The organism is Carnobacterium sp. CP1 (assembly GCF_001483965.1).
Classification (GTDB): domain Bacteria; phylum Bacillota; class Bacilli; order Lactobacillales; family Carnobacteriaceae; genus Carnobacterium_A; species Carnobacterium_A antarcticum.
The window spans coordinates 1,890,344-1,948,014 of the sequence record NZ_CP010796.1 but is presented as its reverse complement, the minus strand read 5'-3'; the positions used below and the strand labels follow the sequence as shown (position 1 = coordinate 1,948,014).

At 38.5% G+C, this 57,671-nt stretch carries 54 protein-coding genes, 4 pseudogenes and 1 other annotated feature (1 of these 59 cut by a window edge); of the genes and pseudogenes, 16 read left to right on the top strand and 42 right to left on the bottom strand.

The annotated features are described in order from the left end of the window. The 8 genes from ftsH to NY10_RS09125 form a co-directional block, all read right to left on the bottom strand. Window positions 1–836 carry the start of an ATP-dependent zinc metalloprotease FtsH gene (ftsH, locus tag NY10_RS09165; RefSeq protein ID WP_058919687.1) on the bottom strand. It extends 1,336 nt beyond the left edge of the window, so the window shows 836 of its 2,172 coding nt (coding positions 1–836); the start codon lies at window positions 834–836; the stop codon falls past the left edge of the window. A gap of 114 nt (window positions 837–950) precedes the next feature. Continuing rightward, on the bottom strand, window positions 951–1,490 hold the full coding sequence (gene hpt, locus NY10_RS09160; RefSeq protein ID WP_197409007.1) for a hypoxanthine phosphoribosyltransferase: 540 nt from the start codon (window positions 1,488–1,490) through the stop codon (window positions 951–953). 28 nt (window positions 1,491–1,518) lie between these two features. Continuing rightward, complete coding sequence (gene tilS, locus NY10_RS09155; protein WP_058919685.1) at window positions 1,519–2,913, bottom strand: tRNA lysidine(34) synthetase TilS; 1,395 nt, start codon at window positions 2,911–2,913, stop codon at window positions 1,519–1,521. Between the two features lie 179 nt (window positions 2,914–3,092). Beyond that, entirely contained in the window at window positions 3,093–3,581 is a 489-nt protein-coding gene (locus NY10_RS09150) for a S1 domain-containing RNA-binding protein (RefSeq protein WP_058919684.1), read from the bottom strand. Window positions 3,582–3,719: 138 nt separating this feature from the next. Beyond that, window positions 3,720–4,148, bottom strand: coding sequence for an FtsB family cell division protein (locus tag NY10_RS09145; protein ID WP_058919683.1), 429 nt, complete (start codon window positions 4,146–4,148; stop codon window positions 3,720–3,722). A 370-nt stretch (window positions 4,149–4,518) separates the two neighbouring features. Beyond that, a complete protein-coding gene (locus NY10_RS09140) occupies window positions 4,519–4,872 on the bottom strand; it encodes a hypothetical protein (protein WP_058919682.1) in 354 nt (117 codons plus the stop codon). Window positions 4,873–5,287: 415 nt separating this feature from the next. Then, window positions 5,288–5,731, bottom strand: coding sequence for a hypothetical protein (locus NY10_RS09130; protein WP_058919680.1), 444 nt, complete (start codon window positions 5,729–5,731; stop codon window positions 5,288–5,290). A gap of 123 nt (window positions 5,732–5,854) precedes the next feature. Continuing rightward, on the bottom strand, window positions 5,855–6,271 hold the full coding sequence (locus tag NY10_RS09125; RefSeq protein ID WP_058919679.1) for a hypothetical protein: 417 nt from the start codon (window positions 6,269–6,271) through the stop codon (window positions 5,855–5,857). A 350-nt stretch (window positions 6,272–6,621) separates the two neighbouring features. Between NY10_RS09125 and NY10_RS09120 the strand changes: the two genes are divergently transcribed. The 5 genes and pseudogenes from NY10_RS09120 (at window position 6,622) to NY10_RS09100 (ending at window position 11,988) form a co-directional block, all read left to right on the top strand. Further along, window positions 6,622–7,116 carry a helix-turn-helix domain-containing protein gene (locus tag NY10_RS09120; RefSeq protein ID WP_058919678.1) on the top strand — a complete coding sequence of 165 codons (495 nt, stop codon included), beginning with the start codon at window positions 6,622–6,624 and terminating at the stop codon, window positions 7,114–7,116. Between the two features lie 78 nt (window positions 7,117–7,194). After that, a complete protein-coding gene (locus tag NY10_RS09115) occupies window positions 7,195–7,428 on the top strand; it encodes a hypothetical protein (RefSeq protein ID WP_058919677.1) in 234 nt (77 codons plus the stop codon). Window positions 7,429–7,754: 326 nt separating this feature from the next. Next, window positions 7,755–9,293, top strand: a pseudogene (locus tag NY10_RS09110) (ATP-binding cassette domain-containing protein). Between the two features lie 814 nt (window positions 9,294–10,107). Further along, complete coding sequence (locus NY10_RS09105; RefSeq protein ID WP_058919676.1) at window positions 10,108–11,316, top strand: MFS transporter; 1,209 nt, start codon at window positions 10,108–10,110, stop codon at window positions 11,314–11,316. Between the two features lie 192 nt (window positions 11,317–11,508). Continuing rightward, the gene (locus tag NY10_RS09100; RefSeq protein WP_058919675.1) at window positions 11,509–11,988 is read left to right on the top strand and encodes a hypothetical protein; all 480 of its coding nucleotides are present in this window, start codon (window positions 11,509–11,511) and stop codon (window positions 11,986–11,988) included. 174 nt (window positions 11,989–12,162) lie between these two features. On the opposite strand, the pseudogene NY10_RS09095 reads toward NY10_RS09100, so the two are convergent. Together NY10_RS09095 and relB are read right to left on the bottom strand one after the other, a co-directional pair. Further along, window positions 12,163–12,435 (bottom strand): annotated as a pseudogene (locus tag NY10_RS09095) (type II toxin-antitoxin system RelE family toxin). 51 nt (window positions 12,436–12,486) lie between these two features. Next, window positions 12,487–12,666 carry a type II toxin-antitoxin system RelB family antitoxin gene (gene relB / locus NY10_RS12820; protein WP_231726727.1) on the bottom strand — a complete coding sequence of 60 codons (180 nt, stop codon included), beginning with the start codon at window positions 12,664–12,666 and terminating at the stop codon, window positions 12,487–12,489. A gap of 201 nt (window positions 12,667–12,867) precedes the next feature. Here relB and NY10_RS09090 point away from each other — a divergent pair, with 201 nt between their 5' ends. Together NY10_RS09090 and NY10_RS09085 are read left to right on the top strand one after the other, a co-directional pair. Continuing rightward, complete coding sequence (locus NY10_RS09090; RefSeq protein WP_058919674.1) at window positions 12,868–13,311, top strand: Hsp20/alpha crystallin family protein; 444 nt, start codon at window positions 12,868–12,870, stop codon at window positions 13,309–13,311. Between the two features lie 146 nt (window positions 13,312–13,457). Next, window positions 13,458–13,721 (top strand): hypothetical protein, encoded by a 264-nt coding sequence (locus tag NY10_RS09085; RefSeq protein WP_058919673.1) that lies wholly within the window; start codon window positions 13,458–13,460, stop codon window positions 13,719–13,721. Between the two features lie 453 nt (window positions 13,722–14,174). Here NY10_RS09085 and NY10_RS12615 read toward each other — a convergent pair whose 3' ends face one another. The 8 genes from NY10_RS12615 to pth all read right to left on the bottom strand — a co-directional run bounded on the left by NY10_RS12615 (window position 14,175) and on the right by pth (window position 24,445). Then, window positions 14,175–14,333 (bottom strand): hypothetical protein, encoded by a 159-nt coding sequence (locus tag NY10_RS12615; protein WP_156413286.1) that lies wholly within the window; start codon window positions 14,331–14,333, stop codon window positions 14,175–14,177. Between the two features lie 454 nt (window positions 14,334–14,787). Then, entirely contained in the window at window positions 14,788–15,204 is a 417-nt protein-coding gene (gene arr / locus NY10_RS09075; RefSeq protein WP_058919671.1) for an NAD(+)--rifampin ADP-ribosyltransferase, read from the bottom strand. Window positions 15,205–15,581: 377 nt separating this feature from the next. Beyond that, on the bottom strand, window positions 15,582–16,481 hold the full coding sequence (locus tag NY10_RS09070; protein ID WP_058919670.1) for a glycine betaine ABC transporter substrate-binding protein: 900 nt from the start codon (window positions 16,479–16,481) through the stop codon (window positions 15,582–15,584). 788 nt (window positions 16,482–17,269) lie between these two features. Continuing rightward, complete coding sequence (locus NY10_RS09065; protein WP_058919669.1) at window positions 17,270–17,539, bottom strand: RNA-binding S4 domain-containing protein; 270 nt, start codon at window positions 17,537–17,539, stop codon at window positions 17,270–17,272. Further along, window positions 17,536–18,591 carry a MazG nucleotide pyrophosphohydrolase domain-containing protein gene (locus NY10_RS09060; protein ID WP_058919668.1) on the bottom strand — a complete coding sequence of 352 codons (1,056 nt, stop codon included), beginning with the start codon at window positions 18,589–18,591 and terminating at the stop codon, window positions 17,536–17,538. Before NY10_RS09060 ends, NY10_RS09065 begins: the two co-directional genes overlap by 4 nt. Before the next feature lie 9 nt (window positions 18,592–18,600). Continuing rightward, window positions 18,601–20,187 carry a putative polysaccharide biosynthesis protein gene (locus NY10_RS09055; RefSeq protein WP_058919667.1) on the bottom strand — a complete coding sequence of 529 codons (1,587 nt, stop codon included), beginning with the start codon at window positions 20,185–20,187 and terminating at the stop codon, window positions 18,601–18,603. A 69-nt stretch (window positions 20,188–20,256) separates the two neighbouring features. Next, window positions 20,257–23,781: a transcription-repair coupling factor gene (gene mfd / locus NY10_RS09050; RefSeq protein ID WP_058919666.1), complete on the bottom strand. Its 3,525-nt coding sequence runs from the start codon at window positions 23,779–23,781 to the stop codon at window positions 20,257–20,259. A 97-nt stretch (window positions 23,782–23,878) separates the two neighbouring features. After that, a complete protein-coding gene (pth, locus tag NY10_RS09045) occupies window positions 23,879–24,445 on the bottom strand; it encodes an aminoacyl-tRNA hydrolase (RefSeq protein ID WP_058920300.1) in 567 nt (188 codons plus the stop codon). A 311-nt stretch (window positions 24,446–24,756) separates the two neighbouring features. Here pth and NY10_RS09040 point away from each other — a divergent pair, with 311 nt between their 5' ends. Then, window positions 24,757–25,734 (top strand): L-lactate dehydrogenase, encoded by a 978-nt coding sequence (locus NY10_RS09040; RefSeq protein WP_058919665.1) that lies wholly within the window; start codon window positions 24,757–24,759, stop codon window positions 25,732–25,734. A gap of 56 nt (window positions 25,735–25,790) precedes the next feature. On the opposite strand, the gene NY10_RS09035 is transcribed toward NY10_RS09040, so the two are convergent. The 5 genes from NY10_RS09035 to glmU form a co-directional block, all read right to left on the bottom strand. Then, complete coding sequence (locus NY10_RS09035; RefSeq protein WP_058919664.1) at window positions 25,791–27,134, bottom strand: M20 family metallopeptidase; 1,344 nt, start codon at window positions 27,132–27,134, stop codon at window positions 25,791–25,793. Between the two features lie 36 nt (window positions 27,135–27,170). Further along, the gene (locus NY10_RS09030) at window positions 27,171–28,811 is read right to left on the bottom strand and encodes a peptide ABC transporter substrate-binding protein (RefSeq protein WP_058919663.1); all 1,641 of its coding nucleotides are present in this window, start codon (window positions 28,809–28,811) and stop codon (window positions 27,171–27,173) included. Between the two features lie 242 nt (window positions 28,812–29,053). Further along, complete coding sequence (locus NY10_RS09025) at window positions 29,054–29,485, bottom strand: NusG domain II-containing protein (protein ID WP_058919662.1); 432 nt, start codon at window positions 29,483–29,485, stop codon at window positions 29,054–29,056. 173 nt (window positions 29,486–29,658) lie between these two features. After that, the gene (locus NY10_RS09020; protein ID WP_058919661.1) at window positions 29,659–30,639 is read right to left on the bottom strand and encodes a ribose-phosphate diphosphokinase; all 981 of its coding nucleotides are present in this window, start codon (window positions 30,637–30,639) and stop codon (window positions 29,659–29,661) included. A 115-nt stretch (window positions 30,640–30,754) separates the two neighbouring features. Then, the gene (gene glmU, locus NY10_RS09015) at window positions 30,755–32,122 is read right to left on the bottom strand and encodes a bifunctional UDP-N-acetylglucosamine diphosphorylase/glucosamine-1-phosphate N-acetyltransferase GlmU (protein ID WP_058919660.1); all 1,368 of its coding nucleotides are present in this window, start codon (window positions 32,120–32,122) and stop codon (window positions 30,755–30,757) included. Window positions 32,123–32,405: 283 nt separating this feature from the next. On the opposite strand from glmU, the gene NY10_RS09010 reads away from it, so the two are divergent. After that, a complete protein-coding gene (locus NY10_RS09010; RefSeq protein ID WP_058919659.1) occupies window positions 32,406–32,912 on the top strand; it encodes a cupin domain-containing protein in 507 nt (168 codons plus the stop codon). Between the two features lie 53 nt (window positions 32,913–32,965). Here NY10_RS09010 and purR read toward each other — a convergent pair whose 3' ends face one another. From purR to NY10_RS08960, 10 genes are all read right to left on the bottom strand, one after another. Next, the gene (gene purR, locus NY10_RS09005) at window positions 32,966–33,784 is read right to left on the bottom strand and encodes a pur operon repressor (RefSeq protein WP_058919658.1); all 819 of its coding nucleotides are present in this window, start codon (window positions 33,782–33,784) and stop codon (window positions 32,966–32,968) included. A 183-nt stretch (window positions 33,785–33,967) separates the two neighbouring features. Then, window positions 33,968–34,834 carry a metal ABC transporter permease gene (locus tag NY10_RS09000; protein WP_058919657.1) on the bottom strand — a complete coding sequence of 289 codons (867 nt, stop codon included), beginning with the start codon at window positions 34,832–34,834 and terminating at the stop codon, window positions 33,968–33,970. After that, window positions 34,780–35,487 carry a metal ABC transporter ATP-binding protein gene (locus NY10_RS08995; protein ID WP_058919656.1) on the bottom strand — a complete coding sequence of 236 codons (708 nt, stop codon included), beginning with the start codon at window positions 35,485–35,487 and terminating at the stop codon, window positions 34,780–34,782. The genes NY10_RS09000 and NY10_RS08995 overlap by 55 nt, the downstream gene beginning before the upstream one ends. A 282-nt stretch (window positions 35,488–35,769) precedes the next feature. Continuing rightward, window positions 35,770–36,621, bottom strand: coding sequence for a 4-(cytidine 5'-diphospho)-2-C-methyl-D-erythritol kinase (gene ispE / locus NY10_RS08990; protein ID WP_058919655.1), 852 nt, complete (start codon window positions 36,619–36,621; stop codon window positions 35,770–35,772). 201 nt (window positions 36,622–36,822) lie between these two features. Next, window positions 36,823–37,080 carry a Veg family protein gene (locus tag NY10_RS08985; protein WP_058919654.1) on the bottom strand — a complete coding sequence of 86 codons (258 nt, stop codon included), beginning with the start codon at window positions 37,078–37,080 and terminating at the stop codon, window positions 36,823–36,825. Window positions 37,081–37,244: 164 nt separating this feature from the next. Continuing rightward, window positions 37,245–38,132, bottom strand: coding sequence for a 16S rRNA (adenine(1518)-N(6)/adenine(1519)-N(6))-dimethyltransferase RsmA (rsmA, locus tag NY10_RS08980; protein WP_058919653.1), 888 nt, complete (start codon window positions 38,130–38,132; stop codon window positions 37,245–37,247). Next, window positions 38,119–38,685 (bottom strand): ribonuclease M5, encoded by a 567-nt coding sequence (gene rnmV, locus NY10_RS08975; protein ID WP_058919652.1) that lies wholly within the window; start codon window positions 38,683–38,685, stop codon window positions 38,119–38,121. Before rnmV ends, rsmA begins: the two co-directional genes overlap by 14 nt. Then, window positions 38,673–39,452, bottom strand: coding sequence for a TatD family hydrolase (locus tag NY10_RS08970; RefSeq protein ID WP_058919651.1), 780 nt, complete (start codon window positions 39,450–39,452; stop codon window positions 38,673–38,675). The genes rnmV and NY10_RS08970 overlap by 13 nt, the downstream gene beginning before the upstream one ends. A gap of 127 nt (window positions 39,453–39,579) precedes the next feature. Next, window positions 39,580–41,604, bottom strand: a complete 2,025-nt coding sequence (metG, locus tag NY10_RS08965; protein WP_058919650.1) for a methionine--tRNA ligase — start codon at window positions 41,602–41,604, stop codon at window positions 39,580–39,582. Window positions 41,605–41,850: 246 nt separating this feature from the next. Next, window positions 41,851–42,690 (bottom strand): Cof-type HAD-IIB family hydrolase, encoded by an 840-nt coding sequence (locus tag NY10_RS08960; protein ID WP_058919649.1) that lies wholly within the window; start codon window positions 42,688–42,690, stop codon window positions 41,851–41,853. Window positions 42,691–42,916: 226 nt separating this feature from the next. Between NY10_RS08960 and NY10_RS08955 the strand changes: the two genes are divergently transcribed. Continuing rightward, window positions 42,917–43,768, top strand: coding sequence for a DUF72 domain-containing protein (locus NY10_RS08955; protein ID WP_058919648.1), 852 nt, complete (start codon window positions 42,917–42,919; stop codon window positions 43,766–43,768). An 81-nt stretch (window positions 43,769–43,849) separates the two neighbouring features. Here the strand turns inward: NY10_RS08955 and NY10_RS08950 are convergent, their stop codons facing one another. Then, window positions 43,850–44,842: an LLM class flavin-dependent oxidoreductase gene (locus NY10_RS08950; protein WP_058919647.1), complete on the bottom strand. Its 993-nt coding sequence runs from the start codon at window positions 44,840–44,842 to the stop codon at window positions 43,850–43,852. Between the two features lie 192 nt (window positions 44,843–45,034). Here NY10_RS08950 and NY10_RS08945 point away from each other — a divergent pair, with 192 nt between their 5' ends. The 5 genes and pseudogenes from NY10_RS08945 to NY10_RS08925 form a co-directional block, all read left to right on the top strand. Then, window positions 45,035–45,553 (top strand): VOC family protein, encoded by a 519-nt coding sequence (locus tag NY10_RS08945; RefSeq protein ID WP_058919646.1) that lies wholly within the window; start codon window positions 45,035–45,037, stop codon window positions 45,551–45,553. 212 nt (window positions 45,554–45,765) lie between these two features. After that, window positions 45,766–45,983 (top strand) — a binding site (T-box leader). A gap of 63 nt (window positions 45,984–46,046) precedes the next feature. Continuing rightward, window positions 46,047–47,309 carry a tyrosine--tRNA ligase gene (tyrS, locus tag NY10_RS08940; protein ID WP_058919645.1) on the top strand — a complete coding sequence of 421 codons (1,263 nt, stop codon included), beginning with the start codon at window positions 46,047–46,049 and terminating at the stop codon, window positions 47,307–47,309. Between the two features lie 92 nt (window positions 47,310–47,401). Further along, on the top strand, window positions 47,402–47,896 hold the full coding sequence (locus tag NY10_RS08935; protein WP_058919644.1) for a GNAT family N-acetyltransferase: 495 nt from the start codon (window positions 47,402–47,404) through the stop codon (window positions 47,894–47,896). A gap of 139 nt (window positions 47,897–48,035) precedes the next feature. Continuing rightward, window positions 48,036–49,496 (top strand): amidase, encoded by a 1,461-nt coding sequence (locus NY10_RS08930; RefSeq protein WP_058919643.1) that lies wholly within the window; start codon window positions 48,036–48,038, stop codon window positions 49,494–49,496. Window positions 49,497–49,986: 490 nt separating this feature from the next. Further along, window positions 49,987–50,396: pseudogene (locus tag NY10_RS08925) on the top strand (RidA family protein); the annotation flags it as partial. 460 nt (window positions 50,397–50,856) lie between these two features. On the opposite strand, the gene NY10_RS08920 reads toward NY10_RS08925, so the two are convergent. The 6 genes and pseudogenes from NY10_RS08920 to NY10_RS12810 all read right to left on the bottom strand — a co-directional run bounded on the left by NY10_RS08920 (window position 50,857) and on the right by NY10_RS12810 (window position 55,098). After that, window positions 50,857–51,501: an SDR family oxidoreductase gene (locus NY10_RS08920; RefSeq protein WP_058919641.1), complete on the bottom strand. Its 645-nt coding sequence runs from the start codon at window positions 51,499–51,501 to the stop codon at window positions 50,857–50,859. 87 nt (window positions 51,502–51,588) lie between these two features. Further along, complete coding sequence (locus NY10_RS08915; protein ID WP_058919640.1) at window positions 51,589–52,779, bottom strand: amidohydrolase; 1,191 nt, start codon at window positions 52,777–52,779, stop codon at window positions 51,589–51,591. 136 nt (window positions 52,780–52,915) lie between these two features. Then, window positions 52,916–54,085 carry an amidohydrolase gene (locus tag NY10_RS08910; protein ID WP_231726726.1) on the bottom strand — a complete coding sequence of 390 codons (1,170 nt, stop codon included), beginning with the start codon at window positions 54,083–54,085 and terminating at the stop codon, window positions 52,916–52,918. 163 nt (window positions 54,086–54,248) lie between these two features. After that, a pseudogene (locus NY10_RS08905) lies at window positions 54,249–54,692 on the bottom strand (glycosyl hydrolase); the annotation flags it as partial. Window positions 54,693–54,771: 79 nt separating this feature from the next. Continuing rightward, on the bottom strand, window positions 54,772–54,936 hold the full coding sequence (locus NY10_RS12815; protein WP_231726725.1) for an MFS transporter: 165 nt from the start codon (window positions 54,934–54,936) through the stop codon (window positions 54,772–54,774). Beyond that, a complete protein-coding gene (locus tag NY10_RS12810) occupies window positions 54,937–55,098 on the bottom strand; it encodes a hypothetical protein (protein WP_231726724.1) in 162 nt (53 codons plus the stop codon). Window positions 55,099–55,802: 704 nt separating this feature from the next. Between NY10_RS12810 and NY10_RS08900 the strand changes: the two genes are divergently transcribed. Then, window positions 55,803–56,567, top strand: a complete 765-nt coding sequence (locus tag NY10_RS08900; protein WP_058919637.1) for an IclR family transcriptional regulator — start codon at window positions 55,803–55,805, stop codon at window positions 56,565–56,567. A 214-nt stretch (window positions 56,568–56,781) separates the two neighbouring features. On the opposite strand, the gene NY10_RS08895 is transcribed toward NY10_RS08900, so the two are convergent. Beyond that, window positions 56,782–56,964, bottom strand: coding sequence for a hypothetical protein (locus NY10_RS08895; protein ID WP_058919636.1), 183 nt, complete (start codon window positions 56,962–56,964; stop codon window positions 56,782–56,784). A 10-nt stretch (window positions 56,965–56,974) separates the two neighbouring features. Then, on the bottom strand, window positions 56,975–57,667 hold the full coding sequence (locus NY10_RS08890; RefSeq protein WP_058919635.1) for an NAD(P)H-dependent oxidoreductase: 693 nt from the start codon (window positions 57,665–57,667) through the stop codon (window positions 56,975–56,977). Window positions 57,668–57,671: the final 4 nt, after the last annotated feature.

The window sequence follows — 57,671 nt, the reverse complement described above, 5'->3', positions numbered from 1 at the left end:
TTCGCGTTTTCGAATAAATCACGTACACGGCTTGCTCCAACCCCAACGAACATTTCAACAAAGTCCGAACCGGAGATAGAATAGAACGGTACGCCAGCTTCACCGGCTACGGCTTTAGCAAGCAACGTTTTACCTGTTCCTGGAGGTCCTTCTAATAAAACACCTGCTGGAATACGTGCGCCAAGTTCAGCAAAACGTCTTGGGTCTTTCAAGAATTCAACAACTTCTACTAATTCTTCTTTTTCTTCGTCTGCCCCTGCGACATCGGAGAAACGTACTTTGTTGGCTTTGTTATCTGATTCTTTGGCTTTTGATTTACCAAAGTTCATCACACCACGTCCGCCTTGTCCGCCTCCACCTTGTCCGCTTTGACTCATCATCATATAAATGAAGAAAACAAAGATAACTAATGGTAAAACAGATACTAATAAGGTTACCCATATACCGGTTGTTTCTTCTTGTACTGGAGTAACTACAATATTGTTCTCTTTTGCTGCAGCAGTGATTTCACTCACCGTTGTATCATTTTGTAATACGGCTGATGTAAAGTTCTTGCTTGATGTTTCTGTTGAACCAAAGATACTGAGACTTGAATCAGAACCTTTTTCTAAAGGTTGTGCTTCACGGTATTCCCCGGTAATTTTATATACGCCAGCATTTGGCTGAATCGTAAATTCTTTGATTTCGTTTGCTTCTAATTGCGTTACGAATTCACTAGCTGGAATGTCGGTGCTTTGTTCGCCAGATGAGCCATCTGTTGCCCATGTCACAATTCCAATTATTCCTAGAAAGACGATTGCATAGAAGACCCCGTTTTTTAAGAGTCCTTTTTTCATTGTTGCCCTCCTTCTACAAGTTAACATTTTGTAGTTTCATCATATATTTTTTTAGCCTAATCTTGTTAAAGCCATTTAATCATACCACATTTGACCATCATTGACCATTTATTTCTACTGGTAAATTTCTGGTTTTAATATGCCGATATAAGGCAAATTGCGGTAACGTTCATCATAATCTAAACCATATCCGACTACAAATTCGTTCGGTACTAAAAAGCCAACGTAATCAGCTTTCATTTCAACTACACGGCCTTCAGGTTTATCTAATAATGTAACGATTTTAACCGATTTTGCTTTGCGGTAACGAAACATCTCAACTAAGTAGGAAAGCGTCCGGCCACTGTCGATAATGTCTTCGACGATCAGCAAATCGCGACCTTCGACATTTGTATCTAAATCTTTTAAGATTTTGACTTCTCCTGATGAAGTAATGCCACCACCGTAACTTGAAACGTCCATAAAGTCCATTTCAAGGTAGATATCCATTTCTTTCACCAAGTCCGATAAAAAAGGAGTCGCTCCTTTTAATATACCAACAACTAAAGGGTTTTTCTCCTTATATTCAACGGATAGTTGTTGTCCTAGTTCGTTCGTTTTTTGCGCTAATTCTTCTCTTGAAAACAGCACGCGTTCGATATCATTCTGCATAATTTTGTTCTCCCTTTCAATACGACCTCTTTTATCTTTGGTAAATGAGTATGTATTGTATTTTATCAGTTTCACGTTGAATAGACAATCTTGATTCCTTATATTCCACTAACCAAATGATTTCATTTGTTGCATCGGTTATCAAATAGACCTCATCACGTTGCTTCAACGGTATTTTTTGATCAATAAAAATAGATTTTATCTTTTTATGCCCTGTTTCCATTCCTTTTAACGACATCCGGTCACCTGGTTTTCGATGCCTGATCGTTAAAGGCAAAACCACCTCTTCAGGATCCAACCAAATGTGCTGATCGCCTTTGTCAGGTGGTTCAGCATGAGCCGCTACTCGGAACAATCCTATTTGCCCTCCATTTGCCAACGTTGCCCATTGTTCAGGTACAAGCTTTTGTTCTTGATTCTTCTGAACCGGCAGCACCATAGGAGGCTTTTCAATCATTAATTGTTCATATTCTCTACGCACACGCCAGCCATTGGGTAAATTTAACTGACTGTTCGGCTTCGCATTGACCATCAACGCAATCACTTCATTTGTTTGCTGCCTTAAAGAGTCAATTGGATCAGCGTTAAACACTTTCACCAAGAGGCGCATCAGGATCTGTCGTTGAAGAGCAGGCTCATAGGATAGAAAAACCGGAATCGTTAATTTCCAAAACTCTGGTTTGGCTTCTATCGTGACATGATCTATCTTTTCTTGAATCAACTGTTCAGATAGGTGCAAGACATCCAATAAATCCTTGGAAAAGTCATTAAAATGGTTCAATACTTTCGGATTCTCTTGCTTCAAAAGCGGCACGATCGTTTGCCGATACCGATTTCGAGTGTACTTCAAACTAGTATTGCTTTCATCTTCATAATACCTTAAACGGTGTTGTCGACTATAAGCATACAGCTCTTCTTTAGAATACTTCAGTAAAGGTCGAACCAGCTTGCCTGAACCAAATGTCCGAACAGCACGAATGCCAGCCATATTCCCCAATTGTCCACCACGCACTAGACGCATCAAAATCGTTTCTACTTGATCATCGCCATGATGTGCGGTAACCAAGTGTGTGGCTTTATGAGCCAGCATCATTTCTTGAAAAAAAGTATAGCGAAAATTTCGTGCCGCTGCTTCTTCTCCTGTTACTGGATGATCGGCTCGTTTCCATTGGGTACAAAAAAAAGGTATCTTTTTTTCTTGGCAATAGTTCTTTAAAAAGGCTTCTTCTTCATCCGATACCTCGCGCAGTTTGTGATTCACGTGAACCACGCCAAACCATGGTTTTAGCTTAGCTGGCAAATGATGGATCAGATCTACTAATACCATTGAATCCACGCCACCAGAAACAGCTACTAATAAGCGGTCAGTTGGTTTCCAGTAGGCATGGTGCTGACAATCTTTTAAAAAACCAGAAAGTTGCTCCATCTTCCGAACTCCTTTGTCAGCCTTATTCGGCTCTGCAATCTTTTTTAGGCTTCTTTTCATTATATAGGAAGAAACTAGATTTGTCGGTTTCTTTTTTAAATTCACATAGCACCTTAATCCACCTATTTATTTTAAAAAACATAAAAAAGGATAAGTTTCCTTATCCTTCGGTTTACTTTTTAATTGCGTCGTCCGCCACGGCCACCGCGTTTGCCTTCGGTGCTGCGTTTTAGAGTTGTTAAACGATCATCGCTGTCTTTCAAGAATGATGACATCAATGAGTCAAAATCATCTTTTTTAGGTTCAACACTTTTCGCGCCACGAGGATTTCGTTGGTTTTGATATCCACCGCTGCTACGAGGTGCTCCACCTTCACGGCGTCCTTGATACCCGCCGGTTTTTTCTCGAGAACTTGAAGCAGTTTCAACTGGTTTATCGACCGCACGTCTAATAGAAAGACCGATTTTCCCGTCATCTCCAATGGACATTACTTTCACAGTCACTGTTTCACCAACTTTTAACACATCTTTGATATCTTTGATAAAACTATCAGACACTTCACTAATATGAACGAGTCCAGTCTTTCTATCACCTAGGTCGATGAACGCACCAAAATTTGTAATACCTGATACTGTTCCTGAAACTTTATTTCCCACTTCAATTGACATATAAAATTGTTTCCTCCTTAAAACTTGTATGCTTATTATAGCATGCTATCTAGCGACTTCAAACAAAATCTCACTAAATATTCATTTCTTTTTAAAATAAGTTGTTTCCTGCCTTTAAAAAGGATTTTTTTTGAATAATCAGTCTTTTTCAGTCGTTTCAACTTTTTCGTTTGTTTCTTCAATAACTTTTGCAGCGTTGTCTTCTGGCAAACTAAATATAATTTCATTGTCTTTTGATAAATAATATTGGCTTCGTGCTAACTTGGCCACGTAATTTTCATCTTCTAAACGTTTGATTTGCGTATTTAAATAGTCCTGTTGAGTTTCTGTTTTTTTCAAAACCACTTCAGCTTCCGCCTTTTCGGTCTCCATTTCAGAAATGGCTTGCGCACTGGTCCAAATTTTTGTGGTTAAACCAATTATAACTAAGCAGCCAACAAACAAAATAACAGCTAGTCTTCTGCGCATTGATCGTTTTTGTTTGCGTTCACGATGAGCTTGAAGTGTTTTGGCTTGGGTATAGTCGTTTTTCAATCTAGCGATATTTGTCGGCTCTTTTTTCTTCATAAACGTCCCATCCTTTTGCTACTGTATTTCTGGCTTAATTATAGCAAGAAAGCGCATGCGTTGTCTAATACTATTACTAAAAGAACCTGAATACATGTGTCTTTTAAAAGGAGACGTTTCTTTTTCAATAATTTGCATCCTTTACTTCTCTAAATTTGACTGCCACTGCTTAAAAGTATAGTAAAAATCCTAAAAGATTAGATTTTTAGATCTAACTTTGGGTGCACTACATTCTCGATAGACGACTTCACTCGATTTAATCATCTGATGATTAGATTGTTTATTGGTCAGATTATTTTCTTTTCTAATTTATCTTTTTCAGCATTTGCTTCTGCTTTTTTAGAGCAATAACCTTCTTTACTCGATTAGCCTATTTTGTCCGACGTCCTAGTTCTTTCTGGACCATTTCAAGCATGGCCGACCGGAGCTTGCGTTCATATGGGTCAGTCTTAGATTCTGGCTTAGCGAGATAGTCCTCATTGTACTTGATTTCTAGATAGAGAATGTCCGTCGACTCCATGACTGTGTGGCGCTTGGACTTCTCCACCTCTGCCTCAATTTTTCCCACTTCGTACTCCGCAGGGTCTCGTTGGGCGATCTCCGAAAGGATGACCTTGATCGATTTAGTGTCCGGTGACTTCTCGTTGCTCAGCAGTGTGAGCCGCTCATACAGCTTCTTGTTGGTGAACTTCTTGACCTTAGCTTCACTGTAACGTATTTTCATCACTTCTCCTCTTCTGTACAAATCAATTTATAATAAATTTGTTGTTCTTTCTCTTTTATTAACTAAAAAATTATTTTCTAGCTTTATCATCTAAAAATTTTAGGCCATAAGAGTTTATTAAAAATAAACTATTAGCTGGTTAGGAATTATACCCCAATATGAATGTTATAAGTAAAAAATATAACGAGACTAATGTAATGACAATTCCTGTAAATAAACTAAATAAAGCCGTTGCTCTACTTTGTTTTCGCATTTTTATTCCACTAGTTATTAGAATGATTCCTCCAATTAAAAAAACAACTTCAAATAGCAAGATAGGCCATTTAAGCTCTATCGATCTTTGTATAAACTCCATTATAAACCCCCTTCTCCATTACTAAAACATTCAATATTTTAATCCTTAGCTTGAAATTTATTACTGTTCTTTGTTTTCCATTTTTTTGTCTATTCTAACTCTTATAAAGTAGGTTAGAGGAACAGAAATAAATATAAGACCTGAAAATAACTGAATAACTCCTCTGCCTAGTTTTCCATCTATAATTATTTCTTCAGGAGAAATTAAAAAAGTTTGAAAAGCTGTATATAAGCTAAATAGCCCAACAATTAAAAACAACCAAGAGTAGCTCTTTTTATTCTCGCCTTTACGAAAATAAGCATTCTGGTAGACACTTATATTTACAAAAAATAAAACTACTACAAACATTATAATTATCACTTCTAGCTCTTTGGTTGCAGCCCATTGAAAATTGAAAATCAACCCCAAAAAATAATTAAAAAGAAATAAGCTGATTAAAAGGTTGAATGAATAATAGCCATATTTATATCTTATGAATTTTTGATATTTATCATACTTTTTCATTACCTTTTCTCCTAAAACAGTATACATGGTTACATTTGCTATAAAACACTCAATAATAAGGCTCTCAATATTTTTACTGAGTATTGAGAACCTTCATTAAATAAACTACTATATGCTGTATAATTATATAGTTTCATTCCTCGTTTTATTATCTAAAATTTCCAAACAATAATTATTAACAAAAACGAAGCTCCCTAGAAACAATAAAAATCCAAAAATGAGAAGTATTACATACGTTGAAAATGACATTGTAGTTAAATGTAGAATAAAATTTATTATAAATAAGAAAACATAAAATAAATAATAGCTTATATAACTCCATTTTGCTGATGTGATTTCGACTGTATCTCCATCTATAACTTTTACTTCGTTACTTTTCGCTCCAAACTGCGTTACCTTTAAATATGCATTATTATTTTGGATATCAAGGTCTATCTCTTGAGAATGTGCAATTTTCACTGCTTTTTCTCCATTCACGTTTATTGATATTTTTGAGCCCATACCTAACCAGCCAGTCTTACGTTTTATTGTAACTGTCATATCATCACCCCTTTCTTAAATTATTCTCTTACATAAATAGAGTAACAAAAAAACATACTTAGTTACCGAGCAAAGTGCATTTTTAACACTGTGAAATAGTTTTTATAAGTTTTACAGTGTGTAAGCCTATCCTTTACTTATTTCTAACTTAATTCTATCCGTACTAAGAGCTCAAGGCATAAAGCTATAATACAAAAGTATAAAATTCTGCAAATAAAACAAGGAGTTTTCTTATTGTTTTTAATCGACTATAAATCATTAGGCGTTAAAAGTTAACTAATCGCTGATAGTCAATAGTTGACGATTTCGGTATAATAATAGTAGAGAGATAGCTAGAAGGAGGGAAATATGTGGCTTTAGCAGAGCGACTGAAAGAAAGCAGAGTCAAAAAGGGACTGTCACAAGGAGATGTGGCGACTCATTTACAAATTTCTAGACAATCTATTTCAAAATGGGAGAATGGCAACAGTTATCCTGATTTAGATAATTTGGTCAAATTGAGCGTCTATTATGAAGTATCCGTTGATGGATTGTTAAAAGAAAACGAAGAAAGCGAGCTTGAAAATGAAGAAAAGCACCCAAATCTAGACTTTATCCGTGGAAATTCTGAAAAAGATGAAGGACTTATACTATTGGTCCTTGCTTTCCTAGGGTGTTTAATTGCTCCGTATGGCTTTTTTGTAGCTCCACTTGTAATCAAACGAAACAAAAAAACAAACACACTACATAAATTTATTTACTTAGCATGTGCTTGCTGTTTATTTGTGAATCTATTCGTCGTTTATAGTGTTGTGGGTGATTATTTAGGCTGGGGAACGACTACTGTTGAGTATCTTGGGGAGTAATGAACAATGACTAACAAGTGATAAGAAGAGTAGCGTTACAACAAAATTGAAGATTATTGCAAAAGGAGCTTGGTTTTTTTGAATAAAAACGAAAGGGTTCTTGAAAATGAGTTAGTAAAAATCATTGTTTTTATCTTGTTATCATATGTGGGTCCAATTGTAGGCATAGGTTTTTCAATTTATATACTGAATAACTCTAAAATGAAGGATTACAGTAGTTGGGTCAAAACACTAGCCATGCTTTCTTTAGGTATTCAATTATTACTTATTTTATTTGCGGTCGTAGGATGGCTTATGTGGGTAACGATTTAACATCTTAATAGTAGTTAGAGAGGACACCTTATGCTTTGCGCGCATCAGCCATTATTGCTATACTATACCTAATAAATCGAAAGGTTGTGCCTAAATGTACACTATCTAAAACAATCGTAATTGAAAAAGAAACATTTTCTGCTTACTTGCAGGTTTCTTTGCAACGGTTTTTTTAGATATATCATTTAAACAACTTTTGAATCTTAATTGGCGCTATCTATAAAAATTGGAGTACGCCACCATTTTCCCTGTTTATTTGAATTTATCTGACCGTCGCAGAAACTTGCTGGCGGTCTGTTTTATTTTATTAGATAGGAGGAAACTTTATGTTACAAGTGAGAAATTTAACCTTGCACCACTTGACAGATTTGAAAGAAATTATTAAGGACTTGAGCTTTATAGTCAACCCTGGGGAAAAAGTAGCTATCATTGGCGAAGAAGGAAACGGAAAGTCAACATTATTGAAATGGATTATGGGGGATCAAAGCATTGAATCCTATATCCAAGCAGAAGGAGAAATAACCAACCAGTTCAGTCGTATGGTTTATTTGCCACAATCCTTACCGCAAGAATATATGGAATTCACAGTTGACCAGTACTTTTTCGGGCAGACAGACGTTATGGATATTGACTACCAAAAGCTCTATCAATTAGTGGGACAACTTGGATTTGATGCTGATCGATTAACAAGTTCACAACAGTTAAGTAGTCTATCCGGTGGCGAAAAAGTCAAAGTCCAGCTACTAAAAGCACTCTCAACGGATCCTGATTTATTATTGCTGGACGAGCCTTCCAACGATTTGGACCTCGATACAGTGCAATGGCTAGAACATTTTATCAAATCCACTCCGTTAACTATTATTTTCATTTCGCACGATGAATCTTTACTTGCTGCTACAGCGACCAAAGTTATTCAGCTTGAGCTGTTACAGCACAAGACGATTCCAGTCGCAACAGTATCAAACTTATCCTACAAAGAATACATTGAACAAAAAGAAGCACACTATGAACAACAATTTCAAATTGCCAGTAAGCAGCGTGAAGAACACCAAAAACAAATGGAAAAACACCGGCAAGTTGAGAGCAGTGTTCATCATGCACAAGGAACTATTTCAAGACAAGATCCAGCTGGTGGCAGGTTACTCAAAAAGAAAATGCATGCAGTAAAATCTATGGGCAGAAGATTTGAGCGTGAAAAAGAAACCTTTGAAGATATTCCGTTAAAAGCAGATGCTATCTTAGTGAAATTCTCAAATATTAAACCACTTCCTGCAAATAAAACCATACTTCATTTGGAAAATAAAAGTGTGTAGTTGGAGGAAAAAGTTTTAGCCCATTCACTGAATTTGCTCGTTAGGTCTCCTCAAAAAATAGGAATTATCGGACAAAATGGGATTGGAAAAAGTACGCTGTTGAAACAATTGTGGACAGAATTAAGTCAGCGTACAGATATTGCAGCTGGATATATGCCGCAAAATTATGCCGATTATTTACGTATGGATGAAACACCTGTTGAGTTCCTTAGCGAAACAGGAGACAGCGAAGAGCGCACACAAGTGATGACTTATCTAGGGAGCATGCGTTTTACAGCCGATGAAATGCATCATCCGATTCGATCACTATCAGGAGGGCAACAAGCAAAATTGTTGTTATTGAAAATCGATTTGTCTGGACAAAACGTGCTGCTTCTAGACGAGCCCACACGGAATTTTTCACCTCTTTCTCAACCAGAATTACGAAAACTGTTTAAAGGATTCGAAGGATCGATTATAACGGTTTCGCATGACAGGATGTTTTTAAAAGAGGTTTGTGACCAAGTGTATGAATTAAAGAAAGACGGATTGGTCAGGGTAGAAATTGAGTAGAGCTTACAAAAAGTGATGGATAATATGGTTTAAATAAAAAAGTCATCAACCTTAAACAAAAAAGGTTTGATGGCTTTTTATATTGCCTCCTCTCTTTAATTGGTAAATATTAAAAACCTAGTCTACAGTTTAACGATGTTTCGCTGATTTCATTTTCATTGATCCCGATATAGGGTTTAGTGCTTTTTGCTGTGGCCAAAGTTTTTCATCTCCGTGTGCGTCCCTTCCCCTTCCAATAGTGTAGTTACTTTCTGAAACATTTGATAAATTATATTGACTTCTAAATGACCGTCTTTAGTGCTGGGGAAACAAATAATTCTCTGGATTTAAGGCTACTTACATTAATAACGAAAATTTTTGTTTCGTCTCAAACAAAATAAAAAGTGGTTAGTTTCTTGCTGCGTTCTTAAAGGTTGGACGATGTCACTCATTAAATGGACATCTCTTCTCACAAAAAAATACATACTTATATCTATTAACATCACGAAATCATGTATTGGAGCCCTTGACAAAAAGAGAACCTTATTCGCATAGGGTTATAGATACACGATTTTATAGAATTCCATGTATCTAAACAAAATCTAAATTAATTAAACAAATAACAACTATCATAATCCTTCTTAACGTATACTAGTAATACATAATCATTCTTACTACCCTATAAATTTTGTTTGTTCCAAACACTTAGTGAGTTAAGTTTTACTTTTTTTTGACTTTGTAACGAATAATAATAGATTTAAGGAGGGATAACATACATGTAAAAACTACCCTGTGATAATAAGACACAAATTTTAATTATAAAGGGGTAGTAAGAATGAAAAACAAATCCTTCCGTTTTCTTTGGATCGGACAATCAATGGCCAATTTAGGTGATATTTTTTATATCGTGGGGCTTATATCAATATTATACATCTCAACAGAATCACCATTTATATTAGCGTTAGTTCCTTTTTTCAATATGTTCGGCCGTTTTATCAGTGGATTACTTTCTCCACTATTGTTAAATCGATATTCATTAAAATCACTGATCATTTATTCGCAGGCAAGTAAGACACTCTTACTATTTTTTCTAGCGATTATCTTAGCGTTAAATCTAACGTCAAACGTGCTTGTGATTATAAGTTTTGTATTTGTGATTGCATTTTTAGACGGATGGGCAGCGCCTGCAAGTCAAGCCATGCTACCGCGTTTAGTTGCAGAAAATGAGCTTGTGAAAGCTAATAGCTTTTTCTCCATTGTTAGCGAAACAGTTAATCTAGGCGGATGGGCACTTGGGGGATTAGTTGTTGCACTTTTAAGCGGTCAAAATGTCATTTTAATTACGGTAGCCTTGTATCTAATAGCTACCGTACTGATGACTAGAATTATTGATCCAATCAAATTTAAAAGAAAATTCTCCGAGGGTCGTCGGAGCGGTGAATTGAAAGAAGGATGGCAAATTGTTTGGAGAAGTCCATTATACAAAAGTCTACATGTGATTATAGTATTTGAAGCTTTTGCAAACGTTGTATGGATTGCTTCTATACTTTACGTTTTCGTGAGCGAAGTTCTTGGTAAATCTGAAGCTTGGTGGGGATATATCAATACCTCATTTTTTGTTGGAATGGTTGTGGGTGGGTTTATATGCTCCTATTTTACTTTGGCATTCGAAAAAAACCTTAAGTATGTTTTGATTACTTTTTCATTTGGAATTAGTATCTTAACTCTTCTTTTTGGTTTAACAACGATTGCTTGGTTGTCACTTTTTTTTGCAGAACTCAATGGAATTTCCCAACAACTAAAAGCTATTGCTTCTAATACATTTCTTCAAAAATCAGCTAGTACCGAAGAACTTCCTAAGATTTATGCCGTACAAAGTGCATTAGTGTCTTTATTATTTGCGATTTCTTCTTTACTATTTGGTGCTCTTACTGAAATATGGGATGTACGCATATCTTTTATTGTTTCAGCGGTATTATTAGGAATAGCAGCTATTTACGCCGCTATAAATCATCGTGTGTTTTCTGTTGAAAAATCAAGCTAATTACGATCACTCCCTTGAAAGATAAGGGAGTTTTTTTATAAAAAAGAACCTTGTTTTCTGGATATATTATTTTATGTGATTCATGTGTCGGGAATAATTTAATAGTTATAGCAATCATAGAATTAAAAGAGAATAAAGCTTATGATATAAGTACGTTATAACAAATAAATTCATACTGGAATGGGGATTTTTATGAAAAAAAAGAATGTACTTTTATTGACTATTTTAACAGGTATAGTTATTACGATAATTCTTATTTTTGGTCCATTCAAAAAAGATATATGGGAGATAAATGCTAGTAAATTAGAAGATTCAACTGATAATATCAGCGCTCCAACGGCTATTGATGACTTTTCAAAATGGACTCCCTTTGAATGGGACACTCTTTATAGCTTTGCACCATACACTAAAAAAGAAAATATATATAAAGTTGTTGGATATAAATGGGATAACATAAATGAATCTGGAAATGATAATATGAATCAAATTGTATTTGTTAAAGATGGAAAAGTCGTATGTTATCTCTATGGATATCCTAAAAATACTAATTCCAGCTATAATTTTGGCGAATATGAAGGTGAATATATAACCTTTAATTCACAACAAAAATTAGCCTTTGACGTTGAGATTGGTGCAGATGAAATTAGATATTTTAATTATATTAATAACTAGTTAAACTATATAACTATAACTTTTAAATAAATTCACCAATGATTAAACAAGATTTTCGATACATTATTTTAAGCAATCTCATGTATTAAAAAAAGAAATAAGTCCTCTAACACTAGAATAAAAGTGTTAAAGGACTTATTTGGTTGCAATTCGTAAACATAAAAAACGCTGTCTTTATTTGTAACTATCTTTTCTATGACCAATCTCTAACATCAAAATAGTTACCGTATCGTCGTTAATATCTGCTATTAAGCGATAGTCTCCAATTCTGTACCGCCATTCTCCTGAACGATTGGCTGCTAATCCTTTTCCATGCTGCCTAGAATCTGTACAGTTCACTAGATTTTTTTGAACCTATCCCATAATTAAGTGGGATTGATGTTTATCTGTTTTTTTAAATGCTTTTTGAGCTCCTTTTTCAAACTCTACTTGATAACCTGAGTTCATCTAATCAGATAGCTCCTTTAGCATGTCTTCGAAAGAAATTCTTTGAGGATTTTATTTATGCTTCGTCATAGCTTGATTATGTAACCCCAAATTAATTTCATCTTCATTTTTTTCTAGAACAGCATTTCTAAATAAAGCAGAGACAGAAATGTTATTAGCCTTAGCATATTCTTTTATTAATTTCTCTTCTTGAGTATCAATCCTTAGTGATATTACAGTCAGTAGAATCAACCCTAAATAGAAGCTGACTAAGGCTTTATCTTATTGTATTTTCGCTGCCATTTATAACCGTCCATTAATGGATTTAGAGTGCATTAGTAGAAAAAAATCGATTATATTTTTTTTAAAAAATATACTTTTTCACTTGAATCTTTCAGCAAAATAAATATAATAAATTTTGTAAGAAATTAAATCTTTAAGGAGTGAATAAAAATGGCAAATAATTTACGTAAAAAAGATGATTTTCCAACACTCACTGATTTCTTCCCATCTTTACTTGATGAAGATTTTTCTTTATTAGATAAGGTCCCTTCATCTCTTACAAGAAGCAACTTCAAAGCAGATGTTCACGAAACAGATCAAAAATATGAATTAAAAATTGATTTGCCTGGTTTTGATAAAGAAAATATCTCTATTGACTACCATCACGATGTTTTAACGATTCAGGCTAAAAGACAAGAAGAAAAAAGTAAAAAAAATGATGAAGGTCAATTTATTAAAAGAGAACGTTCATACGGTAGTATGGCTCGTCAATTCTATCTAACAAATGTAGATGAAGAAAAGGCTAAAGCAAACTATACCGATGGTGTATTAACTTTGATCATGCCAAAATTAAATAGTGAAAATACTACTAAAAAACAAATTAGTATCGAGTAAAAAAGAGAGCTTCTTCAATAAGTAAGCGTCTTTCACAAAAAGAATGCACTTTTGTATAGTATTGATACTTCTTAGCAGGAAAATGACAACTTTCTATCTTTAAATAAAGCATTAGATATACCTAATTCAATAAAGGAGAGATTATAATGGCTAACTATGAAAAAAGAAAAGAACACCTTTTGAATGATTTAACTACTATAATCGAGAAATTAGACGGTAATCTAGCTAAATTAGAGGATATAGATGCAAGTAATTATAGAAAACATAGTCTAAAAAAATGGTACGAGGAAAAAAAAGCGATTCATGAAATAAAAAAATTATTACACGACGTAAATAAATATGAAAAATATGATGAAAAAGAAATGGATAAATTTGAAAAAGAATTTGAAGAATATGACATTTGGTTATAAAAAAAATAAAGATATTCTTCCAAAAAGATGGCGATAGCTCATCCGAAAACAGATTCTAAAATAAGATAATACCATTGACAGTGAACAAAGCAATATCTATCAAATAAAAAAGACCTATTCGCAACTAACAGTTGCAAATAGGTCTTTTTTACAATTCAATATTGCAATACGTTATTCTATCTAATTTCATGCATTACAATTTGTTGAAAATCATCAGTCATTTTTTCTATTTCTATCTGACTGTTTTTCCTTAAGTGTATTGGATCAGTTTGTTTCTTTATTAAAAATAACCACCTCGCAGTCAAATACCTTTTCATCATGTGTAATCAGTTTACTATTTTCTACATCAAATACGTCACCGTAAAAATCCATTACCCATAAACATCTAAATTAACACTCATAGGTGTTTTAGTAGAGAGTTATCTCACTTCCTTAATTTAATGTTGTCGTTTATTAGTATTCTTCGTAATATAAATCTACTTTCGTATCATCGTCTGGATTGGGAAAAATATACAATAAATAATAATCTTTTCCATCAACGTCTATTTCACTTTCTTGATTTTTTCTACCTTCTTTATCTTGAGTTACTTTGTAGTAGTCGCTTCCATCCATAAAAGTATTTTCATCCAGATAAATTCTTTGGTCTTCTGGAACGATAGTGATTTCTTCACCCTCATTTGTAATGACAGTGCTATCTCCTTCACTTTGGCATCCAAAAAGGAATAAACTTGAACACAGTAACAGTGCAGAAATGCTTTTTGACGTAGAACCTGTAGCGCTCTATCCAAGGCAAGTATCCCACTGAAGTAGTTGCGATAGCTTCTCCTGATAATCAGAACTATTTTCAGCAAAAGTTTTTAAAAGGATGGGCATGTGCCAATCATGGAAGAAGCGAGTATTATTAATTCTTATTTGATTATAAATTAGTTGCACAACACTAGAAGAAAACGTTCTTCTACTAACCAATTTTAAATCAAATCTGTAGTTTATATCAATAACCATCGGTTTATCACCTCTGGTTAAGTACTAAGACTTCTTTTTTTCGAGAGTTCTAAGAATAGGAGAATTAATCGTATATCACATTTTCTCCTTGTTCACTTAACTTTCTTATAGATAAAAGCATATAATCTATTTCTTCATCAGAATGTCTTTCCCATGAACTTAATTCAGCTATTATTTTCAAAGGAGATTTAGACCTATAAGAACGTGTTGGATTTCCGGGAAATCTTTTGTCAGTTAAGTTGGGATCATTTTCAAAATCACCTAATGGTTCTACGATATAAATCCTCTCTTTCGATTTAGCTTTCGCTAATTCGGCACCCCATTTAGCAGCATCTAACGTTGCAGTAAAATAGATATAGTTAGATTTTTTATCTTGATAATTGGATGAGCGTAAAGGTTCAAGCATATCTCCGATTTCCAGTTTTGCTTTAGTACCATGAAAGAATGGACCAGGATCTAAGATATTTTTATTGTCGTTCATATAAATACACCCCTTATACTTTTTGATTTGCTTATATCAGTATAAGGGAAAGGATGGGTAAAAAAGTAGTCTATAAATAGCTATCAGATGATGTTATACTGTAAGTAGAGAGTAAGATATTAACGGTAATCAACCTGTCAGCAAAATTTTTGCGTAAACGAAAAAAAGTCGAATGAGTATAAAAAGCAGCAAACCTAATTTATTTAAGTTTGCTGCTTTTTTATATTCACATAATTATCCTAGAACATACTCCAAACTTCAGTCCGAGCGTCCATTTTGTTACACCTGTTGTAGCTTTAGCTACCTTAGAGATAAGGCATGCGTTATTAGAAGACTCGAGTCTAAACGCTTTTCGTCCCATTCTCCTTACTGGTTTATTATTTTTTTGGTTCTAAATCTTCGATGGAATCAATATCCATATAGGCTGGAACAACTAATCCATTTTTTGCTCCTATTAAGTTTTCACCCAAATCAACCATATTATCTTGGTGTTTTTCATAAAAAGAAGCATGTGTTGTTGGCAACCACGGTGCAAGGGATGCATCTGCTGACCCATTTGCAATCGCCTCAAACAAAACTGCAGGATCAACGTCTGTTACTGTCACGTCATAGCCTTGTTGTTCTAATACGGCTTCCGCAACAAGACCAGAAGATTTTTCTGTATCCCATGGTGTTGACACCAGTTTTATTTTTTCGCCATTCACTTTTTCAGTGCCTTCCAGCCACTCGTCCACTTTGTCTTGGTTCGCTTCTACCCAATTCGTCGCAGCCTCTTCAAAAGAAGTGTCTTGTGCCTCAAACATTACGGTTTCCATATCTTCTACTTCCCAATGGAAAGCATCAAGAATTTTATAGGCATCAGGCATTTCTTCCTCAAACCCTAGCCTTGCAATAGTATGAATACTCTCGATATCCCCCATGGTTCCTTTCGGGTCTTCTAGATATTTCAAATCGTATTCTGAGAACATCCAGTGCGGGGCCCACCCTGTTACAATAATAGGTTCTTCATTATCGATTGCTTGGTCCAGCAATGTCAGCATACCTCCAGTTGAACTTTCTTCAAGTTCCCAACCTTCCAGATTTTCATATTCCTCTAAAGTCTGATGTGCCATATTAGTTATTCCCGCTCCAGGTTCAATGCCTGTAATAGCGTAATCCACTTGTTCGCTTACACTTTCATTTGCCTCATTTTTTGTATCTTCACCATTTCCACACCCAACTAATAGTAATGCAGTAGATAATCCAAGAGCCATTCCAATAGATTTTGCGTTTATCATACTTTCCTCCATTTATGTTAAAAAGCATTCTCCTTTTTTATTCGACTAATTTCCAGTCCTTATCAACATAATCGTTAAAAGTACTGGCAAGAATACTTAGTTTATTTTTCGTTCATTATTTCTTCATCTCCGATAACCCTATGTACAATCTGCATTCCAATACTTTAGGAATCCGTTAACTTGTAAGTATTATAATCTTAAGACCTCCTTTTTTGAGAGTAGGTCATCGATTTTTATAGACCTTAAAAGCATAACATGAATGATTTTTAGATTCAAATCTACTACAAGAAGAGCTAGACAGCATGTGCTGAGCCTTAAAAGTGAGGTGTGAAATAGATTTAATTTCATATATTCATTTACCCTTACACATTCTTTTTCCTCCTCTCGTTTTTAGAGAAGTATAAAGGGAGTTGAATTAACCCAAATTGTTGTTATCGGAAAAAGAGATAAAAAATAGTTTATACGATTGCTGAAAAACGAATAAAACAATAAAAAAAAGATCTCAAGTACTCTTATTAGAGCATTTAAGATCTTCTTATGGTTTTATCCCTTTTGATATTGCTAAATGTAATGGTTCTATCATTTTGGGTGTTGGTAAGTGAAATGACTATGCTACAATCTTGAAATTTTTGGAGGAATAGTGGCTGCTTGTAGCCATGAAAAGGATTCAATGCGAATTACGAAGCGTTTACGCTTCGTTTGAGGCTTGAAAACCTGGAGACCCAAAGGGGCTCCAGGCGGTCCCATGGCTTTTCACAAGCAAACACGCAGGCAACTGCTGAAACTGCTTAAAAAGCACCGTTTGATTTTGATTCTTCGCTGATAATGCTGTACATTTCTTTGGTTTCTTCTTTTTTCGTTGATTCAACGATTTTTTCAATTTTTACTACTAAAGTCTTGTTGCCGAAATTGATGGTCAGCTCATCGCCGACTTTTACTTCTGATGAAGACTTAGCTGTCAAACCATTGATTTGAATACGGCCTTTATCTGCAACTTCTTTAGCGATCGTGCGTCGTTTGATAATGCGTGAAATTTTCAAAAATTTATCTAATCTCATTGTGAATCCCTCTTTTCTTCTGCTTTTATTTTTTGCCACAAGGCATCGACTTCTTCCACCGTTTCAGCTTTAATACCATCAAATACATGAGGGTGACGTCTGCGCAGCTTTTTATTAACAGTTTCCAATACTTCTTCCAGTGAAAAATAACCGGAACGTTCTCCAAAACTGGTATGGTAAAGCACTTGCATCAAAATATCGCCTAATTCTTCGACCATATTTTCGTTGTCTTCTTTTTCTACTGCTTCAATAAATTCAGCTGTTTCTTCTTGCAAATACGGCAACAGGCTTTCATGGGTTTGTTCTTTGATCCAAACATCTCCATCTTCACCTGTAATAGCATCCATATAATATTGCAAAGTTTGGAAAGACTTTGTTTGTTCATCTTGTGCTAACGGCGGAACGTATAGAGACGTTAAATTGTGCACGCCTTCCATCCGGTCCATTTCGAATAACGGTACCCATTCGACTTTTTCTGCTTGGCTTCCTGCTGCATGAACCAGTGCAACGAGGTGATCATCTGGGTATTTTTCCATTAACGTCAGTTTGACTTCACTGGCAATATACTCATTGAAGACTTGCATCACGATGATATGCTGTCCCAATTCTAATTCGTCTTGATTTAAATCCAGTGCATCCAAAAGTTGGAAACCTTCGACCGGATCGATTCGGACGGCTTGAAACAAATCATCCAGAAAACTCTTTCCGCCTTTGATCTCAACTTCTATTGCAGGTTCTTTTTCAAGCAGCAATTGGACCGATTTTTCAGCAACCATTGGGTGCCCTGGAACAGCATAAAGGATATCTTGTGTTTTAGCTGCTTCTATTAACTGCTGCACGATTTTTTCGTAAACTCCTTCGAACTGGGCATTTGCTTCATAAACTGCATCAAATGATTCGGATTCTAGCCCTTCTTGTTCGAGTATTTCAACGACTGGGTGTAATTTGGTCCGTAAAAAAATGGGTTGAGTCCCTTTCAATAATTGGTAAACCCCCATCGGCAATTGCGCCATATCTCCCGGTCCTAAACCAACTACCGTAATTTTCCCCATTTGCTTCGCCTACTTTCTTAATATCTTTTTCCCAAAAGGAAGCGATAACCATTCGCGAACGGTCAAAACATCCCACTTAAATAAACTATAAACAAACACGATGATTCCGACAGCGATCCCGATCAGTGCGACCAAAAAAGAATCGACGCGGTGCATACCGCTAAATAAGAAGCGGCTGATCCCTTGTGTAACCAACCAGACGGCTAAAGCCATCATGGCGCTGCTGTAAATCAAGTGCAATCCAAATTGGTCTTTCACTAAGCTTCTCTTTAAGGGACTAGGAGCTCCCAGTAAAATAACCGCTAAAATGACGGCTAAACTAGCATCTGTTGCTAAACTAGCACCTAATGTTCCAAATTCCTCAACAAACCAGCTGTTCAACACCCATTTTACCAGAATCCCTATAAACAGCGCCACCATTGTCAAATAATGCTGGTCACGGCTTTGAAGGATCGCATTGTAAGCCCCAATCAAAGAAGCCAAAAGAACGGCTCCGACGTAGACACACAATACCAGTACTCCAGAACGGTCGCCAAACAACAAATGGTTCAAGTAAGGCATCAGCACCACTAACCCAGTGGTTGCGGCCATCGCAAACGTCATCGTGATGCGAATCAGCGAATGTGCTGCTCGGAAAAATTCCACTTCCCGTTTTTGGACAAACGCTCGGCTCAATACCGGGACTAAACTAGCTGAAAAAGCTGTAGCCACGACCATTCCCAATTGAACTAACGGCTGGCCGCGATCGTAGATTCCTTTAGCATTTTTAGCTAATTCAGGCAATTCTCCAGCTTGAATCAACCCTTTGTACAAAGTGAATGAATCTACCAATTGCAATAAAATCAGCATTGCACTCAGCAAGCAAATAGCTAATCCTTCCGTCATAAACCGTTTTGCCAACGAACCGTAACCAATCGAGACGGATTGCTCTGAATTGATAGCTAGTTCGCTATCACTTTGTTTAGTTGTTCTAAAAAACGCGACTCCTAAAACGATACAAGCAGCTAACCCAGCAATCCAAGAACTGCTCATAGCCGCTGCACCCATCTGATAATCGTCCCATCCAATGCGGGTATACAGAAAAGCCGCAGTCAAAATAACAGCCACCCGCACAACTTGTTCGATGACTTGTGACACAGCAGTCGGCAGCATGCGAAAAGTACCTTGAAAATAACCGCGTCCCGTTGCCAATACGGGTACCAGCAAAAACAGCCACGCAACCGATTGAATGATCGGCGTTAGTTGCGCATCACCCATTTCTTGAGCAATCATTTTTGCGCCAAAGTAACTAAACGAAAACAAGCCAATTGAAACGATGCTCAGCAACAAAAAGGATTTTTTCATCACTTTTTTTTGCTGCTCGCTGCTTTTGGTTTCGGCAAAGACTTTGGACAAAAAAACGGGGAAACCATTTAAAGCAATCGTCATGCCGATGCCGTAAATAGGGTAAACTTGTTGATAAACATAAAACCCGGTATTGCCGACCATATTCTGAAACGGCACGCGGTATACAGCACTTAGTATTTTGGCAATCAAAGCTGCTAAAGACAGTAGTAAAGCGCCGTTCATCATTTTTTTCATTTGTTGATTGCTCACATAAAGCCTCCTAAATTCCACAGATAGGATTTTTCTCGTTGCCTTGTTTCCAGTCTAGGTGTTCAAGCATTAAGCAGCTGTTTTTTCTTTGCGGTAAAGCGTGATGGCTTTCACGAATTTTTGGATAGCGTTCAGCCATTGATACGTATATTCTTTTCCAATTTGCAAAGTGACCACATACTGTTCTTTTTTCACAGCCATATTAGCTTTCAAAGAGACTTCACTTAAGGCTCTAAAAATTTCTTCGGCCGGCAATGAGTTCGTGCCAGATACCGAAAAGGTTAAGTCGATGTGATCGTCCGTCCGTTTGATCGTTTCGACCAAGGCTTGTTCACTGTACATTTTAATTAATCCAATCGTCAGCAAATCGGCTACTTCATCAGCGTATTCGCCAAATCGATCAATGATTTCATCTTGCAAGAGAGTATACGTTTCTTCGTCGTGCAGCTCTCGAATGCGTTTATAGATTTCGATTTTTTGACGTTCGTCTTCAATGTAACTGCCTGGCAAATAAGCATCAATGCCTAAATCGATTTCTACTTGGGTTTTCTCTTCTTTATTTCCAAGTCCTCGTTTACGGGCAACAGCTTCACTTAACATTTCTGAATACAAATCGAACCCGACTGAATCAATGAAACCGTGTTGTTGTGAGCCTAATAGATTTCCCGCGCCGCGAATCGATAAGTCCCGCATCGCAATTTTGAATCCTGATCCCAATTCAGTGAAATCCTTGATGGCTTGCAGTCGTTTCTCGCTCACTTCGTTCAAAACTTTATCCGCTTGGTACAAGAAATAGGCATAGGCTACGCGGTTGCTTCGTCCTACACGCCCTCTCAATTGGTAAAGCTGCGATAAGCCCATATGGTCTGCATTCTCGACAAATAACGTATTGACGTTTGGTATGTCTACTCCGGTTTCTATAATCGTAGTGGTCACTAAAACATCGTATTCGCCTTCAATAAATTGGAAGAGGATATTTTCTAATTGGCCTTCTGACATTTGCCCATGCGCATAACCGATTCGAGCTTCCGGTACCAGCATTTGCAATTCTTCTACTTTTTTCTCAATGGTCGCGACACGATTGTACAAGTAAAAAGCTTGTCCGCCGCGTGCCATTTCGCGTTCGATCGCTTCTCGAATCGCTCCTAGATTTTGCTCCATCACGTAAGTCTGAACCGGGTAACGGTTAGCCGGCGGCGTTTCGATCACAGATAGATCCCGCACACCTAACATTGACATGTGCAGTGTTCTTGGGATCGGCGTCGCGGTCAGTGTCAGTACATCCACTTGAGCTTTCAGCTGTTTTAATTTTTCTTTGTGTTTCACGCCGAAACGCTGTTCTTCATCAACGATCAAGAGTCCCAGATCTTGGAATTCAATATCTTTCGATAAAACGCGGTGTGTTCCGATTACAATATCTACTTGGCCTTTTTTTAAGCCCGCAATCGTTTCTTCTTGTTGTTTCTTCGTTCGGAAACGGCTCAATAAACCAATTTCCACTGGAAAATCAGCAAACCGCTGAATCATGGTTTCATAATGCTGCTGTGCTAAAATCGTTGTCGGAACCAAGAATGCTGCTTGCTTGCCTTCTTGAACCGCTTTAAAAACCGCCCGCATGGCTACTTCTGTTTTACCATAACCCACATCACCGACTAATAAACGATCCATCGGTTTTTTGCCTTCCATATCGTGTTTGATTTCAGCTGTGCTGCGCAATTGGTCATCTGTTTCAGTATAAGGAAAAGCATTTTCGAATTCTTCTTGGTACTCACTATCCGGTGCATACGCATAACCCACTTCTGCTTCACGTGCTGCATATAATTCAATCAAATCATCGGCAATGTCTTCAATTTTACTGGCTACTTTTTTCTTCGTCTTCGCCCATTCTGTCCCGCCTAGTTTATTGATCTTAGGAGTCTTGGCTTCTGAAGAAACGTATTTTTGCAATAAGTTTAATTGCGTTACCGGAATAAATAATTTTGCATCGTCTTTATAAATGATGGACATATAGTCTTGGTGAACACCATTGATCGTTAAAGTTTCCATTCCCATGTATTTTCCGATTCCGTGATTGACATGCACGACGAAATCGCCTGGGTTTAATTCACTGTAGCTTTTCAAGCGTTCTGCATTGGATAATGTTTGTCGTCTGGCTATTTTTTTAGTGATTTTATTGAATAATTCTCTTTCAGTCAATACGACCAATTTGTCTTGAGGCAATTCAAAACCATTTTGGATAGAACCTTCCATAACCTGTACTTTTCCAATTTCTATACGGTTTGGTTTCACTACTTTGCTGACGATCTCAAAGTCTTTAAAAATCTGATTTACTTTATCGGCCCGCTCAGCGGTGGGTACCATCACGATAACCGTATTACTTTGTTTGATCCAACGTTCCATCTCCGTTTTCAATAAGGGCATCTGACCAAAAAACTGCTGCATATTGCGGTATTGAAATGGATGGATCTGTGAAAACCGGAGATTTCCCATTCCTTTTTGAAATAAAGAAAAATACAAAACATCTTGTTTTATCTCTTTCATTTTGGCACGGAAATCATTTGAAAAAGCTTGTTTTTGCAAAATACGGCGTTCTGCTAATTTTTCAGTCGCCCATTCTGCTTCTTCTTCGCTTAACCGTCTTTCGGTTTCCAAAATACGAGGGTATTCATCCAAGATCACGACGCTTTTTTTATGGATATAATCTAAAATACTCGTGCGTTCAGGGTAAACGAAATCAGTAAACATCGCTAGTTCATCTGTGGGCTCTCCTTTATCGAAAGCATCCACCACAGGCGTTAAATTTCTAGTGAAAATTTGTCGGTCTTCTGCATGCTGGATCAAACCCAAGTTGCGTTCTACCGCTTGAGAAAACTTTGGCGCCGCTGCTGTCAGCAAATCATGTGTATACAACGTATCGATAGCCGGTAAAATCGTAATCGCATCAATATTTCGAATCGAACGTTGGTTATCTGCATCAAAGTAACGCAAAGAATCAATTTCTGTATCAAATAAGTCGATTCGAACCGGGTGTTCTTCTGTTAAAGGATAAATATCGATGATTCCGCCCCGGATACTGAACTCTCCTGGGCTTCCAACTAATTGTTGGCGCACGTAACCCATATCCACTAGTTTTCGTGCTAAAGGAGTCGGATCCAATTCGCCGCCTGGCTTAACTTCAAAACGAGCAGCTTTCCAGATTTCTTTAGGCGGTAAAAGCTTCCTTACTCCAGCTAAAGGCACAATAACGATTCCTGGCTTGCCGGAAAGTAAAAAATTCAAGGCAGCTACCCGGTCTGTCCTTGCTTCAGGTGAAGCAATCGACATTTCGGCGTACAACATTTCTTCAACCGGAAACAAATGTAGTTTTTCTTCCTCTACAAGCCCAGAAAAGTCTTCCATTAATTGCTGGGCATGAAATAAATTGTGCGTTACCAAAACAATTGGCCGCTTCTTTTTTTCTAAAATAGTGCTGATAACTAAGGTTCTGGCTGATCCAGATAAACCAGTGACCAGCTGTGTATGCTGTTCCCCGATTTGGGCCAGCAGCTCTCCGACATCAGGCGATTCGGCTAGTATTTTTTTGATATCTCCCACTGTAAAGACTCCTCTGCTTAATGTATGTTGTTCATTTTATTTTTTAGATGGTAAAAGAAGCTCAGACATTCTCACTGGGCTTCCATATACGTTTATGCTATTTTTTGTTGTACTGATTCATTGTATCAAGAAAATTGTGGCCATTGACCCAATACTCTATCGCTGCCACGCTGTCTTTTATCGAGAACAGCACATCTTCTTGTTGTTCCTTTGGAAAACCACTCAATACATGGTTAACGACCGTTTGACTGGCATAAGGACGGTCGATTCCGATTCGAATACGATTAAAGTTTGCAGTTCCAAGGTGTTGGATCAAACTTTTAATGCCATTGTGGCCTCCTGCACTGCCTTTTTGACGCAACCGGATTTTACCGAGCGGCAAATCTAAATCATCGTAAATGACTACTAAATCCTCTAGTGCAACATTAAAGTAGTCCATCAACGGTCGAACCGCTCGTCCAGAGTCATTCATAAAGGTCTGAGGTTTGACCAATAGAACTTTTTCCGTTCCGATAAACGCTTCGGTATATACTGCTTCAAATTTGCTTTTATTAAATGCCAAATTTTGCTGCTTCGCATATTCATCCAAAGCCATAAAACCAATATTGTGTTTTGTGTTTGCGTATTTTGAACCTGGATTCCCTAAACCCACAATCATCTTCATCATTTACCTTCTCCATCTGTTTAATTAGTCATTTTTATTCGCTGTTTTACAGCCGATCCTTTTTGCAAATGTACGCAAAAAAGCGCTGCACGAAGTTTTTATCGTCCAGAAACAATTTAGTCTAGTATACCATATTTTAATTGTGAATAGGAACAAGACTGTTTGGCTTCGATGAACATTCACTACAGCTGTTTTTTTCTTTTTCAGCCCGCCATTAAAAATCGGCCAAAATAAGACTTCTATTGCCTCTTTCGCTTGTGAACTGGTATACTTGCTTTGTATGACAAAGTTTATTAAGGAGGAAATTTGATATGGTTAAATCTGAAATAAAAGATCATCAAAAAATCATTATTGTAGGTGATGGAGCGGTAGGTTCAAGTTACGCTTTTGCTCTGGTTACACAAAACATTGCTCAAGAACTTGGGATTATTGATATCGATACCGACAAAACAGAAGGCGACGCAATGGACCTTTCCCACGCACTAGCCTTTACTTCCCCTAAAAAAATTTATTCCGCCAGCTACAGCGACTGCCATGATGCAGATATCGTCGTTATTACAGCAGGCGCTGCTCAGAAACCTGGTGAAACCCGGTTAGATTTAGTTCAAAAAAACTTAAAAATATTTAAAACGATTATTGATCAAGTTATGGCCAGCGGCTTCGACGGTATTTTCTTAGTAGCGACCAACCCAGTCGATGTCTTGACGTATGCAACTTGGAAATTCTCTGGTTTGCCGAAAAGCCGTATCATCGGTTCAGGAACCTCTTTGGACAGTGCTCGTTTCCGTCAAGCTATTGCTAAACTAGTAGGGGTAGATGCACGAAATGTCCATGGCTATATTTTAGGAGAACACGGCGATACAGAATTTCCTGTTTGGTCTCATGCCAACATTGCCGGGCTGCAGATCTATGAATGGATCAAAGACAATCCGGGAGTTGACGAAGCCGCATTAGTCGATGTCTTCTTTAACGTTCGCGATGCCGCTTACGATATCATCGAGAAAAAAGGGGCAACGTTTTACGGGATCGCCGTTTCAATGACTCGAATCACCAAAGCCATTTTAAATGATGAAAACTCTGTTCTGCCTCTTTCAGTCTATTTAGATGGCGAATACGGACAGGAAGACATCTTTATCGGAGCACCGGCGATCGTAAACCGCCAAGGCATTCAACAAGTCATCGAAATTCCGTTAAACGATGCCGAAAAAGAAAAAATGAACCATTCAGCTGATACGCTGCGTAAGATTACTCAAGACGCTATGAAAAAGTTAGACGAAGAAACAAATTAATTGAATGACAAACCCTCCCAATCAAGGTAGTTTCATCCTTGGTTGAGAGGGTTTTATTATTCTTCTTCGCAGCACAATTGCACGATGGTTTCAGCATAAATATCTATTGCTTGAAACAATTCAGCTAAAACGATGCCTTCGTTAGCCTGATGAGCCAAACTTTTGGTATTAGGAAAATGGGCGCCAAAAGCAACCATATTTTTCATAGTTCGGGCATAAGTAGCTCCACCTGAAGTGAGCGGCTGGGCTTTATCTCCTGTTTTATTTTGATAGATCGCCATCAGCGTTTGAACGAGGTCACTTTCTTTCGGAACATATAAAGCCGGTACATGGTCAAATTCTTCATACGTCAACCCGTAAGCCGCAGCGGTTTTTTCAAGAATAGCTGCTAAATCTGCTGCTGGGTAACTGACCGGGATACGTAAATCCAATTCTATTTCCGACTTTGTTTCATCTACTTTGATCGTAGCCACATTAAAGGTCAGCTCTCCCGTCATCTCATCTTTCACTTCGCCAAAGATCCTGAAACCATTCGTTTCTGTACCAACTTTTTCGGCTAAAAATTGCAGGATTGAATGCGGATGCACTTGGACCAAACCTGTTGCTAATTGATTGATTGCATTTATTCCTTGTCCAGCAGCACTCGCGTGAACAGCTTTGCCGCTCACTGTAACTGTCTGATTTGCAAGTGTCTGGCTGATGCCCAATTCAACTAATTTTTGACTTACTTGTTGAGCATCTTGACCTTGGTACTGTGCATTGCCTGGCACGACATTAAAAGCATCGCCGCAATCCAGTGCAAAAACAGAGCTTCCCGGTCCTACCAGCTTAGCTTGCAACAGACCTTTTTCAGCATATGTTACCGGGAATGCACTATCTGGTACAAATCCTTTTGTCGGCTGTTCTTCTTTTAAATTGTAGTGCGCCATGCACCGCCATAATGTTTCTTCATCTGTTCCAAAAACAAACCGGATGCGTTTATTAAAAGTAAATCCAGCATCCACGACCGCTTTAAAGGCATACAAAGCAGCGATCGTCGGTCCCTTATCGTCTTGGCTGCCGCGTCCGTACATAACGCCGTCTTTCACGACTGCTTGAAAAGGATCTGTTTCCCACAGAGCTAAATCGCCGGCCGGAACGACATCCAAATGACATAAAATAGCAATCAACTCTTCCCCTTCTCCATAGTCAGCATAACCATAGAAACCTGCTGGATCATGATAAGTAGTCATTCCCAAGGCTTCACAAATGACTAATGCTTCTGTCAAACAGTCTTCGATCGCTTTCCCAAATGGCGGGAAGCTGGTTCCATCAGCGGTATTCACAGAGGGAATATCGATCAAGCGTTTTAATGCAGCTAAACTTTCTTTTTGATGCTTTTCCGTTACCCAAGTTTCCATATAAATAAACAGTCCCCTTTTTGGTTTTTAATTTTTCTATTCTTCAATTGATACATATTTTAAGTTTACACTGTTGATTTGACTCATATGGTAATTTTTAACAGAACTTCTTAACAACATAGCTTGTGCCTGCTGATAAAGCGGGATGATCCCTGCATCTTCTAACAGGATTTTTTCAGCAGCTAAATCATTGGCCCATTTTTCAGCTGGATCTCCGCTGTCTTCTCCCATTGAGGCTTCAACTAAAGCATCATAATCTTCATTAGAATATTTTCCGCCGTTAAAGACAGAACCGGATAAGAACAAACTTAAAAAATTATTGGTATCGTTCGTATCTGCACCCCAACCAGACAACAACAAATCAAAATCGCCATTATCGCCTAGTTCGATGCGGTTTTTGAAAGGAACACTTTTAATCGTAATTTTTACACCTGCCAGATTTTCTTCAATCGTATTTTGTAAATATTGGCTCACTTTTTTTGTAACTTCATCATCATCCGCTACTAATTGCAATTCGACTGTTGAGACCCCTAATTCTTGCTGGGCCGTTTCCCATAGCTGAGCCGCTGTTTCCGGATTATAATCTAAATAAGAACCAGCTGTTTCTCTGAAATCTTCACCGGTTTGAGGGTCTTCGACTAATCCGCTAGTCACTAGTCCTCCAATGGGTTTAGATCCGTTAGCAATGATGCTTTCGGTTAGTTCTTCACGTGAAATAGCTGAAGCAAGTGCTTCTCTTAAGCTTTTATTTTTTAAGGCTGGGTTGTTAACATGATCCAGTTCTAAGTAAACCGATTTGGCCGTTAACGGGGCCATAAATTCAGGATCTTGGTTGTATTGTTGGGCAAATTCTCCAGTTAAAGTAACCAGATCGATTTGGCCGTTATTGTATAGATTCAATCCTGTCGACGTTTCTTTGATCACTTGGTTGGTCACAGTGGTTAACGCTACGTTTTCTTGATCCCAATACTGATTATTTTTTTCGTAGGTCCAAGATAAACCTGTACCATCCCAATCTTTTAAGACAAACGGCCCATTATAAAGAGCAGAATCGCTGCTCGTCCCAAACCCAGAACCTTCAGCAGTAACAAAAGTTTCTTTCTGAGGAGAGAAAGTTGGTTTAGTAATTAATTTCAAGAAATTTTCTACTGGCTTTTCTAATGTGATTTCAAGTTCTGAATCGCTTAACGCTTCGATCCCTAAACTATCGACTTCTGCTTCGCCAGCTAAGATTGTTGAAGCGTTTTTAATATCTGTCATCACAAAAGAATAATTGGCTGCAGTAGCCGGGTCAACGATACGTTTCCAGCCAAATTCAAAATCATGAGCCGTTAATTCGCTTCCATCTGACCATTTTAACTCTGGTTTTAAAGTAAAGGTATATGTTAATTGGTCTTCACTGATCTTCGGCTCCCCTTCAGCCAAAGCCGGAATCGGATTTTCTTGTGTATCTAAGCGGTACAAGCCTTCCATCACTTGATTCAAAGCCGTAAAACTAATCGTATCTTGTGATAAAGCCGGGTCGATCGTAGGCAATTCAGACTTAACACTCAAGTGCAGCGTCTGCTCCGAGTTTGTCTCACCAGCTCCGCTGACGCTATCTTCTCCATTTGCTTCTCCTGCTGTACATCCCCCTAAAATAAACAACGCTGCGGCAAAAAAAGTTGCTTTTTTCATTGTTCTTCCTCCCTATTCTTTTTAGTCGTATCCCCATACTTCTATCAGTCGTTTAAATCTTTTCACTATCATACACTATTTATTATAAATATACAATATTAACCCGCTTTTTTGTTATTTAAATGAAATATATACAAATATACTGTATATTACAGAGTATCGTCGCTTTTTATTCAACAAAAAAAGTTGGAACCAAAGCATTTTCTCGCTTTGGTCCCAACTTCCGCTCGTTTCTTCAATTTCTACAAAGGCACAATGATATCGTCTTCAGAATCTTCAATCGGAGAATCAGCTTTTATCTCAATAATGAGTTTGTGCGGCAAACAAATACTTGTTTCTCCTGGTTTGCTGATCCAACCTGTTTTTACTGCAATTTGATCCGAACTATTGTCTTCTTTATTTCGAATCTTTTTTCCGTCTACTTCAATGATGTTGTATTGCCCCTCTGCCGGATGAAACGTAAATTGTTCATGCGGTGTCTCTTCTGATAGTCGCACTCGCTTTACTTCTTCGCCATCAATAGAGATGACCGCAACGACTTCACTTGTTTCATCGATCGAACGCGTTTGTCTTCCAAAAATATAATGCGGAATAAACGAACCGATCATTAACAGTACGACGATGACGACATCTAGCGGACGAACGAGCTTGGCATATTTTTTAAAATTAGTCATATTGATTGGCTCCGTTCATTCTAAAGCTCTTCAGCTAAACGATTGCTTTGGCTGATTTGAACAAGCAACTGATATTTCCCAATAAGTAAAGACACCTTCGCTTTACTCTAAACAAAAAACGCGATCAGAAGCTGTTTAACCTCTCATCACGTTTTTTAAAATTACGGTAAACTTTAGCGTGTTTCTTTAAATTTTCTTTCAAAAAGTGGGCTGACAGATTTATTTTCATGAATCCGCGTCACAGCATCGGCCAATAATGCACTGACACTAATTTCAACGATTTTATCAATTTTCTTCTCTTCAGGGAGATAAATAGAGTCTGTAACCACCAATTGTTTGATTGCAGAATTTTGAATGCGTTCAATCGCTGGGCCAGATAAAACAGGATGTGTGCAACAAGCATAAACTTCCGTTGCGCCAGCTTCTTGCAATGCTTTAGCAGCTAACGTGATCGTTCCAGCGGTATCAATCATGTCATCGATCAAAATACATTTTTTACCTTCAACTGAACCAATAATATTCATGACTTCCGCAACGTTTGCTTTTGGACGACGTTTGTCGATAATAGCAATCGGCGCTTTTAAGAATTCCGCTAATTTACGCGCACGTGTTACTCCACCATGATCTGGTGAAACAACCACGACATCTTCTTCTGCAAGTCCGCAATTTAAGAAGTAGTTCGCCAAAAGAGAAGCACCTAATAAGTGATCTACTGGCATATCGAAAAACCCTTGAATTTGAGAAGCATGTAAATCTAATGTCAAAATACGGTCTGCACCTGCAGCTGTTATCATATTCGCAACTAATTTTGCAGTGATCGGTTCTCTAGAACGGGCTTTCCTGTCTTGTCTAGCATAGCCGTAATAAGGAATCACTAGATTGACTGTTTTAGCACTTGCTCGTTTTAAAGCATCGATCATAATCAACATTTCCATCAAATTGTCGTTTACTGGACTAGAAGTTGACTGAATAATATAAACATGGTCTCCCCGAATACTTTCTTCAATATTGATTCGAATTTCTCCATCGCTGAACTGATCCACTGAGAGTTTTCCTAATTCTACTCCTACCTCTTTAGCAATTTTCTCCGCTAAGGGTCTGTTTGAGTTTAACGCAAAAATCTTTAACTTTGGATCAAAATAATGTTCTGACATAGTGACCTCCACTTTCTTTATTTGCAAAAAGTTCTTTTATCTCACTTTAATACTATTCATTTTCCCTGAAGAAATCAAGTAAATTCTAGCTTTGCTTTGAATTATCAATCGTTTTCTAATGTGGCAATTGATTGAAATAATTCAACTTGTTTTCTTGACGAGCTCTGGCAATCGCCAATGCTTCCGTAGGGACATCTTTAGTGATAGTTGACCCAGCAGCGATGTAAACATTTTCTTCAACGTTGACCGGTGCGACTAAATTAACGTTGCATCCGATAAAAACGTTGTCTCCAACTGTCGTACGGTGCTTATTTTTGCCGTCGTAATTAACAAAAACTGTTCCACAGCCAATGTTAATGTTCTTTCCTAAATCGGCATCGCCAACGTAAGTTAAATGACCAACTTTTGTACCGGCACCGATTACGGCATTTTTCACTTCAACAAAGTTGCCGATGTGAACCGATTCACCGACTTGGCTGTGTGGGCGCAAATGGCTGTTAGGCCCAATGTTGCTGTCTTGCTCCATAACCGAATCTTTGATGTTTGAGCTTGTAACCCGCACGCGATCGCCAATGGTACTGTTTAAAACTTCAGAGTTTGCTCCAATAAAGCAATCTTCTCCAATGACAGTGTGTCCTTTTAAAGAGACATTTGCTTCAACTACCGTATCAGCGCCAATCGTCACATCGCTATCAATGTACGTTGTAGCTGGATCAATCAGCGTCACACCATTTTGCATATGGCGTTGATTGATTCGGGTCCGCATCAAACGAGTAGCTTCAGCTAAAGCTATCCGATCATTCACTCCCATACCTTCTGCTTCATGTACCATTTTATAGGCATCTACCACTTCATTTTGGCTTTTTAGGATCTCAATAACATCTGGCAAGTAATATTCTCCTTGAACATTTTCATTGCCGACTAGAGACAATGCTTCAAACAATAAACGATTATCAAAACAATACGTTCCAGTATTGATTTCTTGAACCAGCTGTTCTTGTGCGTCTGCATCTTTTTGTTCCACTATTTTCTCAACAAAACCTTGCTCATTGCGGATAACCCGGCCGTAACCTGTAGGATCTTCGGCATGAGCAGTTAAGATGGTAGCTTTCGCACCTTGTTTTTGATGGTAATCGAACAAGTTCGTTAATGTTTCAGAGGTCAACAAAGGAGTATCGCCGCAAATGACTAATGTGATTCCTTCTTTTCCCTTTAACTGTGCTTCAGCTTGAATGACAGCATGGCCAGTTCCCAATTGTTCTTCTTGTAAAGCATATTCAGAACGGTCGCCTAAGTATTCTCTTACTTTTTCAGCGCCAAAACCAACGACCGTCACAATTTTGTCGGTACCTGCAGCTTCTACTTGTTCAATCACATGTCCAACCATGGGTTTGCCTGCAATTGGGTGTAAGACTTTGTATAGTTTTGATTTCATTCGTGAACCCTGTCCTGCTGCTAACACCACTGCATATCTTTGTGTCATCTTAGCGACTCCTTCTTTTTCACTTTTTTATTTTTAACGTTTAATGGGTATTCTTTTATTTTTTAGGTTTTAGCTAACAACCTCTCGCTTTTTGGCTTTAGCTCTTCAATGATAGCCTAAAAACTCAGTATTTTCAAGGTTAATCCCGTTACTTTATCCTTTATTCTTAAGTCTTTAAATGAAGAAAACGATTTTATTTAGTTGGCTGATACGCTCGTCGCTGTTGCCCGTTTCAAAAATCTTGTATACTGATTTAAAGCGACACAAAAAGGAGGAAGTAGTGATGAACGTAAAACCTGAACATTATTGGATCGAAAAATTGGAACTTGTGCCTCATTCTGAAGGAGGGTATTTTAAAGGTGTCTATCAAGCTTCTGAAACAGTGACCACGGCTGAACAAAACGAACGGAAACGATACACTAGTATTTATTTCTTATTGAACCAAGAAAGTCCTTCACATTTTCATCGTTTGAAATCGGATGAAATCTGGTATTTCCATACTGGCGACGCTTTAACCATCCATATGATCCATCCAGACGGGCGCTATGAACAGGTTGCATTAGGAATGGACCCCGAAAAAGGCGAAACCTTGCAATACGTTGTTCCAAAAGGCGTCATTTTCGGCTCAAGCGTTGATAAAGACGGTATTTATGCTTTAGTCAGCTGCATGGTCGCACCTGGTTTTGATTACCAAGATTTTGAGCTGTTTACACAAGCCGATCTGTTAGCCCAGTATCCAGAAAACCATGACATTATTAAACGGTTAGCCTTTGAAACATTGCCAGAATAAGATAAAAAAAATCAGAAATCCCGTCTGTATTAGAGGCAGGGTTTCTGACTTTTTTAATCTTTAAAATAGTTTCCCGGTTTAACATAGATCGTTTTATCGCGAATATCCACTTCATCCACACATAAAAGCGAAGTATAATCAGCAATCATTCGATCTCCGCTGAATGTTGATTCAGCAAAAACCGTTACGCCAACTAATTCTGCTTCAAACTCTTCAATCAAGCTCTTCATCCCGTTGACGGTTCCTCCGCCTTTCATGAAGTCATCCACGATCAATACCCGTGAACCGCGTTTTAAACTCCGTTTAGATAGTTCCATTTTTTCCACTCGTTCAGATGAACCCGATACATAATTGATACTGACTGTCGAGCCCTCAGTGATTTTCGAGTCGCGACGAACGATAACGAAAGGCACATTCAAGTAGCTTGATACTGCTTGGGCGATTGGAACCCCTTTTGTCGCAACCGTCATAACAGCATCGATTGACTCATGCAAGTATTGCGAAGCAATAATCTTGCCGATTTGGCGCAAAATCTGAGGATGTCCCAATAAATCGGATAAGTACACATAACCACCCGGCAATAAACGATTCGCTTCTGATAATCGTTCGCACATTTCATCAACAAACTCTTTAGCTTCTTCTTTTGCGATTTCAGGAATATACCGTACGCCGCCCGCTGCTCCAGGGACTGTTTCTAATGTGCCCGTTTTACGTTCTTTAAATGTTTTTTTCACAATCGTCAAATCTTCACTGATAGAAGATTTGGCAGAATCGTAACGATTAGCGAAATAAGTCAATGACACCAATGTGTGCGGTCTTTCTAACAAATAGCGAGTCATATCGATCAATCGTTCACTTCTTTTTACTTTCAAATCTTTCACCTCTTCATAAATTCCTTTTAATTTTAACTATCTCATGCGTCCGACCTTATTATAATCGTATTTAACGAAAAAAGGTAGGTATTTTTGCTTGAAATATCAAAATTGTTCGTTTTTATTATTATTTTCTCATAAAAAAAAGTACGAACTTTCGGATTCGCACTTTTTCTCTGTTTTTTATTTTTTGTTTTCTGGTTTTTCAGAATAGGCTAACGGTGTCCGGCTTTTTTTGTATTTCACTTGATTAACGCTTTTTTTGATAAAAATGGTGATAATGAAAATAACAATAAACACTAACGTGATCGTCGCTCCTGGCGGTGTTCCGTATTGATAAGAAGCGGTCAGACCTGTAAACATGCCAATGATCCCAATAATGACTCCCATCAAAATAACAATGTTAAAACTTTTGCTTAAACGCATCGCAATGGCGGCCGGCAAAATGATGATCGCCGAAACCAATAATGCGCCTACGATCGGCATAACGACTGCTATTGTAACACCCGTGATGACATTAAAGATAATAGACATCAATTTCGTTGGCAATCCGGCTGTAAAAGCCGTATCTTCATCAAACGTCAAGACATACATCGGTTTACGAAATACTAAAAAGAGCCCTACGACCATCACAAAAAGTGCCCCTAATAAATAAACTTGTTCTTGATTGATGGTCACAATCGAACCAAATAAGTATTGTTGGATACTAGCGTTGGATCCTCCATCGTTTAAACTCATCAGAACCAGCGCTATTGCCATTCCAGCTGACATAAGGATAGCGATTGAGATTTCTGTATAAGACTTATACAGCATCCTTAAATAGTCAATGAGCACAGCAGCTATAACGACGACGACCAGTGTCATAACGGTGGGATTGATATTTAACAACAACCCCAAAGCAATTCCGGCTAACGAAATGTGCGAAAGAGTATCCGCCATTAAAGATTGCCTTCTTAAAATTAAAAATAAACCTAAAATTGGTGCAATAACAGCAATCAAGAATGAAGCTTGGAATGCTCGCTGCATGAATCCATAGAAAAACATCTCCATGGTGAATCCTCCTTCCGAATCAACTGGATGTGGCGATCCGCATATTGTTTAATGTCTTCATGATCATGGGTAACCATTAAAATGCCTTTGCCATGGACACGACTATTGTGTTGCAATAATTCATAAAATTCATGACGTGAATCAACGTCCATACCCGTTGTTGGTTCATCTAAAACAAATAGATCAGGGTCCGTTGCGAAAATCCGAGCCAATGAAATCCGTTGTTTTTGACCACCGGAAAGTTCACCGATTTTTTTATGGCGAATGTCCCACATTCCCACTGATTTCAATGCTCGTTCGACATGAACATGATCTTCTGCATCTAATCGTTTAAACCATTTGCCTCTTTGGTAACGGCCTGAACGAACCAATTCTAGTACTGTACTTGGAAAGCCAGCATTAAAAGAAGCGACTTGTTGAGGGATATAGCCGATAGCTAATGGTTCATTTCGATTGTTCACAGGCGAAATGAACGCTGCCCCTTTAGTTGGTTTTAACAATCCCAAGACATTGCGTAGTAAAGTCGATTTTGCTGCACCATTTTCTCCAGTCAGCATAACGAATTCTCCAGCATCAACGGTAAAAGAAATATTTTCTAAAACGGGTTCTTCATCATAGTAAAAAGATAAATCATTGACTTCAATATAATGCAAACTTATTTCCTTCTTTCTCTATGCTTGTTTAACAGAAAAAAGACGCACGAGTAAGAGTTGTGACCGTCCACTCATCCGTTTCCTGCTGTCAATTATTTTATTTTTTTGCTGCCATAGTGTACGTTCGCAGCTCTTATCTAGCACCATTGTTCGTTTTGAGACCGCTCCGCCACAAAACGTAATGATTACTATTTACACATTTCTTTAGTAGCATATCATCCTCGTTATTATTCGTCAAGAAAAAAAAGCGAAACAAGCTCAAGTCTTGTTTCGCTTCTCTTCTTACTTTAATGTTCGGACTAAGTAGACTTCATTACAAAAACCTTTTAGCCCATTGTACACTCGTTGAGCTCTGGAGTATTTACGGCAAAGAGCAAAAATAGTCGGCCCGCTGCCGCTCATCAGTGCTGTATCTGCTCCAAACTGCAGCATCTTTTGCTTGATCGTTTCAATAGCCGGTTGTCGGATAATAGACGTTTTTTCCAATGCATTGCCGGCATACTGTGTCATTTTGTTGTAATTTTGTGTTTTGATCGCTGCTAACATCGCTTGCGTGTCCGGATGCTCAATCGTGTCGTAAGCCAAGGCACTAAAAACTGTCCCGGTCGAGATGCCTTTTTTAGGTTTCACTAACACAACCCAGCATTGCGGGATCTCATCCAATGGTTCAATTTTTTCGCCACGTCCAGTTGCAAAAGCCGAACCGCCATAAACACAATAAGGCACATCCGAACCGATTTCAGCGCCTAAAACAGCTAATTCTTCGAGCGTTAAGCCCAGATCCCATAGTTGATTTAAACCTCTTAACGTCGCTGCTGCATCACTGCTGCCGCCAGCTAATCCTGCTGCGATCGGGATTTTCTTTTCAATCACGATGTCCACACCCAATTGAATGCCAAACGTTTCTTTGATCAGCAACGCTGCTTTATACGCATGGTTTCTTTGATCCAATGGAAGAAACCCATTATTTGAACGGATGCTGATTTGGTTATCAGCTATCGTTTTCAATGTCACACGATCCGCTAAATCGATTGAAGTCATCACCATTTCAAGTTCATGATAACCATCTTCGCGTTTCTGCAATACATCCAAGCTTAAATTAATTTTAGCCGGGGCTTTTTCAATTACTTCCATACTGGTCTCTGCACTCCTTTCATTTTTTTCATTGTCTCTAGTATGTAGAACATACTAGCTTAAAAAAAATGATTTGCAAAGAACGAATAGGAGAATTTAACGGAACTGTTAGAAAAAACGGTCACATTCAGCTGATTTTATAGTAAAATCCTCTTTTAAAGCAAAAAAAAAACGAGCTCATTTCAGCTCGTGGTCTTACGATTAAGCATATTGTAGACTTTCTTCGTCTAGAAATTGGATTTCTACTGATTGAGTCAAAACATCTGTATAACTATAAGAAACACGTTCAAAAGCATTTTCATCTTGGTCTAACTCCACAACAAAAACAGATGGATACGTTTCGGTCAAAATGCCTTTACGTTCTGTTTTTCTCTTGCGACCAACTTGTGCGGTCAACATAATCTTTTTACCTAACTTATGATCTAAACCTTCTTTAATACTAGCTAATGTAATTGGCATCAGATTCACCTCACTAATCTAATGCTATTATAACATACTTTTACAAAACGGACAAGTATATCATATGGAAAACTTAGACGCAACCAATAATTCTCTAATAATAAAAACCAGTAATCCCTTGGCAATACAAAGGTTTACTGGCAAACTCAACTTTATTCTTAATGTTAATTTAATACTTTCAAACAAATTCCGTCTGCTAGTTTTCCGAATTCTGTCAGGCTTAATGTTTCGCCGCGGCGTTTCGGATCTATTCCGGCATAGTCTAATGCTTGAATCAACTTCTCTTTCATCGCTTCTTCTTTGCCGTACTTTCCTAGCAAATTATTCCACAACGTTTTTCTGCGTTGCACAAAAGCTGCTCGAGTCAATTCAAAAAACACTTTTTCATCCATTACTTCTACGCTTGGTGTCGTTCTGCGCGTCAATTTGATAATGGCTGAATCCACATTGGGCTGGGGCATAAATACCGTTTTCGGAACAATAAAGGCGATCTCCGCATCCATATGGTATTGAACGGCAATCGTCAGCGATCCATAAGCTTTGCTGCCAGGAGCGGCTGTAATGCGTTCTGCAACTTCTTTTTGCATCATGATCACTAAAGCATCAATGCGCACCACCGACTCCAAAAAGTACATCACAATGGGCGTCGTAATGTAATAAGGCAAGTTCGCTACAACCATCAACGGTTCTGCAAGATCCACTTTTTCAGTTAGCACTTCTTTCAAGTTTGCTTGCAAAACATCTTGGTGAATAATCGATACATTGTCATAAGGACTCAAAGTATCGGCTAAAACCGGCAAAAGGCGATCATCGATTTCAAAAGCAATGACTTCTTTGCTGGCTCTCGCTAAATGTTCCGTTAATGCTCCGATCCCGGGGCCTACTTCAACCACATTTGTCTCTTTGTTTAAACCAGCTGCTTCCACGATATTAGAAAGAATGTTGGTATCAATGATAAAATTTTGTCCTAAGCTTTTCTTTACTGAAAAACCATATTTCTTTAAAATTTCCTTGGTTCTTATAGGTGTTGCAATATCTTTATGATTTGTCATGTTCTTCCTCCAAAATTTGCTGCATCGCTTGAATCACTTCTTCAGGAGAGATTTGGAACATTTGCAGTCTCTTTTGAAGTTGCTTTCCATTCGTATATCCAATATTAAGGCGTTCGCCTAACTTTTCGCGTCTTTTTTTTGCAAATGCTCCCATAATCAACCCCGCATCTATCAACAATTCACGGGAAATCAATGATTCTTGTTCTAAGGTCTCTGTATAACTTTTTGCTAAAGCTGCACGAATGGCTTCAGGCGAAGCGTGTTCGATCCCTAAACTTCCTGAGCCTTTCGGCTTTGCTTCATCGATCGTCAAAAAAGCATGCTTTACACCGGGAACAGCTCGAGAAATTGTCTTACGGATTTTTTCACCCGGAAAATCTGGATCGGTAAAAACAATGACTCCTCTGGTTGCTTGTGCTTTGGCAATCAACTGCAGTGTTTCTTCGTTAATGGCAGAACCGTTTGTTTCAATCGTATCTGCTTCAAGCGACTCATGGATCCGGCGAGTGTCATCCCGTCCTTCGACGACAATGATTTCTTTTACTTTTTCCATTCATCTAACCTAAACAAACGGTTGGCATTTTTCATCGTTTGTTCTGCTACTTCAGTATAAGAACAGTTTCTTAACTTCGCTATTTCTTCAGCTACGTATTTAACGTACGCCGGTTCATTGCGTTTGCCTCTAAAAGGTACAGGTGCTAAATAAGGCGCATCGGTTTCAATCAGCAACTTATCAAACGGAACCGCCTTTGCTACTTCTTTGGGTTCTTTCGCATTTTTAAACGTAACCACTCCGCTTAAAGAAATGTGCATTCCCAAGTCTAAGAAACGTTCCATCCATTGAGTGTCTCCGCTAAAACTATGCATGATGCCGCCAATATCTTCAACGTGTTCTTCTTTCAACAATTTATACGTATCTTCAATAGCATCCCGCATGTGAATGCTGACAGGCAATTTTAGTTCTTTAGCGATCCGCAATTGCCGTCTGAAAGCTTCTTTTTGGCTGTCTTTAGGTGAGGTATCCCAATGATAATCCAAACCCATTTCTCCCATAGCGACCACTTTTGGCAACTGCAATTGGTAATACAGCTGCTCTTCAATGGCATCTGTGTAAAGGTAGCTTTCGGTTGGGTGCCAGCCGATGATGCTGTAAATGTCTTTATACTCTTGGCTTAACTGTAAGGATTTTTCTATCGTAAGCGTATCGAAACCAACGACAGCCATCCGAGCAACATCATGTGCTACGGCATTTTTGATGGTTTCTAGAACATCTTCGTCAAATTCTGCTGCATTTAAATGCGTGTGTGTATCAAATAACATACTCTCATCCTTTATTTTTAGTCTCTTTCCTCATAATAAAGCTGCACCGCTTTGTGACTATGGTAAATACCCTGCTAAATGCGTTCAGCAGGGTATTTTTTTAGCTAGTCAAGGTCAGCAGTTTCAGTTAAGCAACTTCTGATCCGTTCGGTGCTTCCATTGGAGCTTCGATCAATTGCAATTGACCATCTTTTTCAGCAGATAAAATCATTCCTTGGCTGATTTCGCCGCGCATCTTACGCGGTTTTAAGTTAGCCACAATAACAACTTTTTTGCCGATCAATTCTTCGGGGTTAGGGTACCATTCAGCGATTCCAGAAAGAATTTGTCGATGCCCTTCATCGCCAACGTCTAAACGAAATTTCAACAGTTTATCCGCTCCCTCAACTTTTCCGCAGTCGATTACTTCTGCCACTTTTAATTCCACTTTATCAAAATCTTCGTATTTGATTTGCTTTTCTTTAACAGAAACCAGTTTTGTTTCCGTTGGGTCCCATTCTGCCGGAATTTCTTCCTCTTCAGAAAGAGTGCTGGCTCCGCCGTCCATTTGCTCTTTAATATAAGCTACTTCAGCTTCTATGTCTAAACGTGGGAAAATCGGCGTTCCTTTAGCGACTACTTTCGCGTCAGCCGGGAAATGGCCAAACTGAACGGCAGTCCAGTCCTTAGCTGCTTCAGTTTCAACACCTAATTGTGCGAACATTTCTTTCGGTGCATGTGTTAAGAAAGGTTGCAGTAAAATTGCAGCAACACGCAAGCTTTCGGCTAAATGAGCCATGACGCTCGCCAATTCTGCTTTCTTGCTTTCTTCTTTAGCCAACTTCCAAGGCTCTGTTTCATCGATATATTTATTCGCACGTGAAATCAGCACCCAAACATCGCTCAAAGCATTGCTGAACTGCATATTTTCCATTTCTGTTTGGTAATCTAAAATCGTTTTTTCTGCTGTAGCTTTCAGCTCTCCGTCAAAAGCTGTTACGTCTCCTGCGTAGGCAGGAATCGTTCCATCAAAGTATTTATTGATCATGGCAATAGTCCGGTTCAGTAAATTACCTAAATCATTCGCTAAGTCGTAATTGACCCGAGAAACAAAATCTTCTGGTGTAAAGACACCGTCACTGCCAAATGAAACTTCACGCATCAAATAATACCGTAATGCGTCTAAGCCATAGCGTTCCACTAACATTTCTGGATAAACAACGTTGCCTTTTGATTTAGACATTTTCCCGTCTTTCATCAATAACCAACCATGGCCGAAGATTTTTTTCGGTAACGGCAAATCCAATGCCATTAACATAATTGGCCAATAAATGGTGTGGAAACGCACGATTTCTTTTCCAACCATGTGAACATCTGCTGGCCAGAATTTATTAAATAAGCTCGGGTCATCTGTTCCATACCCTAATGCGGTAATATAGTTAGCCAATGCATCGATCCAGACATAAATAACGTGTTTGGGATTGCTTGGCACGTTGATTCCCCAAGAAAAAGTTGTCCGCGAAACAGCTAAATCTTCTAAGCCGGGCTTGATAAAGTTATTGATCATTTCATTTTTACGTGATTCTGGTTGAATAAAATCAGGATGCTCATTGTAGTAAGCCAATAAACGATCCGCATACTTACTCATTCTAAAGAAATAAGATTCTTCTTTGATCAGTTCTACTGGATGACCGCTGTCAGGAGATTTCCCGCCAATCACGTTGCCTTCTGCATCGTGTTGCACATCTACTAATTGTGTTTCTGTGTAGAATGTTTCGTCTGGAACAGAATACCAGCCTTCATACTCATCCAAATAGATATCGCCTTGTGCTAAGAAACGCTCAAAAATATCGGCTACGACTTTTTCGTGGACAGGATCGGTCGTCCGAATAAATTTATCATTGCTGATTTCAAGCAAGTTCCATAAATTCTGCATTCCTTCAGCCATATCATCAACGTATTGCTGCGGCGTTATATTTAGTTCCGCTGCTTTATTTTCAATTTTTTGACCGTGTTCATCGCTTCCAGTAAGGTAAAAAACGTCAAAATCCTGCATTCTTTTGTACCGCGCCATCACATCACAAGCAATGGTTGAATAGGCATTTCCAATATGCAGTTTGCCGCTCGGATAATAAATTGGTGTTGTAATATAAAATGTTTTTCTCTCAGTCACTTAAAGTGCCTCCTTGGTTCATTTAATGAAATGTTCTCAATTTTTTAATACAAGTGCAGTTTCTTCAACAAAAACAGACGCATTTCATGAGCGTTACGTTTTTTTGTTCAACTAACGCCGCTTGTTCTTGATATTTCTGGTTTACGCTCTAAAACTATTCTCAAATAGTATACCATAGAACGGTAGAAGAATAAGGATTTTCCTTGGTATTTCTATTGCCTTTTGCAACTTTTAACGTGCTGTCCTTTAAGGCAATACCTTCAATTGCTGGAGCCCTTTTAAGATGCCGTCGTTTTCGGGAGAAACTGTAATGAAGTCAGCGATTTCACATACTTCTCTTCGTCCGCTTTCCATAGCCACTCCTATTCCGACTGTTTGCAGCATTTCAATATCGTTTAAACCGTCGCCAAAAGCTATTGTTTCTTGAAGCGAGATACCTAAGTGTTCTGTCATTTTTTGAATTCCGACAGCTTTAGAATGATTTTTTGTAATGACGTCTACCGAATAAGGATTCCACCTGGTAAAATGACAATCAGGAAATTCTTCCCGATAATAAGCATCAAACTTTTCTGAAGCATGTAAAATACATTGGTAAATAGGACGGTTCTCATAATATTCCGGTAAGACGGGTTTTTTGGTTTTAAAAGCTCCCATAAAATGACTGATGGCTGCCACAACTAATTTGGGCGGTGCAATCGGTGATTTTTGAATCAACCGTTTCAACAAACCTTGCTGGCCTAAAGTGGTCAAAGAGTTGCCTAAAATCTCTTCGCTTCCGCTAAAAGCAATGCCTTGTTGGTAAACTTCAGCTGCTTTAGCTAATCGTTCAATGGAATCACTCGACATGGGGTTGCGGTAAATCACTTCATTTTCATAAACGACGTATTGCCCATTCATAGTAATGTAGGACTGGATATTCAATTCTTCCAAAATAGCATCAATTCTAAAAGGAGGCCTGCCGGTTGCGATAACCGGAATAATGCCGTTGTCTTTTAAGTCTTGAATAGCTTGCTTAGCGGTTTCTGGAATTTTCTTTCTCGCTGTTAGTAATGTCCCGTCTATATCAAAAAAGACCATTTTATGCATTTGGCTGCTCCTTTAGCATTTTTCTTTTCCCGATTTAATAATCCAATTTTACACCGTTTCTAGGAGCAACTGCAAGAGCCCTTTCATTCTTGATTTAAAAAGAAAATGTTTCCCGTGAAACATTTCGAGTGTTTTTTGTTGTGTTAAGAGCTTTTTTTTCAATCTTATCTAGAAATACGGTACACTAAGAGTACCATCTTTTCCCTATGAAAGGAGATTGAACAAGATGATCACGATTGGTTTAACCGGGTGGAACGACCACGAATTATTAATTACTCATAAAAAAAGAAACTTAGAAGATTATGCCTCGCATTTTCCATTTGTGGAATTAGACACTAGTTTTTATGCTATTCCTCCAACAAAAAATATTTTGAGTTGGATCGACAGGACGCCTGATGCCTTTCAGTTCTTGCCAAAAGCTTTTCAAGCCATGACCCAACACAAAGAATGGCTTGATTTTTTTCCATCTGAAGAAGCGATGTTTCAACACTATCTTGCAGCCTTCGCACCGATGATCGAAGCAAATAAAATCAAAGCTTTTTTGTTTCAATTTCCGCCATTTTTTCATTATTCAGAAGAGCACTTAACTTATTTAAGAAAAATCCGGCACTGGATGGGCGAACTGCCAGTGGCTATCGAATTTCGGCACGCTAGTTGGTATAGCGGAGAAAACCAGCCACTCACGTTGACATTCTTGGAGCAGCAGAACTTTATCCATGCAGTAATCGATCAACCTCAAACGCCCGGGAATAGTGTGCCAATGATAGCGACTGGAACGAATCCCGAACTTACCGTATTGCGTTTACACGGACGCAACTACGAAGGCTGGTTGAATGCTAGCGGCCCAAATTGGCGGGAAAAACGAACATTTTACGATTACAGCCAAGCAGAACTAGCCAGTTTTATTCCTATCATCCGTTCATTGGAAAAAGACTCTAAAGAAGTCGCTGTTATCTTTAATAATAATTCCGGAGGTCATGCTGCTGCCAACGCTAAATACTTACAAAAAATACTTGGCTTAACGTTTGATCAGCTTGGCCCTCAACAACTGGGCTTAGATTTATTCAACGACTTTTAAAAATAATAAAAAACGACTGAGACAAAGCACTAATCTAGCTTTATCTCAGTCGTTTTAACTGTCCTTCATACTATTTTCGTTTTAAAACAATTCCTTAGCTAACAAGCGATAAACATCTAGTCGTTTTTCTTGTGAATGCGGAATACTGCAAATCATTGCTTCGTCAAAGCCATAATGGGCTTGTTCCTCTTGCAAGAATGTTGCTATCTCTTTAGCCTCTCCCACTAAATGCAGTTTTCGATTTTCTTTGATAGCCATTCGGTCCATTTCTGTTAGAGGATAATCCTGTGCTTCTTCAGGGGTCAACAGTTGTCCCATCCGACCTTGCGTTAACCATAAACGCGCAATGTCTTGCGGTAAAGCTTCGAATTCAGCTTCTTCTTTTGTTTCAGCTGTTGTGACGAGGTAAGCTACATTGATCTCGGGCTTTTCCATAAAAGCAGAAGGCTGAAAATTAGTTTTATAGTGATCAAAAATATCTTTCGTCATCCCGCCCATAAAAAATTGCGCAAAAGAATAACCCACACCCATACGAGCTGCTTTTAATGCACTGCTTCCGCTTGAGCCTAAAAGCCAGGCTTCTGGCAAAGCAATCTGAGCCGGTGTCGCAATCGTTTTACTGTACAAACGGTCTTCTGGAACTTCATCATTGATCAGTTTCAAAGCTGTATCAAACTTTTCATACATATTGTCCAGCATAGGCTGCCGTCCCTCAGACAAAGCATACATCGCATTGGTGTCGCCGCCTGGCGCTCGGCCTACCCCAAAATCAATTCGTCCTGGCGATAGTGCGCTTAGCGTTTTAAAGACTTCTGCCAGTTTTAAAGGAGAATAATGCATCATCATGACGCCTCCGGTACCGATTCGAATATTTTTTGTTTTTGCGGCTAAATGAGCGGCCGTAACTTCCGGTGCTGAACTAGCATACCCATTTGTCCCATGGTGTTCAGCCATCCATAAACGTTGATAGCCTAGTTCATCTGCTACGATTGCTAATTCTTCTGCTTTTTTTAAAGCATCTGCAGCCGTATTTCCTTTAGTGATTGGTGCTTGATCTAATACACTTAATCTCACGTACTACTCATCCTTTCCATCGTATCCGTTTATCTTATCTCTCCAAGTATATCAGTTCATCTAAAGAATAGCACTGGATTGGTTTGGTTTAAATCAGAGACTGTTCTAAGCATAAAACACCTCTCCTCGCTTTATTTTGACTATACTAGAGATAAAGTAGCTTTACTTTAAAATGTTAGGGGAGGATACAGAATGATACGCGGAATCGATCACATTGGGGTAACCGTTCCTGATATGGAACAAGCAACAAATTTTTTTAAAGAAGCTTTTGCTGCTAAGGTTATTTACGATAATTTATCAGCAGAAGATGAACCGAAATCAGGCAAACAAGTAGAAAAAAATCTCGGGCTCAAACCTGGAACAAAAGAAATGCGCATTCGGATGCTGGCGGTCGGAAACAGTGCCAACATTGAACTGTTCCAGTTTGCCAATGTTGCGCAGCAACAACCAGTCATTGCTTCAGATTATGGCTTACAACATGTGGCTTTTTATGTGGACGACATCGATAAAGCAACTGAACGATTCACTGACGCAGGCGGAAAACTATTGTCCAAACCAAATGATTTATCTTCTTCTGCCGAAAGCGGTTCTGGAAACCAATTTGTGTATGGTCAAGCTCCTTGGGGTATGTTGATTGAAATGATCAGCTATCCAGCAGGAATAAATTATCCGGCTGACAGCCAAGCTAAACGATGGACACCACCTAAATAACGCTTTAAGCAGTCAGCAAAATCCATTGAATGACAGGTTGAGTTTTTAACTATTAATTGGTGTATGTAAATAAACAGGTTTGTCTATTTGAGTTTCTTGGTATCTCAAAACTATTTGATCCGCTTTTAAGCTCTATTTTTCTGGTACACTATGTTGATTTGCCAATTGACAAACCCTTGCTTGTTAACTATACTAAAAGCAATCTCATACTAAACATTACAATGAACGAGCACAGTAGTAAAAGATCTCTGTTGATAGAAAGCTAGTGGCTGATGAAAACTAGTACAAGTCTTTTTACGAATTACACTCTGGAGTAACTTGATTAATCTCAAGCGTCTTACTGGCGTTAACAGTCAATGAGTGGTCAACAAATTTTGCACTGAAATTTGTCGGCAAATTGGGTGGTAACACGAAAAATTTCGTCCCGATGAAAAGGTCTAACCTTTTCATCGGGTTTTTTTGTCTAAAAATATGTATTAAGGAGCTTAAAAAAATGAATATTATTGATGAATTAACTTGGCGCGACGCCATCAACCAACAAACTGACGAAGAGGGGCTGCGCAAACTTATCGCTGAAAAACAAATTGGCGTCTACTGCGGTATTGACCCAACAGGCAGCATGCATATAGGACATTTGATTCCTTTTATGATTTTAAAACGATTCCAATTAGCTGGTCACCGCCCCGTTATCGTTATTGGTGGAGCAACTGGTTCAATTGGCGATCCGAGCGGAAAGTCAGAAGAACGAGTTTTACAAACAAAAGAACAAGTTCAAAAGAATGCTGACAAATTAACTTCTCAGATGGAAAGATTGTTTGATGCCGGTAAAAATGAAAAATCTATTCGTTTAGTCAACAACTTAGAATGGACTAAAGACTTAACTTTATTGGATTTTTTACGCAATATCGGAAAAAGTTTTAACGTCAACACCATGTTAGCTAAGGATATCGTTGCCAGTCGATTAGAAACCGGAATTTCTTTTACGGAATTTACGTATCAAATTCTGCAATCTATGGATTATTTGCACTTGTACCAACATGAAGACGTCCAATTACAAATTGGCGGAGCCGATCAATGGGGCAATATTACAGCCGGCCTAGAGTTTATTCGCAAGCAAGCAGGTTCTGAAGCCCAAGCCTTTGGTTTAACGATTCCACTGATGCTAAAAGCTGACGGTACCAAATTCGGCAAGACTGCTGGCGGCGCTGTTTGGTTAGATCCTGAAGAAACAACGCCTTATGAGTTTTATCAATTCTGGTTGAATCAAGACGATCGCGATGTCGTTAAATACTTAAAATACTTCACTTTCTTAACCGAAAATGAAATCGGCGAATTGGCTGAAAAAGTTGAAACCGAACCGCATAAACGTGAAGCTCAAAAAACATTGGCTCGCGAAATGACGTTGTTTGTTCATGGCGAACAAGCTTTAGAAGATGCAGAAAAAATTACTGCTGCACTTTTTTCTGGTGATGTAAAAAGTTTAACGGCTCGTCAAATCGAAGAAGGATTCAAAAATATGCCGACTTTCGAAGCTCTTAAAGAAGAACGCAACATTGTTGAATGGTTGGTAGATGTGGTCGGTATCGAACCTTCTAGACGCCAAGCACGTGAAGACATCACTAACGGCGCCCTTTCAATGAATGGGGAAAAAGTAACCGATGTCGATGCTGTCGTAACTCCTGGAAATTCTTTTGACGGACGATTTATTTTGATCCGCCGAGGAAAGAAAAAATATTTCTTAGTAAAATTGGTATAAAGCTAAAGGACTTTCTCTAACAGGTTCAGCAGCAGAAACGCTCTTTGTTTCTGCTGCTTTTCTATCCATTAAAACAATTAAGGAGGATTTATATGACCCAACTTAAACAAGCTACTACTCAAGAAGACGCTGATTTGATCGCTCAACTCGCAAAAGAAATTTGGGAAGAGCACTATACAGCGATTTTAGGCGAAGAACAAGTCGCTTATATGCTGACTCATTTGCAATCCGCAGCCGCTATTCACCAAGAAATACTGGATGGCAAAGCTTATTTCTTAGTTGAAAGCCATCAAACAGCCATCGGCTATCTTTCATATGCCTTGTCAGCAGAGCAGCTTTTTCTGAGCAAACTTTATTTAAAAAGCAGCAGCCGCGGCAATGGAATCGGAAAAGAGCTTATTGAAAAGCTAAAAAACACAGCAAATGAAGCAAATAAAAAGACGGTGTTTTTGACGGTCAATAAATTCAATCACCCTACTATCGCTGTTTATAAAAAATTAGGCTTTAAGATCATTGAGGAGCAAGTAGCGGATATCGGTCATGGTTATGTCATGGATGATTACATTATGGAATATCGCCTGCCATAAAAACAATACTGTCTTTTAAACCGTTCGCTTTAGCAATTAACGGCTTTTGTCCGGCTTTCTTTTTGTCTCTCCATTCAATATTTAGACTTGTGATGCTAAACTGAATTCATTACAGAATTAAGAAATGAGGCTCTATACTATGTTTAACCGAAAAGAAGACGGATTGGCTCTTGCAAAAAAACTTCATCAAAAAGATGTTTCTCCACAAGAGTTGATTGAAACAGCCTTCAAAAAAATCGAAGCACAAAATCCTATTTTAAATGCTGTTACCCATACGCGTAAAGAAAAAGCGCTGAAAGAAGCTGCAGAACGAGATTTTTCCAGTACATTATTTGGCGGACAGCCCATCCTTATCAAAGGCATCGGACAAGATCAAATAGACGAACCAAGCACCTCAGGTTCTCGTTTGCTACAGAACAACCGTTCTAAACAAACCAGTCACTTTGTTCGAGCGTTAGAAAAAGCCGGTTTTGTTGTGATCGGCCAAACCAATACACCAGAATTTGCTTTTAAAAACATTACGGATCCGACACTCTACGGGCCATCCCGCAATCCTTGGAATACAGCCTATTCGCCAGGCGGTTCTAGTGGCGGAGCAGCCGCTAGCGTGGTTGCTGATTTAGTGCCCATTGCTAGTGCTAGCGACGGCGGCGGCTCCATTCGGATCCCGGCTTCTTTTACCGGTTTAGTAGGATTGAAACCGACTCGTGGACGAACACCGATCGGACCTGGAGTTGGACGTGGCTGGCAAGGAGCTTCCATTTCCTTTGCTTTAACCAAAACCATTCGCGATACAGCTGCCATGATGGATGCTTTACAAACCGTCCAGCAAAGCGCTGCTTTTCAAACCCCGCTTTTTGAACGCGGCTATTTGAATGCATTAGCTGATTCTGAACCGAAAAAGTTTCGCGTAGCTTATTCACTGGTATCGCCCGTTCACGGACCGGTCAGCGATGAAGCAAAAGCAGCGGTTTTAAAAACCGTTCGTTGGCTCGAACAAAACGGCCATCAAGTGGTTGAAGAAAAACCAGCCATTGACGGAGTCTCTTTGATGGAAAGTTACTACATCATGAATTCAGGCGAAACAGCTGCTATGTTTGCCAACATTGAAAAAGGTCTGCAGCGTCCCGTTACGAAATCAGACATGGAACTGATGACTTGGGTTTTATTCAATGCCGGACAATCTATTTCAGCGAGCACTTATTCCAATAGCATCGCTGCTTGGGATACGGCTGCAGAAGTTATGGCTGATTTCCATCAAACTTATGACTTGTATCTGACTCCTGCAACAGCTGATGTTGCTCCGCGTGTCGATGCTAAACTTCAAACGGATGAACAGTTTGAACGAATGCATCATGTTACGGAAATGAATGCAAAAGACCAGCAAAAAATTGTCTGGGATATGTTTGCTGCAAGTTTAGACATTACACCTTTCACTCAACAAGCCAACTTAACGGGACAACCTGCTATCAGCTTGCCGGTTCATTTATCTGCTAACTCCGGACTGCCGATCGGCGTTCAGTTTACTGCCCCTAAAGGCAACGAAGATTGGCTGCTGGCTATTGGCCAAGAAATGGAACAAGATGGTTTATTCACCTAAATTGATAAAGAGAGGATGAAACAAAAGTCTCATCCTCATTTGCATATCCAAATGTTTATTCTAGAACGTGTTCCAAAAAGCAGACCCGACGTCCACTTCACGAATAATGCTCGATGGTCTGTGACCATACTGCGCTTATTCGTTCCAGTGATTCGGGTCTAAACGCTTTTTGTCTCACTCCCTCTTTATTCGTTAAACATCTTTACGTTAAGGCTCTAACAGAACCGTACTTTAGTGAGATGATTTCTTATTTGATGTGGTTCAGTTCATTGGTACGTGTATCAATTCTTGTTTTATATCCATTATAAATGGCTATCTCCAGAAACAGGTAGTCAAAGCTAGGTAAGTTTGTTACAATTTCACTTATGTAACCGTTTTATAGTTTGCTAATTAAAGTTCGCAGCAGAAATCAAGCCTTAGTATAACTCGGCTGAAACTTGAGTCCATAAACCTATCTATTAAAAATTTTAATTAAAAGGGGATTACTATAATGAGTGGCTACAACGCAGTACTAGCAAGAAATACAGAAAATGCACCAAAAAGTTCTCTATCTACACAAACGGTAGCTTTTTCTCATTACAATCATCTTTCAGCTCAATTACCTATCGATTCAACATCTGGTAAAATGGTAGCTGGTGGTGTAAAAGAGCAAGCTGAACAGTGCTTAAAAAATATCAAAACCATTGTAGAAAGTGTCGACCATGTTATGGACGATGTAGTAAAAGTAACTATCTTCCTTAAAAACATTGCAGATAGTAATGCTGTAGACGAAGTTTATGCGACATTCTTCCCAAGCGGTATTCCTGCACGGACAACAGTTGCATATTCAGCTTTGCCTATGGATGCTTTGGTGCAATTGATGTAGTTGTGTCAAATACTGAAGGAACACCTCCAGTAGCATAACAGGCCTTTATTTGTAACTACAGGAACTATCAAAGTTACTGGTTAATGCCGCCGATGAATCCGAAAACACATATCTTAATCATAAAAAGGGCAGTCTCAAATAAACATTGAGACTGCTTTCGTTTTTTAACAGCGTAGATGAAAAAGTATCGAGATTTCAGCTGGTTAGGCCAGAAACTTTGACACAAAGAAAGTAACTGACTTCGTTTGTTCAATCTCATCTAGTTTCTTTGTGTAATTTAAATTTATAGACAAACGCGCTCTTTTTCTAAGACCGTTTGTCTATTTCTATATTTTCGGGACAAACTCATCTCTTTTTTATCTTAGTTCGTCTCGGATTCACACTTTCAGGACAACTTTACCGCTTTTTAGTGCTAATGTAAAAATACAAAATGTATCTTTGTTGAATAAAAAAATCCGCTGTGTTTTCAGCGGACTTTCTCTTTTTTTATCTGTTTTAAAGTTGCGTGAAGGCTTTCTCGATAGGCGTTTCGCCGGAAACCAGATCAAACTCTTGATTTTCTGCTTTTTTATTATCCAGACTGGCAACCACTACTTTTGCTACATCTTCTCGTGGGATCGAACCTGGTGTGACGTGTTCAGCTAGATTGACTTTGCCAGTTCCTGCTTCGTTTTTCAACGCTCCAGGGCGAATGATCGTGTACGTTAAGTCCATTTGTTTTAAGATTTGGTCTGCATACCGTTTCACTGCATAATATGGTTTCATCCCTTCAGCCCATTTTTCTCTCGTATTTGAAAGAATGGAACTGACCATCACAAAACGGCTGACGCCTGCTTGTTCAGCAGCCTCCATTGTTTTAACGGCTCCATCTAAGTCAATCAGGATGGTTTTATCGTAACCTGTTGCTCCGCCTGACCCAGCGGAGAAAACTACGGCATCGATTCCTTCCATAGCTGCTGCAAGGGAATCAACGGATCCTTCTAAGTCTCCTAAATAAGTGTCGATTCCTTTAGCAGAAAAGTTATCTGCTTGTTCTTGTTTACGAACCAAAGCCCGTACGGCATGTTCTTGGCTTTCCTGCAGTAAATCGACCACTTTTTCCCCAATCTGTCCATTTGCTCCAACGACTAGTACTTTCATGTGCACTTTGTCTCCTTCCATTCTTGTTGCTTACTTAAGCCTACTAAAGAACATCAGTAAAACCAAATCTTATGATCAATGTAAAAATTATTCAATACCAAAATAACCACAAACAACTTCCCCTACTGCTTTTGCTGCAACACTGATCGCTTCCTCATCTATATCAAATTTAGGATGATGATTGTCATAAACAACGTTGTTTACAATGCCTTTTGGCCGACAGCCAATATAGAAAAAACAACCCGGTATTTTTTGTGTGTAATAAGCAAAATCTTCGTTACCAGTCAGCATCGGAGATTCAACGACATCAGTCAAGTAGTCTCCAATACCAGTCGTTAAGTAATCAACTACGCTGCTGGTCAACTCAGGGTCATTGTAGACAGGCGGACACCCTTCAAACAAAGTCAATGTTGTTTGAACGCCGAATAATTCTTCTAATCCGTTTACTAACTGATGCAATTCTTTGCTCAGTACCTCGAATAAACCTGTCGTCATATAACGCATATCGCCTTCAAGCGTAACGGCATCGTTGATCACATTGAAAGACCCTTTTCCATCAAATGATCCAACAGTGATCGCTCCTGCTTCGAAAGGATTGACACGCCGGCTGAGAATCGTTTGGAGCGTAGTCACAAAATAGGCTCCTGCAACAATGGCGTCGTTGGCTTTATGCGGTGACGAACCATGACCGCCAACTCCTTGGATAATCAATTTGAATTGTGTGCCGCCAGCCATGGCTGCTCCGCTTCGATAAGCGACTTCTCCCGCCGGACGGTCAGGAAAAACATGGATACCAATGATGTGGTCCACGTCTGCTAAAGCTTCCGTTTCCATAATGAATTTAGCACCGCCTGGTGGAGCTTCTTCCCCATGTTGGTGAATGACCTTTATAGTTCCGGGAATCTCTGCCTTTAATTCAATCAAGCAATCCGCCAAGACCATCAAATAAGCCGTATGTGCATCGTGTCCGCAAGCGTGCATGACTCCTGGAGACGTTGAGGCAAATGGTAAGCCTGTTTCTTCTTCAATCGGCAGTGCATCAAAATCTGCCCGCAAAGCTAACGTATCGCCAGAGGATGCATCGTTAATGGTGACAATAACAGCATTTCCACCAACGTCTGTTTGAACATCAACAGCTTTTCTTTGATAAAAATCGGCAATATACGCTGCTGTCTTTTCTTCGTGATAAGACAATTCAGGATGTGCATGCAAATGTCTGCGAATCGCAATCATTTCTTCTTTGCGCGCTTCTAACATCGTCATCAGTTTTTCTCTCATGTGAACTCCTCCGCCCAGTTTTCACCACAATTTTTTCTTCTTTTTATTCACTATAGCATATTTTCGATAAAGCGTTTTCTGTTTGTTTTACTGTTCCATTTAATAGTGCAAAAAAGACTACAGGGTCAGGCTCAGTTTAAATACCGAAATAACCGCAAACAATTTCGCCAACCGATTTAGCTGCGACAATTAAGCAATCCTCATCAATCGTAAATTTAGGATGGTGGTTGAAATAAGCTTCTTCAATGCCTTTTGGTTCGCAGCCAATATAGAAGAAACTACCAGGGATCTTTTCAAGATAGTAAGCAAAGTCTTCAGAACCTGATAACAATTCACTTTCAGAAATGCGCGTTAAGTAGTCCCCTTTGCCTTTTTCCAAGTAGCTGATCGCTTGTTCAGTAACTGCTGGATCATTGCAAAGCGGAGGATAGTCAGCTGTATACGTTAATTCAGAAGTTACTCCGAACAGTGTTTCAATTCCTTTAACGATTTTTTTTATTTCCCGCTCAAGCATCTCTTGAGTTTCATCTGTCATATACCGAACATCGCCTTCAAGTTCCACGCTGTCTTTAATCACGTTAAATGTTCCTTTTCCATCAAATGAGCCAATCGTTACAACTCCTATATCAAAAGGGTTTAAGCGACGGCTGATCACTGTCTGAACCGCTGTTACAAAGTGTGAAGCAGCAACAATGGCATCATTAGCCTTATGCGGCGATGAACCATGACCGCCCACACCTTGAATCTTTAATTTGAAATACGTTCTGCCGGCCATCGCAAATCCGCTGCGGTATGAAATTTCACCAGCAGGTTTGTTTGGAAAAATATGGATGCCAAAAATTGTGCCAACGTCATCCAAAATTCCTGTTGCTAAAATGCTTTTTGCACCGCCTGGAGGCTTTTCTTCAGCATGTTGATGAATGATTTTGATCGTTCCTGGAATCTCGTCCTGCAATTGGATCAAGCAGTCCGCTAAAACCAATAGATAAGCAGTATGAGCATCATGGCCGCAAGCATGCATCACTCCTTGATTTTCCGATTTAAAAGGAACATCGGCTTCTTCAGTAATCGGCAAAGCATCAAAATCTCCTCGTAAAGCGATTGTCTTCCCTGGTTTTCCACCTTTGATAGTCACTACAACCGCATGGCCATTTCCGACTTCCGTTTGAACAAGGGCTTTTTTTCCTTCATACCATTTAGCTATATAAGCCGCTGTTTCGCTTTCTTGAAACGACAGTTCTGGATGAGCATGCAAATACCGTCTGATCTCAATCATTTCATCTTGGCGTTCTTCTAATAAAGCCATTAACTTTTCTCTCAAACGAAACGTCCTCTCTTCTTTTTGATTTTCTAAATTATACCGCATATATCGATATTACTGAAATAATAAAAAAGCACGCCAACAGACTGTCACAGTCAATTGACGCACTTCTTCATAAAGAGAAATATTCTTTTAAAATTGATTTATTCTATAGTTTAGCTTGCCATTTATTGGCCCAAACATTTTCATTTAGAGTTCCTTTAAATTCGGATTTCCCTTCAAGTTTATCAATCAATTGTTTGATATTTTCATCGTTATCATGGTATGTATTGATATATGTTTTTACCATTGTTGCATCATGCAGATGAGTTGTGAAATTCAATGAAGCAAAGACTGTTGGCACTTCGTATACGAACCAAGGAACTTCGTTAGACATTGCTGTTTTCCATTGAATGCGGTAGTTATTTTGAGCACCGTAACCAATGACACCAGCAATTTCTAGAGCTAAGTCGACCTCATTACGATAGTCCAATGTTTTGCCTTTAACACGTGTCGAACCATCGTTTAACGTTACTTTATAGCCGCGGCTTTCTAGTTCTTCCGTGATCGCTTGAGCAACATCAGATCCGGCTTCGTAAATTCCGCCTTTTTCGCTGATTTGCATCAAACTAAGAGTATCATAATTTGAAAGGGTTTCAAGTATTGTAAGAGCTCGATCAATAGTCTGAACTCTAACTGGTGAATTTGCCTTTAGGTCCAATGTTGGTTCGCGAATCGACATAAGTTCCAACCCCAGCATCTGTAACTGCATCGACGAATTTCGTAACTAGAAAAATCATTCCGCCCCAATAAGGAGAAATTCCTAAAACATCTGTATAAAATTTTAGTAAATACATTTATGCCATTTGGAACATTAACCCCTTTCCCAAATCACCTGTACCATAAGCTATCTTTTCTTTTAAACCTGATTTTGCATTTACAGTCGATGTATTTACAGTCGGTTTTTCTTTAATTCTTCCATTCTGTGTTATTCCCCCTCTTGTATATATGTAAACCATAAAAAGCACTACATCTATTCAATACTTTTCTTCTATAAAAGCGATTTCATTTTTGGCTATAACGTTTTCATCATTTTCCGACGTCCTTGATTGACTAACATTGAGAAGCATTTATAAAATGTAACTTGCTTATTCAGAGTATAAAAATCCGCATCTTTTGCTAGATAGCCTTTTCATAAATCGCTTTCAATTGCAATTTAAAACAAACCTGATTCGCCTCTTCTTTTGCTTATAGTTAAATTTGGCAGAAATCAGATTGAAAAAGATTAAACTTTTTAAAACCGCCGAAGCCTCACTTAGTGAAACTTTATTTTGCAATACGAGTTTTGTTATAACGAGCCTCTGAATCCTTGTCAACCACTCTTTCGTTAATAAATTGTCTTGTAATGGTTGGCGAAGACAGAGTGGTTCGCAGCTTATTTTAAAAAAAAGCGAGCTGATTGAGTTGTAATCCCTTTCATTGTTTTAAAAAGAAAAGCTTATAAAACAACTTATTTTTGTACCATTGTTTGCGAGCGCTTTATCTATTTACTAAAGACATAACTATTTTCTCTTCGTAAATCGGCCGTCTTAAAATGATTTGTAAACAATTCAGGTTTTTTATTACTTGTGCTTTTAGCTTTTTCCCCCTATAATTGATTTGCTTAGTACAGTTAGTTTCATATCGTGAAATCTAATTTTAAAATAAAAGGATGTTAAAAACTATGGTTGCAAATTTACCAGTTAGAGTTCAGACTATTGATCGAGCCCTTATAATACTTGAAACCCTTTCAAATTATGATACTCTTAGTTTGATGCAAATCAGCGAAAAAGTTGGTCTCCATAAAGCGACAACTCATCGTTTAGTCAACTCATTACTTGAAAACGGTTATATTGAGAAAGAACCTACTACAAAACATTATCGTATTTCTTTAAAACTATTTCAAATTGGAAATCGACGCGTCCAAAACATTGATTTTCTAAATGTTGCAAAAAGCATGATTCGTCAGTTATCTTTAGAATTAAATCAAACGGTTCATTTAGTCGTTGAAGACAATCAAGAAGTTTTGTATATTGATAAACATGATCCAAGCGATAACGAAAATCGAATGCGTTCAAAAATCGGCCAAAAAGCACCTATGTACGTCACTGCTGTTGGTAAAGCTATTTTAGCAACTAAAACGAATGCACAAATCAAAGAATATTGGGATAATACAGATATTATCGAGTTAACGACCCATACTTTTACTGACTTTGACAGCTTTTTAGCCGAAATCGAAACCATCCGCCAACAAGGTTACGCTTTGGATAATGAAGAAAACGAGTATGGCATTGTTTGTGTGGGAGCTTCTTTTGCGAGCTATAAAGATGCTGCTGCTGGTGCAATTAGTGTATCCATTCCTAGTACAGATATTGAGATGAAACCACTTTATATCAAAAAAATCATTGAAACGACTCACAAAATTTCAAATTTGTTAGGACACTTTTAAAATCAACATACAGTTCAGATATAGAATAGTGACTCTACGCTAGTAGGTGTTAGTGAATAAAAATCACTAACACCTATTTTTGTGCAAAAAAATGAAAACAAGGCTTTCAATTCTGACAATAACCGATAAAAAACCTTCGAAAGGATATCCTTTCGAAGGTTAACATAGAACTCTATTCTTTTTGGAGACTGGCATAAAAATATCAGGACTCCGTTTATTCTCCCCAGTTGCTCGGGCTCCAGAGTTTCCCGTCCAGTTCGCCTTCCATTTGGCGAATACGTTTAAATTGTTCTTTGATCAGCTGACTTGTCGCTTTCAACAGCGCTTTTTGCTTATAGTCCTGGCTGTCAGCAAACAATGAATCAAGTTCTAACACTGCCCATTCTTCTTTATCCATTGCTATTCTCCTATTCCATTTCTTCTAAAGATAATTTTAAATCATCAATGGTGTCACGGTTTTCTTCAATGATTTCGATTATATGCGCTAATTTATCCGCGTCTGCCGAACCCGATGCAGCCAAATTTGTTTTTCCTAATTGTTCCAAAAACCAGTTTTCACGGCTGGCTAAGCTCGTTTCATTTTCGTGAGAAAGATAAAGTTGATACTCAATCAGTACATTCATTTTTTGCTCTTCTGTCATATAAGCAAATTGATAAATCGTAAAGGGTCTCAGGTAAGACATTCCAGTTTTTCGAGCCATTGCTTGGAAAGGTTTTGTCAATTCATTTATACTGAATCCTTCTTTTCCGCCAGCTTGGTATTCTCTTTCAGGTATACCGACTGACAGGACCAAACCAAATTCTTTTCCTTGCAAGATCTGCCCTGTTTTTCCATATGCAAAATTTTCTGTCAATACCTCATCTTGCCATTGTTTAAGCAAAGCCGGCGAACTATACCAGTAGAATGGAAATTGGAATATGATTCGATCATGGGCAGCAATTAAAGCCTGTTCTTTTGCGACATTAATTTTAAAGTCGGGATACAGTTGCTCCAAATGATGAAGCGTAACATCAGAATCCTCTGGCACAGAGCTGAGCAGGTACTGCTGGCTGCTTGATTCTTTGATATCAGGATGAGAAAGAATGACTAATGTTTTCATTTTT

Excerpts from the sequence above, each read along its gene's own strand:
- tilS (WP_058919685.1), bottom strand. The coding sequence starts at position 2,913 with ATGGAGCAACTTTCTGGTTTTTTAAAAGATTGTCAGCACCATGCCTAC.
- NY10_RS09150 (WP_058919684.1), bottom strand. The coding sequence starts at position 3,581 with ATGTCAATTGAAGTGGGAAATAAAGTTTCAGGAACAGTATCAGGTATT.
- NY10_RS09145 (WP_058919683.1), bottom strand. The coding sequence starts at position 4,148 with ATGAAGAAAAAAGAGCCGACAAATATCGCTAGATTGAAAAACGACTAT.
- NY10_RS09140 (WP_058919682.1), bottom strand. The coding sequence starts at position 4,872 with ATGAAAATACGTTACAGTGAAGCTAAGGTCAAGAAGTTCACCAACAAG.
- NY10_RS09130 (WP_058919680.1), bottom strand. The coding sequence starts at position 5,731 with ATGAAAAAGTATGATAAATATCAAAAATTCATAAGATATAAATATGGC.
- NY10_RS09125 (WP_058919679.1), bottom strand. The coding sequence starts at position 6,271 with ATGACAGTTACAATAAAACGTAAGACTGGCTGGTTAGGTATGGGCTCA.
- NY10_RS09105 (WP_058919676.1), top strand. The coding sequence starts at position 10,108 with ATGAAAAACAAATCCTTCCGTTTTCTTTGGATCGGACAATCAATGGCC.
- NY10_RS09100 (WP_058919675.1), top strand. The coding sequence starts at position 11,509 with ATGAAAAAAAAGAATGTACTTTTATTGACTATTTTAACAGGTATAGTT.
- NY10_RS09090 (WP_058919674.1), top strand. The coding sequence starts at position 12,868 with ATGGCAAATAATTTACGTAAAAAAGATGATTTTCCAACACTCACTGAT.
- NY10_RS09085 (WP_058919673.1), top strand. The coding sequence starts at position 13,458 with ATGGCTAACTATGAAAAAAGAAAAGAACACCTTTTGAATGATTTAACT.
- NY10_RS12615 (WP_156413286.1), bottom strand. The coding sequence starts at position 14,333 with ATGGATGGAAGCGACTACTACAAAGTAACTCAAGATAAAGAAGGTAGA.
- arr (WP_058919671.1), bottom strand. The coding sequence starts at position 15,204 with ATGAACGACAATAAAAATATCTTAGATCCTGGTCCATTCTTTCATGGT.
- NY10_RS09070 (WP_058919670.1), bottom strand. The coding sequence starts at position 16,481 with ATGATAAACGCAAAATCTATTGGAATGGCTCTTGGATTATCTACTGCA.
- NY10_RS09065 (WP_058919669.1), bottom strand. The coding sequence starts at position 17,539 with ATGAGATTAGATAAATTTTTGAAAATTTCACGCATTATCAAACGACGC.
- NY10_RS09060 (WP_058919668.1), bottom strand. The coding sequence starts at position 18,591 with ATGGGGAAAATTACGGTAGTTGGTTTAGGACCGGGAGATATGGCGCAA.
- pth (WP_058920300.1), bottom strand. The coding sequence starts at position 24,445 with ATGAAGATGATTGTGGGTTTAGGGAATCCAGGTTCAAAATACGCAAAC.
- NY10_RS09040 (WP_058919665.1), top strand. The coding sequence starts at position 24,757 with ATGGTTAAATCTGAAATAAAAGATCATCAAAAAATCATTATTGTAGGT.
- NY10_RS09035 (WP_058919664.1), bottom strand. The coding sequence starts at position 27,134 with ATGGAAACTTGGGTAACGGAAAAGCATCAAAAAGAAAGTTTAGCTGCA.
- NY10_RS09030 (WP_058919663.1), bottom strand. The coding sequence starts at position 28,811 with ATGAAAAAAGCAACTTTTTTTGCCGCAGCGTTGTTTATTTTAGGGGGA.
- NY10_RS09025 (WP_058919662.1), bottom strand. The coding sequence starts at position 29,485 with ATGACTAATTTTAAAAAATATGCCAAGCTCGTTCGTCCGCTAGATGTC.
- NY10_RS09020 (WP_058919661.1), bottom strand. The coding sequence starts at position 30,639 with ATGTCAGAACATTATTTTGATCCAAAGTTAAAGATTTTTGCGTTAAAC.
- glmU (WP_058919660.1), bottom strand. The coding sequence starts at position 32,122 with ATGACACAAAGATATGCAGTGGTGTTAGCAGCAGGACAGGGTTCACGA.
- NY10_RS09010 (WP_058919659.1), top strand. The coding sequence starts at position 32,406 with ATGAACGTAAAACCTGAACATTATTGGATCGAAAAATTGGAACTTGTG.
- NY10_RS09000 (WP_058919657.1), bottom strand. The coding sequence starts at position 34,834 with ATGGAGATGTTTTTCTATGGATTCATGCAGCGAGCATTCCAAGCTTCA.
- ispE (WP_058919655.1), bottom strand. The coding sequence starts at position 36,621 with ATGGAAGTAATTGAAAAAGCCCCGGCTAAAATTAATTTAAGCTTGGAT.
- NY10_RS08985 (WP_058919654.1), bottom strand. The coding sequence starts at position 37,080 with ATGCCAATTACATTAGCTAGTATTAAAGAAGGTTTAGATCATAAGTTA.
- rsmA (WP_058919653.1), bottom strand. The coding sequence starts at position 38,132 with ATGACAAATCATAAAGATATTGCAACACCTATAAGAACCAAGGAAATT.
- rnmV (WP_058919652.1), bottom strand. The coding sequence starts at position 38,685 with ATGGAAAAAGTAAAAGAAATCATTGTCGTCGAAGGACGGGATGACACT.
- NY10_RS08970 (WP_058919651.1), bottom strand. The coding sequence starts at position 39,452 with ATGTTATTTGATACACACACGCATTTAAATGCAGCAGAATTTGACGAA.
- NY10_RS08960 (WP_058919649.1), bottom strand. The coding sequence starts at position 42,690 with ATGCATAAAATGGTCTTTTTTGATATAGACGGGACATTACTAACAGCG.
- NY10_RS08955 (WP_058919648.1), top strand. The coding sequence starts at position 42,917 with ATGATCACGATTGGTTTAACCGGGTGGAACGACCACGAATTATTAATT.
- NY10_RS08945 (WP_058919646.1), top strand. The coding sequence starts at position 45,035 with ATGATACGCGGAATCGATCACATTGGGGTAACCGTTCCTGATATGGAA.
- tyrS (WP_058919645.1), top strand. The coding sequence starts at position 46,047 with ATGAATATTATTGATGAATTAACTTGGCGCGACGCCATCAACCAACAA.
- NY10_RS08935 (WP_058919644.1), top strand. The coding sequence starts at position 47,402 with ATGACCCAACTTAAACAAGCTACTACTCAAGAAGACGCTGATTTGATC.
- NY10_RS08930 (WP_058919643.1), top strand. The coding sequence starts at position 48,036 with ATGTTTAACCGAAAAGAAGACGGATTGGCTCTTGCAAAAAAACTTCAT.
- NY10_RS08920 (WP_058919641.1), bottom strand. The coding sequence starts at position 51,501 with ATGAAAGTACTAGTCGTTGGAGCAAATGGACAGATTGGGGAAAAAGTG.
- NY10_RS08915 (WP_058919640.1), bottom strand. The coding sequence starts at position 52,779 with ATGAGAGAAAAACTGATGACGATGTTAGAAGCGCGCAAAGAAGAAATG.
- NY10_RS08910 (WP_231726726.1), bottom strand. The coding sequence starts at position 54,085 with ATGGCTTTATTAGAAGAACGCCAAGATGAAATGATTGAGATCAGACGG.
- NY10_RS12815 (WP_231726725.1), bottom strand. The coding sequence starts at position 54,936 with ATGTATTTACTAAAATTTTATACAGATGTTTTAGGAATTTCTCCTTAT.
- NY10_RS12810 (WP_231726724.1), bottom strand. The coding sequence starts at position 55,098 with ATGGTTTACATATATACAAGAGGGGGAATAACACAGAATGGAAGAATT.
- NY10_RS08900 (WP_058919637.1), top strand. The coding sequence starts at position 55,803 with ATGGTTGCAAATTTACCAGTTAGAGTTCAGACTATTGATCGAGCCCTT.
- NY10_RS08895 (WP_058919636.1), bottom strand. The coding sequence starts at position 56,964 with ATGGATAAAGAAGAATGGGCAGTGTTAGAACTTGATTCATTGTTTGCT.
- NY10_RS08890 (WP_058919635.1), bottom strand. The coding sequence starts at position 57,667 with ATGAAAACATTAGTCATTCTTTCTCATCCTGATATCAAAGAATCAAGC.